Genomic DNA, 53,200 nt, shown 5'->3' on the forward strand with positions numbered 1-53,200 from the left:
CTCATCTTAGGAGTTCCTTCAATTGCGAGGGGGTGGAGCCGGCCGGCTCGGGGAGAGGGAGGAGAGGGGCCGGCCGGCTCCGTGGGGGGGCTTGTTACGGCTCAGGCGGCGTCGACCAGCACCACTTCGCTGTCTTCCAGCGCAGTGATGGTGACGCTTTCCAGCGCGGTGATCGCCACGCCGTCGCGGGCATTGGCTTCGACATCAGCGATCCGGATCTTGCCAGTCGCCGGGACGAGGTAGAGGTGACGATCCGCGCTGCGGGGCGTGTAGGTCACGCTTTCGCCTGCCTTGATCGTCGCGCCCAGCACGCGGGCATCGGCCCGGATTTTCAGCGCGTCGTTATCATTCGCCACGCCGCTTGCCAGTGGTACGAAGGCACCATGACGATCAGTCTTGGGGAACTGGCGCGCGCCCCAGCTCGGCTCACCGCCGCGCTCGTCGGGGATGATCCAGATCTGGAACAGCGTGGTTTCGCCATCCTCCAGATTATACTCCGAATGGCGCACGCCGGTCCCGGCGCTCATCACCTGTACGTCGCCCGCTTCGGTGCGGCCTTCGTTGCCCATGGAGTCGCGGTGCGTGATCGCGCCGGTGCGGACATAGGTGATGATCTCCATGTCGCTGTGCGGGTGGGTGGGAAAACCAGTGCCCGGTGCGATCTTGTCGTCGTTCCACACGCGCAGGGCACCCCAGTGGACGCGGGCGGGATCATGGTAATTGGCAAACGAAAAGTGATGGTGCGCATCAAGCCAGCCGTGGTTGGCGGCGCCGAGCGTTTTGAAGGGACGCAGTTCGATCATGGCGTGTCTCCTTGTTCGTGTTGAGACGGAGATAGGCCGAGGTGATTAAACAGATAAGTGCGATAAAACTTGCCAAGATGTTCGGATAATCCGAACATAGGTGCCATGAAACTTGGCGAACCCACCCTTGACCAGCTGCGCATCTTCATTGCCGTGGCAGAACACGGCAGCTTCGGCGGGGCGGCCAAGGCGATGGGGCGCGCGGTATCGGCCGTGTCCTACGGCATTGCGCAGATCGAGGCGCAGCTTGGCCTCAGCCTGTTCGACCGCGAAGGTTCGCGCCGCCCGGTGCTGACCGCTGCGGGCGAAGGCCTGCTGGCCGAGGCGCGCGGCATAGCCGACGGGGTGGACGCCCTGCTCGCCAAGGCGCGTTCGCTCCACGCGGGACAGGAACCGTCGCTGACGCTGGTGGTGGACGTGATGGTGCCGGGCGAAGTGACGGCGCGGGTGCTGGGCGATTTCCGCCGCATGTTCCCGACCTGCGCGCTGACCTTGCGGATCGAAGGCCTGGGCGCGGTCGCCGCCTGTGTGATCGAGGGCGGGGCGGATCTCGCCATCGGCGGGCCGGTGATCGGGGATCACCCCGCGCTGGAAAAGCAGGCCGTGGGCGAGCTCGATCTGGTGCCGGTCGCCGCACCAACCCACCCGCTGGCGCGTGCAGGCATCGCTCCGGGCGAAAGCCGCCGCCACCTGCAACTGGTGCTGACCGACCGTTCGCCGCTGACCGAGGGGCGCGAATTCTCGGTGCTGTCCCCGCTCACCTGGCGGCTGGGCGATCTTGGCGCCAAGCATTCGCTCCTCAAAGAGGGGCTAGGCTGGGGCAACATGCCGCGCGCAATGGTTGCCGACGATCTGGCGAGCGGCGCGCTGGTGGAACTCGACCTGCCCGAAAAACCCGGCGCGCATTACCGCCTTTCCGCCCTTTGGCGGCGCGACACACGGCTCGGCCCGGCAGCCAGCTGGCTGGTCGATGCGTTCCGGGAGGGATTGGGCGGTTAGGGCCCGAACAGGATCGGCGGATCGCCCGCCTTCCACGGTGCGAATTTCGGCATGACAGCGGTGAACAGATCCGATGTGACCAGCCGATCGAGCCACGCCTGCAAATGCGGCAGGGGCTGCTCGGCGAACCAGTCCGGATCGATGCCGGCAAACTGGCGGATGAAGGGAAACAGCGCGATGTCGGTGAAGGTGCGGTTCGGCTCGCACAGGAACGGCGCCGTCGTCAGCCGCGCCTCGAGCGGTTCGAGCAGCGCCAGCGCGGCGGCGCGATGGTCGGTCAGGCCGTCCTCCTCGTAGCGGCCCGGATATTTCGCGCGGTCCAGATGGTGCTTGAAGGGCCCGTCATTGGCCGCGATCAGCGCCGCATCCTCGCCCGCCAGCCAGCCTTCGGGGTCGTTCCCGCGCAGCGCCCAGCGCATGGTGTCGAGACTTTCATCGATCACGGTGCCGTCGGCCAGCACCAGCACCGGAACCGTCGCCTTGGGCGAGGCGGCGGCGAGTTCCGGCGGCTTGACGGCGAGTTGTACCTCGCGCAATTCGACCGTGACCCCCGCCACCCACAGCGCCATGCGCGCCCGCATCGCATAAGGGCAGCGGCGGAAGGTATAGAGGACGGGCGGCGCGCTCATCCCTCGCACACCGGGCAGGCCTCGCCCATGGGCAAAGGCCGCCCGCAAGGCTGGCAGCGGGTGTGCGTGCCGGGTTCAAGCCCGTGGCGCAGGCTCACGCGTTCATCGAACACGAAGCATTCGCCCTGCCAAAGGCTCTGTTCTTCAGGCACTTGTTCGAGATATTTCAGGATGCCGCCCTTGAGATGATAAACCTCTTCCACGCCTTCCGATCGCAGGAAGCTGGTTGATTTCTCGCAGCGGATGCCGCCGGTGCAGAACATCGCGACGCGCTTCTTGCCTTCCAGCAGCTCCTCACGGTGGGCGCGGAACCAGGCGGGGAAATCGCGGAAGCTTGGCGTCGCGGGGTCGAGCGCACCGGCGAAGCTGCCGATCGCGACTTCGTAATCATTGCGGGTGTCGATCACCAGCGTTTCGGGATCCGCGATCAGCGCGTTCCAGTCATGCGGATCGACATATTGGCCGACGGCAAGCGTCGGGTCGATGTCCGGCTCGCCCATGGTGACGATTTCGCGCTTCACCCGCACCTTCATGCGGCCGAAGGGCATGGCAGGCGCGTGGGAGAACTTCACGTCGAGATCGGCGCAGCCCGGCAGGGCGCGGATGGTGCCGAGCACTGCGGCCAAAGCATTGTCGGTGCCCGCGATGGTGCCGTTGATCCCCTCGCGCGCGAGCAGCAGCGTGCCATTTACGCCCGTCGCCTCGCACGCCGCCAGCAGCGGTTCGCGCAGCGCAGCGGGATCTTTGAAGGGCGTGAACTTGTAGAGCGCCGCGACTGTGACCCCGGGGGCGATCACATGCGCATCACCCAGCCATGGGTGTCTTCGATGCGGCCTGTCTGGATACCCACCAGCGTTTCGCGCAGTTTGGCGGTGGTCTGGCCGATGCCGCCCGCGCCGATGGTGAACTCGCCGTCCGGGCCCGCCACCTTGCCGACCGCCGTGACGACCGCCGCAGTGCCGCAGGCCATCACCTCGACCAGATGTCCGCTATCGGCGTCCGCGCGCCACTGATCTATCGAATAGGGGGCTTCGGAGACCTTGAGGCCCTGTTCGCTCAGCAGCGTCATCAGGCTGTCGCGCGTGATGCCGGGCAGAATCGTGCCGGTCAGCGGCGGGGTGATCACGGTGCCGTCGGCAAAGACGAAGAACAGGTTCATGCCGCCCAGTTCCTCGACCCACTTGCGCTCGACTGCGTCGAGGAACAGCACCTGGTCATGCCCCTTGGCGAAGGCCTGGCCGGTGGGCACGAGGCTGGCGGCGTAATTGCCCCCGCACTTGGCCGCGCCGGTGCCGCCGGGGGCGGCGCGGGTGTAGTCGGAAATCCAGATGCTCACCGCCTTGGCGCCCGACTTGAAGTAGTTGCCGGCGGGCGAGGCGATGACGATGAACTTGTACTGCTTGGCCGGACGCACACCGAGGAACGCCTCAGTCGCGATCATAAAGGGGCGCAGGTAGAGCGCGCCTCCTTCGACTGCGGGGTACCAGTTGCCGTCGGCCTCCAGCAACGCGCGGATTGCGCTAAGGAACAGCTCGGGCGGGAGCGCGGGCATGGCCAACCGTTCGGCCGAGGCGTTGAAGCGCGCCGCGTTGGCTTCCGGGCGAAACAGGCCGAGCGTGCCGTCAGGGTGGCGATAGGCTTTCAGACCCTCGAAGATTTCCTGCGCATAGTGCAGCACGCTTGCCGCCGGATCGAGCGCGATGGCCTCGCGTGGGCCGATGGTCGGGGTCTGCCACCCGCCCAGCGCCTCGTCATAATCGATCACCACCATGTGATCGGTGAACACGGTCCCGAAGCCCGGATCAGCGATCAGCGCTTCGCGGGTGGCATCGGGTGTGGGCGAGGGGTGGGGGAGGCGGGTGAGTTGCATGAAATGCGCCTAATCCTGCGCGGGGATTAGAGCAAGATTAGTGTTGGGGGGAGGCTCGTTGCCCTGCAACGCTTATGTCTTACGCTGGTACGGGCATAGGCCCGCAAGGGCGACCGCCCGTCTGCAGCGACGCGCCCGCAGGGCGTGTGAGCGAGGATTTCGCATCGCGGAGGCGATGCGGAACACAGAAATGAAAAGGGCGCTTCCAGCCCGTCGGTGGAAACGCCCTTTCATGGTCAGCGGCCAGGAAGTGCCGCTCACGAAGCCTCTAGAGGTAATGAATTACCGGTAGTGCCTCGCGCGGAAACTTGCCGACCTCTCTGCTGAACCATGAGACATCGGATCACCTCCTTTCGCGCTAGTGTGCCAAGACCCAGCCGTATCACCGGGGGCCGAGGACCGCGTTCGCCGCTGGCCTCGGGATGCAATGTGAATCATGCGTCGGCCCGCGACAAGACTTGAATAATACTTTTCCCACGTCATACTCATACGTCGCTGCGCAGTGCCGCAGGTTCAAGCGCCCGAGGGAAACCTCCGGGCGCTTTTCGTTTGTGCTGCCGGTTGTGGACAGGTTGTGAGCAAACCTGTGGATATTAATGTATAGAATCGGGAATCGGCCAAAGATCGTCTCGGTCGCGTAGCGACAGAGCGCCGAGGATGAACCCGCGCAAGGCGGGTTCGCAAAACTACCTGCAATCCTCGATCACCCGCGTGACCTCGGCCCAGCTCGGCAGGTAGAGGGTCGGCAGGCCCTCTACCTCGATCGCGAAGCGGCCTTTGCTGAGTGCTATCGCGTCGAGCAGCGGGTCGCGCGGGTCGATCCCGTAGACCAAAATGGTCCGCTGACTGCTCGTCCGCGCCCGGAAAGTGCGTGTCGCGGTTTCGGTTCTTACGGTGAACGGGACATTGTCCGCAGCGGAGTCATGGCGGGTGAGCTCGATTTGCGGGCCGGCAGTTGTGGCGCGGCAGGCGATGGTGAAGGCGACGGGGGCCGCGGGCGTGCCAAAATCGGCTTGTGATCCGTTGGCTGTCGCCGCGTAACGCCAGTCGCCGGGTGTCGCGGGCGCGTCCATCCAGTTGTCGCTGACAGGGGCCTGGATCACCGGCGCGGGCGCGGGTGTCGGAGTCGGGGTTGGCACCGGAGCAGGGCGTGCGACGGGCGCGGGTGCGGGCGGGGCCTTGGCCGCAGGCACACAGGCGCCAAGCACCAGTATCGAGGCGAGAAGAGGCAGGGTAGCTTTCATGCCCGCACTTTGCGCGCTAGGAGCCGTGCTTGTCCATGCCCGAAACGCCGTCCCGTCCCGCCAAAGCCAAGAAGCGCCGCGTCGACCAGCTGCTGGTCGAGCGTGGGCTGGCCGAAAGCCGCGCGCGGGCGCAGGCGCTGGTCATGGCGGGGCTGGTGTTCGCGGGCGAGGTGAAGATCGACAAGCCCGGCCACCAGATCGCCGAGGACGCGAGCCTCGACGTGCGCGGGCGGGATCATCCCTGGGTCAGCCGCGGGGGCATCAAGCTTGCCCACGCTATCGAACATTTCGGCCTCGATCCCGCAGGCGCGACCGCGATGGATATCGGATCGTCCACCGGCGGTTTCACCGACGTGCTGCTGCAAAAGAGCGCGGCGCATGTCTTTGCCGTCGATAGCGGCACCAACCAGCTGGCGTGGAAATTGCGCGAGGATCCGCGCGTGACCGTGCTCGAACAGACCTCCGCGCGAATCCTTACGCCCGCGATGATCGACCGCGTGTGCGACTGGGTGGTGTGCGATGCGAGCTTCATCAGCCTGGCCAAGGTGCTCGAACGTCCGCTTGAACTGGCGGCGCCCCAATGCCGTCTGGTCGCGCTCATCAAACCGCAATTCGAAGTGGGGCGCGAGGAAGTGGGCAAGGGCGGCGTGGTGCGTGATCCCGATTTGCACATGCGGGTCTGCGACGAGGTGCGGAGCTGGATCGAAGGGCTCGGCTGGACGGTCGAGGGGATCGTCGAAAGCCCGATTACGGGCCCGCAGGGCAATGTCGAATTCCTGATCAGCGCGCGGCGAGGCTGACGCGCGCGCCGGACAAAAGAAAAGGCCGGCAGCAACCCGTGGGCGCTGCCGGCCTTTTCTTTTGTCCGTGACCCGGCATTACGCCGGGACCGGCAATCCCGAAGGATTACTCGGCAGCCGGAGCTTCTTCAGCCGGAGCTTCTTCGGTCATGGCTTCGCCTTCGGCAGCCATTTCACCTTCGGCAGCCATCGCGTCTTCAGCCGGAGCTTCTTCGGTGGTGGCTTCTTCAGCAACAGCGGTTTCGTCGGCGGTGGTGTCGGCTTCTTCAGCAGCCGGCGAGCAAGCGACGGTGGCGACAGCGAGGCCGGCGACGGCGATCAGCGCAGAAATCTTCTTCATGATATTTCCCCTGTGGGGCCGGAAAAACCGGCTGGTGATAAACGGAAGCGCGCGGGTTTGTATCTTCCTGCCGCTACCGCGCTTCCGAATCACGGCAGGAATGTGGCAGGCCTTAGCAGAGTGCTGTGCCATGGCCCAAGCCTTTCCTGTCATTTCCTGCAAAACATGGCTCGCTTTCGCTTTGCTGCGCAGGCAGTGCCTCATTGCGGGGCAGGATTCCGCGACGGGTTTGGCGCTGGTGCACGGCTCTGTTATCGAGCGGCCAGACGGGCGGGTGTCGGAGAATCACCGGCGCCCCCGCACGGGGAGACAGAATGAACGTCCTTGCTTCCAAAGCACAATTGCGTGCGAGTTTCCTGCGCTGGGCGCTGTTCCTGGTGCCGCTGGTGCTGCTTGTGGGGTTTGCCGCGGGCAATCTTGGCGGGCCGGATACGCCGTGGTTCGCCGGACTGGAAAAGCCCGCGATCTACCCGCCGCCCATCGTCTTCGGGATCGTGTGGAGCATCCTGTTTGTCCTCATCGGGCTGTCGCTGGCACTGGTGGCGAGCGCGTGGGGCGCTAACGGACGAGGGATCGCGCTGGCTGTGTTCGCGTTGCATTTCATCGGCACGCAAGGCTGGACGGCGGTGTTTTTCGGCATGCAGGACATGACCGCCGGGCTGGCTGTGCTCGGTTACGGCGTCATCAGCCTGCTGGTCGCGCTGTTCCTGGTGTGGCGGGTGCGACGCGGCGCGGGATTGCTGCTGCTGCCCTATCTGGCGTGGCTGTGCTTTGCCAGTGTGCTCAATTACCAGTTCATCGCCGCCAATCCTGACGGCGGGGCACGCGGGGACACCGGGGCAGAGACGCGCGTGAAATTGTAGGCACCGCCGCACTGGACAAGCGCGCGGGGCCTCGCCAAATAGCATGCCATGCAAAGCCAGAACCCGATCATCGCCGACCTCGTCAAACTCGCCAACAGCGCCGCCGGGACGATGGCGGGCATGACCCGCGAAGCCCGCGAAAGCGCGCGCGAACGGCTGCGCGAAGCGATGGGCGGCATCGATTTCGTGTCCCGCGAGGAATTCGACACGGTCAAGGCGATGGCCCAGAAGGCGCGCGAACAGGCTGACGCGCTGGAAGCGAAGGTCGCCGCGCTGGAAGCCAAGCTTTCGAAGAAATAATCGTGGTGCGCAGGCGATGAACCTGCGTTCGCCGGCCGTTTTGCTGTCCAGCCGTGCCAATGGCGAGACCGGAGCGGTTGCACGCCTGCTGACCCCCGATTACGGTCTTGTCGCGGCCTATGTCGCTGGCGGGCGTGGGCGGCAGATGCGCGCGGTGATGGTGCCGGGCAACCGCGTCGCGCTTGATCTTGCGGTACGATCCGCCAGCCAGCTCCCCTTTGCCAGGCTCGAACTCGAACATTCGCGCGCCGCATTGATGACGGAACCGCTGCCTGCCGCCGCGATCCAGTGGGTCTGCGCGCTCACCGCCGCTTCGTTGCCTGAACGCTATTCCTGTCTTCCGCTTTACGAGGCGCTCGACGCGCTGCTTGCTGCGATTGCCGTGGCCCCTTCGGCGCGCGGCTGGGTAAGCGGGCTGGTCGCTTACGAGGCGATGCTGCTGGCCGAGATGGGCTATGGCGCAGCGCGGCCCGATCCGGGCGCCGATCTGCCCGCGCTGCTACAGGCGCTCGGCCAGCTTGAGGCACCGCTCGCAAACTCGCTGCTTGCAGGCAGGAAGCGCGATGTTATGGCCGCGCGAAAGCTGCTGACCGATCGGCTGGCGCGAATGGCTTGAAGGGGAAAAGGCGTGAAGATTGCAGTCCTGCCCGGTGACGGGATTGGCCCCGAGGTGACTGCCGAGGCGGTGGCGGTGCTAGAGGCTATGGCCCTGCCGGGACTCCAACTGGTGGAGGGCGACGTAGGGGGCGCGGCCTACAAGCGCCATGGCCATCCGCTGCCCGAAGCGACGCTCGAAATGGCGCGCGGGGCTGATGCGATCCTGTTCGGCGCGGTGGGCGATCCCGATTGCGACACGCTGGAGCGCCACCTGCGCCCCGAACAGGCGATCCTCGGCCTGCGTAAGCATCTGGGCCTGTTTGCCAATCTGCGCCCCGCACGGGTGTTCGCGGGGCTGGAGCACCTCTCGCCGCTGCGCGCCGATATCGCCGGCGGGCTGGACATGCTGATCGTGCGCGAATTGACCGGCGACGTGTATTTCGGTGCCAAGGGCCGCCGCGTCAGCGAGGCGGGCGAGCACGAGGGCTGGGACGCCATGAGCTATTCGGACAGCGAGGTGCGCCGCATCGCCCATGTGGGCTTCCGCGCCGCCGCAACGGGCGGGCACAAACTCACCAGCGTCGACAAGGCCAACGTGCTTGAAACCAGCCAGTTGTGGCGCGACGTGGTGATCGAGGTCGCGGCCGAATATCCCGACGTCGATCTGGAACACATGTATGTTGATAATGCCGCGATGCAGGTGGTAAGCCACCCCGACCGGTTCGGCGTGGTGCTGACCGGCAACCTGTTCGGCGACATCCTGTCCGACCTTGCCAGCGCCGCAGTCGGTTCGATCGGCTTGCTGCCGAGCGCCTCGCTGGGCGAACGCGAGACCGCCTATGGCACCTTCGGCCTCTACGAGCCGATCCACGGCAGCGCGCCCGATATTGCCGGACAGGGCAAGGCCAATCCGCTGGCGACGATCCTGTCGGCGGCGATGATGCTGCGCCATTCCTTCGGGCTGGAGAGCGAGGCGACGCGGATCGAGAACGCGGTGGCCGCAGCGCTGGCCGACGGGTTCATGGGCGGCGATCTGGGCGGCAGCCACGGCACGGCGGCCATCGGCGAGGCGGTGCGCGCGCGCCTTTAGAGCGATGCTCGACCTCGCGATCATACTGCCGACGCTGAACGAGCGCGGCAATCTTGCCCCTCTGCTTGAGCGGATTGCCACCGCGATGGGGACACAGGGCTGGGAAGTGATCATCGTCGATGACGACAGCCACGACGGGACGGCTGACGAGGCCCGCGCGCTGGCATTGGCAGACCCGCGCGTGCGGGTGATCCAGCGCATCGGGCGGCGTGGGCTTGCGAGTGCGGCGATCGAGGGGTTTTGCGCCACCGCCGCGCCCTATGTGGCGGTGATGGATGCCGACCACCAGCACGATCCCGCGCTGCTTCCCGCCATGCTTGCGGCGCTGCATTCGGGCGAGGCGGAGATCTGTGTTGCCAGCCGCTTCATGCCCGGCGCCAGCACCGCCGAATGGGCCGCGCCCGGGCGCGAGCGCCTGTCCGCCTTTGCCAACGGCCTTGCGCGGCGGCTGACGGGGGTGGAGCTGTCCGACCCGATGAGCGGCTATTTCATGCTACCCGCCGCCACCGCCCGCGCGCTGGTACCGCGCCTTTCGGGAATCGGGTTCAAGATCCTGCTCGATCTGCTGGCGACGGCGGATGCGCCCTTGCGGGTCAGGGAATTTCCGCTGTGCTTTGCCGCCCGCCGGGAGGGAGAAAGCAAGCTGGACCGTGCCGTGTTGTTCGATTTCCTCGCCGGGCTTTACGACAAGACGCTGGGCCGGGTGATCCCCACCCGTTTCGCCCTGTTCGGTACCGTCGGCGCCTTGGGGGTGATCGTCCATTTCGCGGTGCTGGCGAGCCTGCTGTTCCTGTTCGGCGAAGGCTTCGCGCTGGCGCAGAGCGCGGCGGTGCTGGTGGCGATGAGCTTCAATTTCTGGCTCAACAACTGGCTGACCTATCGCGACAAGCGGCTGAAAGGCTGGGGCGCGGTGCTGCGCGGCTGGGCAGGGTTCTGTGCGACCTGCGCGGTCGGGGCCTTCGCCAATGTGGCGGTGGCGACCTTCCTAGAAGGCAAGGGCGTGTTCTGGGCGCTCGCGGCGTTGACGGGGATCCTGCTCGGCTCGGTCTGGAACTACGCCCTGTCGAGCCGCTTCGTGTGGGGGAGGTTTTAGGCGTCTATCTCCATCCCGTCAGCCATGTCCACTTGGCAAAGCTGTCCGCGCTTTCGAGCGGCGCAGCGGCGAGGATCGGGTAGAACAGCACGAACAGCCCCACCGACGCGGCGAGCGTGCCCCAGGCGAGCCACCCGCCCCAGTGGCTGCGCCTGAGATCCGACAAGGCCAGTGCCAGCGCCGCCAGCAGGAACAGGCTTGGCACGAAATAGTGATAATAGAACTGCACCGGCTTGGGCGCGATCAGCCACAGGCCGAGCGCCGCGCCATAGCCGATTGCCGCGCCGAGCTTTGCCCAATCGCCGCGCCACGCGCCCGTTACCAGGCACCACGCCAGCGCGGGCAGGCCCAGCAGCATCGTCAGCGGATTGCCGATCAGCAGCACCCCGCGCTGCGCCCCGTCTACCGCCTCGTACAGATACCAGATCCCGCGCGTGTTCAGCACCCATTGCTGCCACGTGCTCTGATAGGTGTGGGGCGTGAGAACCTGCTGCTGCAGGCTCAGGATTTCGGTGTGGAAGCCGATCAGCCCCGCTTCCGCGAGCGGCGAGGGGCGCAGGTACCCGCCCAGCCAGTACCCCGGCACGAAAGTGAGCGCATAGATCGCCAGCGGCACGATCCCGAGCCATAGGAAGGCCTCCACCAGCGTGATCCCCGGCACAGGCGCGCCCCGGCGCGACAGGAACAGCCGCCGCCGTCCGGCTGAAAGGCGCGCGCCGAAAAAGGCAAGGCCGGGCAGCATGGCGAGCGGAATCGCATTCCACTTCGCCCCCATTGCCAGCCCCAGCGCAATGCCCGTCAGCGCAAGGCGGCGGCGCCCCGTTTCGGGCTGTGCGCAAGCCCCCGCAAATTGCCACGCGGCAACCGCGAGCGATGCGGCCATGAAGATGTCGAGCATCGCGATGCGCGACTGGATGAACAGGTGAAAGCCGGTGGCCAGCAGCACCCCGAAAGCGATGCTGGCAAAGCGGTCCGCGCTCGCGTGCCACAGCGCGCGCATGGCAGCGAACAGGGTCAGCGTGCCTGCCAGCGACGGCATGATCCGCCAGCCGAGCGGATTGTCGCCCAGCAGCGCCATGCCCAACGCGATCATCTCCTTGCCCAGCAGCGGGTGTTCGCGGTTGAGATAGGCGCCTTGTCCGGTTTCCCACAGCGACAGCAACTCGCGCGCTGCGGGCAGATAATGGACTTCGTCGAAATAGGGGGTCGAAGGGATCGCCAGCCGCCAGCCCGCGAGCAGCGCATAGAGGCCCGTCAACAGCAGGCACCAGCCGAGCGGATCGCGCGGGTGGAGCGGCGGGGTGCCCTCGATCGGAAAGGAAGCGCGTGCCTCGGCCATGGCGGTTCAAGCGCTTAGGCAGGCGCGCGCCCTCGGGCAAGTGCGGATCAGGCTTTTGCGCCCGCCCGTTCGAGCCAGAACAGCCGCGCGCACATCGCCAGCAAACCGATGCTCGCTGTGGCGAGGATCAGCACGGTCCACAGCGGCAAATTCATGCCCGCGGCCCGCGCGCGCGGCGCAATCAGGAAGAAGGCAATGCCGAGCGAAAACAGCAAATCCCACCACACCTGCACGCCCCACAGGTTGCTGGTATGATTGAGCACCACCGGAAACACGCCCTCGACCGCGATGGTGATCGCGCTGAAAGCGGCAAACCCCGCCGATAGCGCCGCCGCGAGCACGGCATTGCCCGGTGCTTCGGGCCGCAGCAAGGTGGTGATGATTGCCACCACACCGATGGCGAGCCCGCCGCCAGCGAGCGCGATGAAGGGCGTGATTTCTGTAGGCATGGTGCTGGTCTCCGCGTATATGTAGCGACTGCTACACGCGCTTGTAGCCTCTCGTAGCGATTGCTACAACCCCGCCATGCCCGCGCCCGCACGAAAGCCGCCGATGTCCAAGGAAAGCCTGTTGCCGCTGCTGGCGCGGCACGTGCTGGCGCACGGGTTCGGGCAGGCAAGCCTGCGCCCGCTGGCAAAGGCGGCGGGCACATCCGACCGGATGCTGCTCTACCATTTCGGCAGCAAGGAGGCGCTGATTGCCGATCTGCTGGCCTATCTTGCCGCGCTCTATGCCGCGGGACTTGAGACGGCGCTGGGCGATGACAGGCCTTCCACCCGCGCCGACGTGTTGGCGCGGATCATCGATCAGAACCGCGATCCGGCGATGCAGCCCTTCATGGCGCTGTGGTGGGAAATCGTTGCCGGGGCGGCGCGCGGGACTCCCGGCTTTGCTGCGGCGGCGCAGGCGATGATGGGCGAGCTGCTCGGCTGGCTTGAGGGGCAGATGCCCGAAGGCGATGCCGACCCGGCGGGCGGTGCGCGCTATCTGCTCACCGTGATCGAGGGCGCGATGATGCTGTCGGCGATCGGGCATGCCGACACGGCCCGCGAAGGCCTGCTTGCGGGCGGCCTCGCGCCGTCCTAAGCAGCGCGCCATGAAGAAGACCACCGGAATGGACCGCGCCGCCACCGCCAACTGGCGTCCCGCCACCCGCGCGCTGCGCGGCGGCACTTGGCGATCCGAACACGGCGAGACCAGCGAGGCGCTGTTCCTCACCTCGGGCTACACCTACGACGACGCGCAAACCGTCGCCGACCGCTTTGCGGGCGAGGCCGAGGGCATGACCTATTCGCGCCTCCAGAACCCCACCGTCGCCATGCTGGAAGAACGCATCGCGCTGATGGAGGGGGCGGAGGCCTGCCGCACCCAGGCGAGCGGGATGGCGGCGATGACCGCGGCGCTGTTGTGCCAGCTTTCGGCGGGGGACCACGTGGTTGCCGCGCGCGCCGCCTTCGGTTCTTGCCGCTGGCTGGTCGACAACCTGCTGCCCAAGTTCGGCATCGAAACCACGGTGATCGACAGCGCCGAAAATGCCGCATGGGACGCCGCGATCCGGCCCAATACCAAGGTTTTCTTCTTCGAAACGCCGGCCAACCCGACGCTCGACATCGTCGATCTGGCTTACGTCTGCGGCCTTGCCAGGGCGCATGGTATTACAACTGTGGTCGACAACGCCTTTGCCTCGCCGGTGTTGCAGCGCCCGATGGACTTTGGCGCTGATGTGGTGGCCTATTCCGCGACCAAGCTGATGGACGGGCAGGGCAGGGTGCTTGCGGGCGCGATCTGCGCGTCGAAGCAGTGGATCGACGAGGTGCTGATGCCGTTCCAGCGCAATACCGGCCCGACGCTTTCCGCCTTCAACGCCTGGGTGGTGCTGAAGGGGCTGGAAACCCTGCCCTTCCGCGCGCGCCTGCAGAGCGAGAACGCCGTGGCGCTCGGTCATTTCCTCGAACCGCGCATTGTCGCGGCGGGCGGGCATCTGCGGCACCCCGGCCTGCCGAGCCATCCGCGCCACGATCTCGCGATCAAGCAGATGGATGCTACGGGTCCGATCTTCGCGCTCGACGTCGGCAGCCGCGCGCGCGCCTTCGCCATTCTGGACGCGCTCGAACTGATCGATATTTCCAACAATATCGGCGACGCGCGCAGCCTGATGTGCCACCCGGCCTCGACCACCCATGCCGGCCTGACCGACGAGGCGCGCGCTGCAATGGGCGTGACCGAGGGATTGCTGCGCATCAATGTGGGCCTTGAGGATATCGCCGACCTGACCGAGGACATGGACCGCGCGCTTGCCGCTGCGGGGATCTGAGGGACGATACATGACCAAGCGCGTTGAACTCGTCTTCGATTTCGTCTCGCCCAATGCCTACATGGTGTGGGGCCCGCTCAAGGAAATCGCCGCGCGTCGCGGGGCAGAACTGGCGGTGATCCCCGTCTTCCTTGCCGGCATGCACCGCATCACCGGCAATGCCCCGCCGATGATCCGCGATGCCGAGGTCAAGGGCAAGAACGCCTATGCCCAGCTGGAGATGGATCGCTACATCGCAAAGCACGGGCTGACGAAGTACCGGCTGCACCCGCAATTTCCGTTCAATTCCATCACCTTGCAGCGAATGTTGCAGGCCGCCTGCAACGACGGGCGCGGGGTCGAATTCGTCGAGGCGCTGCTTGCGCCGATCTGGGAAGAGGGGCTGGATATTGCCTCTCCGCAAGCCATCGGTTCGGTGCTGGCGGCAGCCGGTTTCGATGCTGCCGAACTGTTTGCCCGCGCACAGAGCGATGACGTGAAACAGGCGCTCGCCGCCAACACCGATGCCGTGGTCGAACGCGGCGCCTTCGGCATTCCGACGATGTGGGTCGGGAACGAAATGTTTTTCGGCAAAGAGCGGCTGGGGCAAGTCGAGGAAGAGTTGGCGAAGGATTGAGGGGGCCGGTCAGACGGCAGCTTTCAGGAGACCCACGCAGCCTCGTGAATGACCGGAAGTGGGTGGGAAGCGGACCCAACGAAAAAGGCGAGGGCATACTTGGCCTCGCCCTTCCCACGGCTTCTCAGCTATTTAACCAAATATCCGTCAGTGACACTTCGGATGTGTGTGAATATCGCTCGCGTCAAGTGCCGTCCCGCCAGCCATCGTCAGCTGTGCGCAAATGCCGGAACCGCGATTGAAGAAGATACCATACTGGGTCGAACCCGACTCAAACGAGTCAACGTTGGTGAAGCCGCGTTCCGACATAGCATCTATGGCAGCGATTGAATTCATGCCCTTGATGCCAGCAAGGCCGCTTGCGTGGCCTGGTGCATGCGCCGCAGGCGCACTGTGTCCGCACTGGACGCTCGGCACACTGTTAATCGCTGCCACACGCCCTTGCGAAACGGAAATTGCGACGCAAACATGTTTATCACCGTTCCACCAATATTGTGCGCCCTTAGCGTGGGAGAAGGTGTAACCGTGTTTGCCCATCTCAGCGTCGATATAAGCGCCCTTCATCCCGATCAGACTGACCAGATCGCTAGGCGTATGCGCTATCGCTGCACTCCAAAAAAACCAATTGATGCAGCCGCTACAAGCGCGAGAGTTTTTGACTTCTTCATCGATGCGTTCCTTTGCTGGCCCCGAGTCGCATGAGCGCTCTGATTGTTGATAGTGCGTAGGGCTCACAGATTTTACAAGTTAGCCTGCGGCTAAGTCACTCTATCAAGGCCGCGCTTGCTCCCAAATGCTCGCCTTTCTTCTGAAGACCACTTAGGGGGCGCTTGCTGAATGTCCGCTTTTGGCGCGGGTGGAGCGAGAGCTGCCCGTGCGCTTTCAGGACTGCGCAACAACTCGGCTTACAACCGGAACTTGGTGGTTAGCGGGCGGTCTGATTTTGCGCTTCAATGCCTTGAAAGCTCGCGGAGTTTTGTCACGGTTTTTGATCGCTGCTGTGGACCCAGTTACGGAGACTGTGAAACGGCCATGTGCAGCACCTTTCATGTAATGAGAGCCGAAATCGATATCGGTTTGTCCCGGGTGCCGCATTGACAATCAAAAATAGGCAGTGCCTATTCTCCCCGGGGCACGCCGAAAATCCAAGGGGGGAATTCGATGAACGGCACAAGTAGTGCGCAGGTTCGGCCTGAAAGAATTGAATATGTCGACGCCCTCCGGGGCTTCGCTTTGTTCGGCCTTCTCATGGTGCATTCGGCTGAAGCATTTGGCGTTGGACTATCGCGATCGACCGACGATACGTGGGGGCAGGCGATTTTCTTCCTCTTCGGCAGCAAGGCATTCGCGATATTCGCGCTGCTTTTCGGGTTCAGTTTCGCAACAATCATGGCCAACCAGCGCGGACGCGGTGTCGATTTCACGGCCCGTTTCGCCTGGCGACTATTGCTCCTTATGGGGATCGGATTTGTCCACTCGCTGCTGTATTCCCCCGAGATTTTGCGCTTGCTCGCGTTTCTGGGGCTTCTGCTCATCCCGCTGGACAGAGTTCGCAGCAATTATGCGCTGATGGCAATTGCGGGCCTGTTTTTCCTTCAGATACCGCTGCTCATCCAGTGGCTTTTGGCGCAATCGGGCAATGCCTTTGCCGCGTCAGAGCCCTATTTTGCTCGCTCCGGTCTTTGGGATGTCTTCAGGAACGGCAGCCTGGGAGAACTCATCGAGGCCAATCTCATCGAGGGTAACCTCGTCAAGTGGTCGATAAACTGGTCGTTTGGCAGGGTAAGCGAGATTGCCGGACTTTTTGCCGTTGGCGTTGTCATTCAGCGGACAGGTTTCTTCGCCCGCATTGCGAAAGATCGCGGGATTGCCTTGGCACTGTTGCTCATTGGCGGCACCATCTTCGCGATCCTCGAATTCCTCGTAAAGCCGATGGTGCCCGGATCAGGATCAGGCTCAGAGTTTGCGATCGGACCCTTTACCGAGCGGGCAATTCTGTTCCAGTGGATAGGAATAAGCGCAATCGCAGCGCAAATCGGGCTTCTGGCGCTCTTGTGGAATTCGCCAGCGCAACGGCTCGTTGGCCTGTTCCGGGGTCCCGGCCGCATGACTCTGACGCTTTATGTCGCGCATTCATTTGTCGCCGTTCCCATCTTGTATCAATTCGGTCTGGGAATGGCCGAGGTGTGGGATACGCAAACGAGAATCCTGCTCGCAATCGCCTTTTTCGGAATGCAGATCCTGTTCGCACATTGGTGGTATGCTCGATACCGCTATGGGCCGCTGGAATGGACCTGGCGCGCGGCAACCCTGAACGACTGGAAAGTGCCGCTGCGCAAGAATGTTCAGCCAGCTTGAAAAGGCAATCTGCGGAGACCGGAAGTTTCCGCCGTCACGTCCTCCAGCGGCACATCCATGATAGGGTAGCGCCGCCATTCGGCCCAGTCGTAATGCCACCACTCGTTCGCGAGCGGCACGAAGCCCTCGGCCACCATCCAGCCCTCGAGCAGCCGGCTCAGCCTCAAAGCCTCGGCGGGTGTGGCGGTATTGCTGCGATAGGCGGCCGGGGTGAAGTCGTCATAGGGGCTGGGCATGGTGACCTCGACGCCGTTCCGGTGGAGCGAAAGGTCGATCGAACAGCCGCGGTTATGGCGCGATCCGGCGCGCGGATCGGCGACGAATTCGCGTTTTTCGGGCGGGGTTTCGTCCCACATCATCCGCGTGATGCGCCAGGGACGATAGGCGTCGAAGATCAGCAGGCCGTAGCCCGCCGTCTCCGCGCGGGTCTGCACGCGGGACAGCGCCTCTGCCACCGGCCGCTGTGCCACCGCGCGCGGGAGCGGATAGAGCACCCGGCCCATGAAATTGGCAGGGCTCGCATAACGGATGTCGAACCGCAGGCGCGGATCGAACCGGGCGAGATCGACCAGATCGGGCGTGGCGGTGGCCGCCGGATCGACCGGCATGGCAAGGCCCGTTCCCCCGCGCGCCGCGCAGCCACCCAGCGCCCCGGCCAGCACGCCAGCACCGATTCTCCCCAAAGCCGTGCGGCGGGTGATGGGCAGGGGCAGGGGCAGGGGCGGTTGCAGCCGATCGTCGATCATCCGCGTATCTCTCCTTGTGGCCAGCGCACCTTATGTCGCGCCCGGCCCTTGCAGGCGAGCAAATCTCGCCTCGTGCGGGATACAGGATGGATTAAGCGCGTTGCCCCTCTTGTGACCCTGCGCAGAATCGCTAACTTGAGGCCCGACATGAAAGAGCTCTTCCAGCACGCCGCCACCACCGACGGGGTCACTGTCCGGGTCGCCGTCAACTACCTGCCGGAGCAATCGCATCCGGAGGCGGGCAAGTGGTTCTGGGTCTATCACATCCGCATCGAGAACGGCTCGCACGAGCCGCTGCGCCTGCGCACGCGCCACTGGCGCATCACCGACGGGCGCGGGATGGTGAACCACGTGGATGGCGAGGGCGTGGTGGGCGAACAGCCGCTGCTCCAGCCGGGGCAGAGCCACGACTATGTCTCGGGCTGCCCGTTGACGACCCCGTTCGGATCGATGGAGGGGTTCTACACCTTCCAGCGCGCCGACGGATCGCCGTTCGAGGTGCGCATCCCCTTCTTCCCGCTCTCCGCGCCCGAGACCGCCGAGGGCCGCGAGCAGCGCTGAGCCTTGCTCTAAGCCCTTGCCGCGCCTAATTCACGCGGCGTGAAGCGTACCCATCTCCCCCTGAATGCCCTGCGCGTGTTCGACGCGGCGGCCCGTCACCTGTCGTTCACCCGCGCGGCGGACGAGCTGGCCGTCACCCCCGCCGCCGTCGGCCAGCAGATCCGCGCGCTGGAGGACGTGCTCGGCGTCGTCCTGTTCCGCCGCACCTCCAAGGGGCTGGAACTCACCCCCGAAGGCGAGGCGGGGCTTGATCCCTTGCGCGAAGGATTCCTCAGGTTCGAGGAAAGCGTCGATGCGATGCAGGCGGGGCAGGCGTCGGACCGCTACACCATCGCCACCCCCCGCGAATTCTATGCCGAATGGCTCGCCCCGCGTCTGGCGAAGTTCCAGGCTGGAACCCCCGGCATCCAGTATATCCTCGCCCCCGACGAACATGCCGACTTTACCGAGGCGAACCTCGACCTCGCGATCCGGCTGGTCGACGGGCCGGGCGAGCTTCAGGGCGTGCAACTCGCCCCCGCCATGCGCGTCACCGTCGCCGCGCCGGAGCACCGCGACGCCTGGATCGAATGGCCGGGCATGCCCCTGCCGCAAGGCGTGAACCCCTGCATCAGGGCCGGCAGCCCCGGACAGGCGCTCGCCTCGGCGCTGGCGGGGATGGGCCGCACCACTCTGCCGCTGGCCCTGGCCGAGGGCGCGGTGGCGCGCGGCCAGCTCACCATGCTCGAAGGCCCGGAGCCCGCCCAGCGCGCCTACTGGCTGCTCGCCCCCGCACCGCAATGGCGCAGCAAGAAGGTGCGCAGTCTTGTTGGTTTCCTCAGTTCCTGAGGAGCGCACCCGCCTCCGCGGGCGCGCTTTCCTCGCTCACACGGCTTTTTTGTTGGCCTATCGCTTCGCTACTTGAGGCCTGAAGGCCGCGTCGCTGCGCGACCGGGTCAGCGCGTTTCGGTGAGGGTGTTTTCCTCTTCGTCGTCGTCGGGGTAGCCCAATTCCCGCAGCACCTGATCGCGGACATATTCGTAGAGCCAGTGGCCGGGCTTCACGTAGCGCGCATCGACATATTGCGCGTGGCGGTGGCGGATCACGAAGGCGAGCATCGAGTTGGCGCGCGGGTTGGATAGCCCCTCGGCCAGCGCCCGCTCGATCGCGCAATCCTCCAGCCGCATCACCCCCCAGCCGAGCGCCTCGTCCCACGCGGCGGCAAAGCCCTCCGCCCCCGGTTTCGCCCGCAGCTTGTAGAGCGCCTCGAGGCTGCGCCCGATATGCACGGCGGCCGCCTTGACGATCCCCGTCTCGGCCAGCCGCGCCACGAAAGCGCGCTGGAGATCGGGCGTGATCGAATTGCGGCGCGGCTGCTTGTGGAGATAGGGCCGGAAGGCGAGCAGCATATCCTCCTCCGCCACCACCGCCGGTTCGAACTCCCACGCGACCTCGGACGTCGCCTGCCGCGCAATCTTGCGCTTGTTGCGCTTGGGCGGGGCGGGGGAGTCGTCGGCGGAGGGCGCGGGCATGGGAGAGGGGTGGCAGAGGGCGGGGGAGTAGGAAAATGGAAAGGCCCCACCCCCGACCCCTCCCGCAGGCGGGAGGGGAGTTCCAGCGCTACCAGTCCCCCTCCCGCTTGCGGGAGGGGCTAGGGGTGGGCGGGGAGCCACCAATGCCCGCGTGTAGCACCGCCCTGCCGGTGGCGAGCGACCAGCCACGCCGAGCGGCCCCCGGTTGCGTGGGACAAAGGACAGAGCAGGGCGCGCCGGTCCTTGGCATGTCCACAGAAGGTGACTCGGAGAGCTAGAGGACATCAGAACAAGGAGTCCTAGCACAGCTATTTCAAAGTAGCACAAATGCTGCGCCACTCGGAGCGAATGCTCTCCAAGATTACCGTAAGCTGATCCGAATTGACAATCTATTAAATTCTATGGATATTTTGGTGTGAGGATTTGATGCGGGGCCAACCCTGATGAGATTGCATGATCCACGGATTGGTGACGAAGTCGTGGTGCGGACGCGACCCGTCGCTTTCTCATTTTTCCCCACCATTCAAGGCAGCAGACGTGAAGCGATGCAGTCTATCGTCTTCTCAAGCGATCCTTGGAACATAATTTCTCATGAAATAAATAAAATATCGCATGATAAGCAACGCGATCAGGCGCTGGCATTCTTGGCGCAGGCCAGAGATTTTTTTAATGCTTCTAGTGAATCTGATATTAGTGCCGCAAAGCCATTATTGCTATATTATTCATTTTTAAATCTTGCAAAATGTTACATTTCTAAAAAAACGGGAAGGGTTCTTGGTCGAGTTCATCACGGCTTGTCGGAAAATTTGCCTACAACTCAAGGGGCGATCCATGGAGAGGTTAGAGTTTACGTTGATCCACAGCCGCGAGACAAGGTATTCCAGCTATTTGCAGAAGCGCTCAATTCACCCATAAATAATAATAATGGATCGAATAATTTTTTGATCAGATCGGAAGATTTTTTATCGCAAATTTTGATAGGACACCGAGTCTTTTGCAATGGGGAGGGTTTAAAAGAGAAATTTGTAAGCATTGAGGATATAAAGTATGTGCATGATCCTATAACAAAAGAGATTTGGTTGAGGGTCCGATATTTTGCTGATGATTTTAAAAGGTTAAGTTATCCATTGACTTCATTGTCAAAATCTCTTTCCGGCGGCGTTGATTGGAGGAATGTGAATTGCGACAGACAGCAATCTGGTAGGAGGTTGATCGAGGCGGAAACCATGAACGTTTGGGGGTATACCCAGCGACCATCTCAAGCGATTGGCGAGATTAGCAAGGCTGTTCGGGGGCTTGTCTGGAGGAGCGTAATTTCAATTCCGCCTTATAGAAAGTACTATGTATATAGACCTACTCAGGCTCAATTTCTTATGAATCAGCTTTTGTCGATATATTTGGCAACTTTTTATTTAGGTTCCATAACGCGATACAAGCCTGAAGAGTTTGATAAGATTTTGAAGAGCGATATTGGGCCCTTTGTCATGGAGTTTTTTGCGAACCAACCTGCGCAATTTTTGTATCTCATGGCTTCTGAATTTGCTGAGCAGGAAGTGGCCCGGGCTGCGATAATTTAGCTTGCGTAGCGTACGTTGACACTCCAACTCATGCCTTGACCCCCACCCCAAACCCGCCTAGGGGCGCGCATCTTCCGGGGCCTCCCCGGTATGAGCTGAACATTGCCGGTGCGTTCTCTCCGCGAGGGCAGCCGTCAAAGTAACCCGGTGGCCGAAGGGCCTGACGATAAGGGTGGAGCGTTTCGGCTTGTGTGACGGCAGATGGTCCGCGATCGCGGGCAGGTCTGCCGGCTGGGTTCCGGATCAGGTCCGGGACACTGGCCTCGCGCAAGGCAATCCTCTCTCCCTACCAAATCGTCCGGCACCCGTGCTCACCATCAACCTGGTGAAGTGAGAACTTAATGCCGACGATCAACCAGCTGGTCCGCAAGGGCCGCGTTCCGCAGAAGGCCAAGTCCAAGGTCCCTGCGATGGAGCAGAACCCGCAGAAGCGCGGCGTCTGCACCCGCGTCTACACGACGACCCCGAAGAAGCCGAACTCGGCGCTGCGCAAGGTGGCCAAGGTCCGCCTGACCAACCAGCGCGAAGTCATCAGCTACATCCCCGGCGAAGGCCACAACCTGCAGGAGCACAGCGTCGTGCTGATCCGCGGCGGGCGTGTGCGCGACCTTCCGGGCGTTCGCTACCACGTGCTGCGCGGCGTGCTCGACACCCAGGGTGTCAAGGACCGCAAGCAGTCGCGTTCGAAGTACGGCGCCAAGCGTCCGAAGTAAGGTTTCACGCGGCGGCGGTCCTCATCCCCACCCGGGCACCTTCACGAAGGTATCCTTTGGGTGGCCGGGTGGGGGTGAGGGCCGGTGCCGCAGGGCGCTCACGGATGTGAGCGGCCACTCCGAAGGAGTTTAAAAACATGTCACGTCGTCGTCGTCCCGAGAAGCGGGAAATCCTGCCTGATCCGCAGTACGGAGATCAGGTTCTGTCGAAGTTCATGAACAACCTCATGCTCGACGGGAAGAAGGCCGTTGCCGAAAAGATCGTCTACGGTGCGCTCGAAACGGTCGAGGCCAAGGCCAAGGCCGACCCGATCCAGCTGTTCCACGATGCGCTGAACAACGTGAAGCCGCAGGTCGAGGTCCGCAGCCGCCGCGTCGGTGGTGCGACCTACCAGGTGCCCGTCGAAGTGCGCCCCGAGCGTGCCCAGGCGCTGGCGATCCGCTGGCTGATCTCGGCCGCGCGCGGTCGTCCGGAAACCACCATGGCCGCACGTCTGTCGGGCGAGCTGATGGATGCTGCCAACAACCGCGGCAATGCCGTGAAGAAGCGCGAGGACACGCACCGCATGGCGGACGCGAACCGCGCCTTCTCGCACTACCGCTGGTAAGTCCGTTGATTGTGGGCAGCCGGGGGCTTTGGTCTTTCGGCTGTCACAATCATCCCTATATGGGGCGCTGACCGCACGCTGGCGGCCCCCACACTCGTAAGGAACCTGATATGGCCCGCGAATATCCGCTGGAGCGCTATCGCAATATCGGCATCATGGCGCACATCGATGCCGGCAAGACCACCACGACCGAGCGTATTCTCTACTACACCGGCAAGTCCTACAAGATCGGCGAAGTGCACGATGGTGCCGCGACGATGGACTGGATGGAGCAGGAGCAGGAGCGCGGGATCACGATCACCTCGGCTGCGACCACGACCTTCTGGACCGCCGAAGATTCGACCATGGATCCGATGAGCGATCCCGAAGCGCTGCGTGCCAACCAGCCCAAGCACCGCATCAACATCATCGACACCCCCGGCCACGTCGACTTCACCATCGAAGTCGAACGCTCGCTGCGCGTGTTGGATGGTGCCGTGGCCGTGTTCGACGGCGTGGCCGGCGTGGAACCTCAGTCGGAAACCGTGTGGCGCCAGGCCGACAAGTACGGCGTGCCCAGAATGTGCTTCATTAATAAATTGGACCGCACCGGCGCCGACTTCTATTACTGTGTCCAGTCGATCATCGACCGTCTCGGTGCGACCCCGCTGGTGCTGTATCTCCCGATCGGTGCTGAAAGCCAGCTGCAGGGCGTGGTCGACCTCGTGAACAACCGCGGCATCGTCTGGAAGGACGAAAGCCTCGGCGCGAAGTACGAATTCGTCGAGATCCCCGCCGATCTCGCCGACAAGGCTGCCGAATACCGCGAGCGCCTGATCGAAACCGCCGTCGAGCAGGACGATGAAGTGATGGAAGCCTATCTCGAAGGCAACATCCCTGACGCCGTCACGCTCAAGCGCCTGATCCGCAAGGGCACCATGGAACGCGCTTTCGTGCCCGTGCTGTGCGGCTCCGCGTTCAAGAACAAGGGCGTCCAGCCCCTGCTCGACGCAGTGGTCGACTACATGCCGTCGCCGCTCGATGTTCCGGCGATCAAGGGCGTGCTGCCCGACAGCGACGAGGAGCAGGAGCGTCCGTCGAGCGACGACGCGCCGTTCTCGGCTCTGGCGTTCAAGATCATGAACGATCCCTTCGTCGGCTCGCTGACCTTCACCCGTATCTATTCGGGCAAGCTCACCAAGGGGCAGGTCCTCAACTCGGTGAAGGACAAGAAGGAAAAGATCGGCCGCATGCTGCTGATGCACTCCAACAACCGCGAGGACATCGATGAGGCATTTGCGGGCGATATCGTCGCGCTGGCCGGCATGAAGGACACCACCACCGGTGACACCCTGTGCGACGCCAACAAGCCGATCATCCTCGAGCGGATGGAATTCCCCGAGCCGGTGATCGAGCTGTCGGTCGAACCCAAGACCAAGGCCGACCAGGAAAAGATGGGCATCGCGCTCAATCGTCTCGCGCAGGAGGACCCGTCCTTCCGCGTGTCGACCGATCACGAGAGCGGCCAGACCATCATCAAGGGCATGGGCGAACTGCACCTCGACATCATCGTCGACCGCATGCGTCGCGAATTCAAGGTCGAGGCCAACGTCGGTGCGCCGCAGGTGGCCTACCGCGAATACCTCGCCCGTGAAGTCGAAGTCGATTACACCCACAAGAAGCAGTCGGGCGGCTCGGGCCAGTTCGGCCGCGTGAAGGTTGTCGTCACCCCGGGTGAACGCGGCCAGGGCGTGACTTTCGAAGACGCGATCAAGGGCGGGAACATCCCGCGCGAATACATCCCGGCGATCGAGAAGGGCTTCCGCGAGCAGGCCGAAAGCGGCCACCTCGTGGGCTTCCCGATCATCGACTTCAGCATCCGTCTTGTCGACGGTGCGTACCACGACGTCGACTCGAGCGCGATCGCGTTCGAAATCGCCGCTCGCGGTGCGATGCGCGAAGTCGCCCAGAAGTCGGGCATCAAGCTGCTCGAGCCGATCATGAAGGTCGAAGTCGTCACTCCCGAGGATTACCTCGGCGACGTGATCGGCGACCTCAACAGCCGGCGCGGTCAGATCCAGGGCACCGACACGCGCGGCAATGCCCAGGCGGTGGAGGCCTTCGTGCCGCTCGCCAACATGTTCGGCTACGTCAACGAACTGCGCTCGTTCACCCAGGGGCGCGCGCAGTACACCATGCAGTTCTCGCATTACGACGAGGTTCCGGCCAACGTCGCAGCCGAGGTCAAGGAGAAACTTGCCTAAGCCGGCATCACGGTCTAGGGGCGGCGCCTGATTCTGCGGGCGCCGCCTTTCTCCCGCGAACACATCGTTTCATTCAAGAAGGTACACCAGAGAAATGGCCAAGGAAAAATTCCAGCGGAACAAGCCGCACTGCAACATCGGCACCATCGGTCACGTTGACCATGGCAAGACCACGCTGACCGCCGCGATCACCAAGGTGATGGCTGAAACCTACGGCGGTGCCGCCGTGGACTTCGCCAACATCGACAAGGCTCCGGAAGAGCGTGAGCGCGGGATCACCATCTCGACCGCACACGTCGAGTATGAATCGGCTGCCCGTCACTACGCGCACGTCGACTGCCCGGGTCACGCCGACTACGTGAAGAACATGATCACCGGTGCCGCCCAGATGGACGGCGCGATCCTGGTGGTGAACGCTGCCGACGGCCCGATGCCGCAGACCCGCGAGCACATCCTGCTCGCCCGTCAGGTCGGCGTGCCGGCGCTGGTCGTGTACATGAACAAGGTCGACCAGGTCGATGACGAGGAAATCCTCGAGCTCGTCGAACTCGAAGTGCGCGAACTGCTTTCGTCGTATGACTTCGACGGCGACAACATTCCGATCATCAAGGGTTCGGCTCTGGCCGCTCTTGAAGGCCGCGACGACAACATCGGCAAGGAATCGATCATCGCGCTCATCAACGCGGTCGACGAGTACATTCCGCAGCCCGATCGTCCGGTCGACAAGGACTTCCTGATGCCGATCGAAGACGTGTTCTCGATCTCGGGTCGCGGCACCGTGGTGACCGGCCGTATCGAAACCGGCGTTGTCAACGTTGGTGACGAAGTCGAAATCGTCGGCATCAAGGACACCCGCAAGACCACCGTCACCGGCGTGGAAATGTTCCGCAAGCTGCTCGATCGCGGTGAAGCCGGCGACAACGTCGGTGCCCTGATCCGCGGCGTCGGCCGTGAAGAAGTCGAGCGTGGCCAGGTTCTTTGCAAGCCCGGTTCGGTCAAGCCGCACACCGAGTTCGAAGCCGAAGTCTACGTGCTGTCGAAGGACGAAGGTGGCCGTCACACGCCGTTCTTCGCCAACTACCGCCCGCAGTTCTACTTCCGCACCACCGACGTGACCGGCGAAGTGATCCTTCCCGAAGGCACCGAAATGGTGATGCCGGGCGACAACGTCTCGATCGGTGTCAAGCTGATCGCGCCGATCGCCATGGACGAAGGCCTGCGCTTCGCGATCCGCGAAGGCGGCCGCACCGTCGGCTCGGGCGTGGTGGCGAAGATCACCAAGTAAGCTTCGCGCTCCGCACCGGAGCGTGACGACATCAAGGGGCCCGGTACCATCATGGTGCCGGGCCCTTTTGGTTGAGGGAACCGATGGTTTTCCCGGCCGGTGGGGCAGGGCGCAAACGCCTGCGCAAATCATCGCAGTTCGGGGGTTGCCAGAATCCCTCCCGCTCCGTATAGGCGCGGCTCCGCAACGGGGATTCGTTTCCGTTGCAACGAAATTCATGAGGGCCGCCCGCCTACGGGAAACCGGAAAATGGCGGGGCCGGCCTTTGTTTTTTGGGAAATGCCGGTCAACCGGCGGATCCTTGGCTCTTTCGCATCGGTAGTAGGACATGGAAGCTCAGAATATCCGCATTCGCCTCAAGGCGTTCGATCACCGCGTTCTGGATCAGGCCACCGGCGAAATCGCCGATACGGCCCGTCGGACCGGCGCTCTTATTCGTGGCCCCATTCCCCTGCCGACGCGTATCGAGAAGTTCACCGTGAACCGCGGCCCGCACATCGACAAGAAGTCGCGCGAGCAGTTCGAGGTGCGCACCTACAAGCGGCTGCTCGACATCGTGCAGCCGAACGCCCAGACGGTCGATGCTCTGATGAAGCTCGATCTGGCTGCCGGCGTGAACGTTGAGATCAAGCTGGCGTAAGCTAGCCGAAATGCCCCCGTCTACGGATGGGGGCCTCTATCGTTGGGGCGCAAAGCGCCCCGCCTGACGATAGGGTGGATACCGCCGGAGAAATCTCCGGGCTGCGTCCCCCGTCTCGCTCCAGCGGCCATCAGGCCAGCGGAGCACTCAGCCCGGACGGGGCGATGCATGACAATTCGGGCTGAAACCGGGCTGCGGCGCTTTGTCGCAGTTCGCCACGCACCTTGCGGATGGTCCGTAGGGTGCCTCTGTTGAGGAGTAACAAGACGATGCGCACCGGCGTGATCGCAAAGAAAGTCGGGATGACCCGCCTCTTCCACGAGGACGGACGGCACGTGCCCGTGACCGTTCTCGCACTGGAAGATTGCCAGGTGGTGTCGCACCGCACCGCTGACCGCGATGGCTATTTCGCAGTCCAGCTCGGCGCGGGCGAAGCCAAGCAGAAGAATGTCGCCAAGCCGCAGCGCGAGCACTTCGCCAAGGCTGACGTCGGCCTGAAGAAGCAGGTCGCCGAATTCCGCGTGGAAAGCGAAGACGCGCTCGTGCCCGTCGGCGCGACCATCAGTGCGGATCACTTCGTTGCCGGCCAGAAGGTCGACATCACCGGCCACACGCAGGGCAAGGGCTTTGCGGGCGCCATGAAGCGCTGGGGCTTCGGCGGTATGCGCGCCACCCACGGCGTGTCGATCTCGCACCGTGCGCATGGTTCGACCGGTAACCGCCAGGATCCGGGCCGCGTGTTCAAGGGCAAGAAGATGGCCGGCCACATGGGCGACCGTCAGCGCACCCAGCAGAACCTCGAAATTGTCCGCACCGACGCCGAGCGCGGTCTGCTGTTCGTGAAGGGCTCGGTTCCGGGTTCGAAGAATGGCTGGCTGCTCGTGCGCGACGCGGTCAAGCTGCCGCTTCCCGAAGGCCTGCCGTTCCCCGGCGCCGTGATCGAGAAGAAGGCTCCGCAGGCTGACGAGACCCCCTCGGTTGCCGAAACCGCTGCCGAAGACGTGGTCGTGACCGAAGCTCCTGAAGCGGAAGCTCCGGCCAGCGAAGAAAACAAGGAAGGCTGAGCCATGAAGGTGAAGGTTCAGAAAATCGACGGGAAGGCGTCGGGCGATATCGAACTGTCGGATGACGTGTTCGCGATCGAACCGCGCGCCGATATCCTGCACCGGGTCGTGACCTGGCAGCTCGAGAACCGCCGCGGCACCGCCCGCCCGACGCGTGAGCGTTCGGACGTGGCGCGCACCGGCAAGAAGTTCGGCAAGCAGAAGGGCGGTGGTACCGCCCGTCACGGTGACCGTGCAGCTCCGATCTTCATCGGCGGCGGCAAGGCTCACGGTGCGCGCAAGCGTGACTTCGAGCAGTCGCTCAACAAGAAGATCCGTGCGCTCGGCCTGAAGATGGCGCTTTCGAGCAAGGCCAAGGACGGTCTGGTGGTGGTCGACAGCCTCGCGCTGGCCGATGCCAAGACCAAGATCCTCAAGGGTCACCTCGCCAAGGCCGGTCTTTCGGGCAAGGTGCTGGTGATCGACGGCGAACAGGTCGACGCGGGCTTCAAGAAGGCTGCGGGCAACCTGCCGGGCATCAATGTGCTCCCGGCTATGGGCGCAAACGTCTACGACATCCTCAACCACGACACGCTGGTGCTGACCAAGGCCGCTGTCGAAAAGCTGGAGGCGCGCTTCAATGGCTAAGAAGCAGACCGTCGATGCGCGTCATTACGACGTGATCCTCGCCCCCCACATCACCGAGAAGTCCACCCTCGCGTCAGAACAGAACGCGGTGGTCTTCAAGGTGGCGCGGGACGCCACCAAGCCCCAGATCAAGGAAGCCATCGAAGCGATCTACGACAAGAAGGTCGTCGCGGTGAACACCCTGGTCATGAAGGGCAAGACCAAGCGCTGGAAGGGCAAGGCCTATCAGCGCACCGACGTGAAGAAGGCGATCGTCACCCTCGCCGAGGGTGAAATGATCGACATCACCAGCGGTATCTGAGGCCAAGGGACAGGACACGAACAATGGCACTCAAAAACTACAAGCCGACCAGTCCCGCTCGCCGCGGTCTGATTCTGGTCGACAAGTCGGCCCTGTGGAAGGGCAAGCCGGTCAAGGCGCTTACCGAAGGCAAGCGCAAGACCGGTGGCCGTAACAACAAGGGCCATGTCACCTCGCGTGGCATCGCCGGTGGTCACAAGCAAAAGTACCGCTACATCGACTTCAAGCGTCGCAAGTGGGACATGCCGGCTACCGTCGAGCGTCTGGAATACGACCCGAACCGCACCGCGTTCATCGCTCTCGTCAAGTACGAGGACGGCGAGCAGGCCTACATCATCGCGCCGCAGCGTCTCGCTGTGGGTGACCAGGTTGTTGCCGGCGAAAAGGTCGATACCAAGCCGGGCAACGCGATGTTGCTGGGCCAGATGCCGGTCGGCACCATCTGCCACAACGTGGAGATGAAGCCGGGCAAGGGTGGCCAGATCGCCCGTTCGGCCGGTACCTATGTGCAGGTCGTCGGTCGTGACCGCGCGATGGTCATCGTCCGCCTCAATTCGGGCGAGCAGCGTTACCTGCGCGCCGATTGCATGGGCACGGTGGGTGCGGTTTCGAACCCCGACAACGCCAACCAGAACTTTGCCAAGGCCGGCCGTAGCCGCTGGATGGGCAAGCGTCCGCTGACCCGCGGCGTTGCGAAGAACCCGGTCGACCACCCGCACGGTGGTGGTGAAGGCCGCACCTCGGGTGGCCGTCATCCGGTTACCCCGTGGGGCAAGCCGACCAAGGGTGCCCGCACGCGCCACAACAAGCAGACGGACAAGATGATCATCCGTTCGCGTCACGCGAAGAAGAAGAGGTAAGAGACGATGGCACGTTCCGTCTGGAAAGGTCCGTTTGTCGAGCTGAGCCTGCTGAAAAAGGCAGAGGAAGCGCAGGAAACCACGAATGCCAAGCCGATCAAGACTTGGTCGCGGCGTTCGACGATCCTGCCGCAGTTCGTCGGGCTCACCTTCAACGTCTATAACGGGCACAAGTTTATCCCCGTTTCGGTTTCGGAAGAAATGGTCGGCCACAAGCTCGGCGAATTCGCGCCCACGCGCACGTTCCCCGGTCACGCTGCCGACAAGAAGGGCAAGCGCTAATGGGCAAGGCAAAGGCACCCCGCCGCGTGGGCGATAACGAGGCGCTGGCCGTCGGCACCACCATCCGTGGTTCGGCGCAGAAGCTCAACCTCGTTGCGGCCCTGATCCGCGGCAAGAAGGCCGAAGAGGCGATGAACATCCTCGCCTTTTCGAAGCGGGCGATGGCACGCGATGCAAGCAAGGTGCTCGCATCGGCAATCGCCAATGCCGAGAACAACCATAACCTCGACGTCGATGCGCTGATCGTGGCCGAAGCTTCGGTTGGCAAGTCGGTGACGATGAAGCGGTTCCACACCCGCGGCCGCGGCAAGTCGACCCGTATCCTCAAGCCGTTCAGCCGGCTGCGGATCGTCGTGCGCGAAGCAGAAGAGGCGTAAACCATGGGCCAGAAGAGCAATCCGATCGGTCTGCGCCTGCAGATCAACCGCACCTGGGACAGCCGCTGGTACGCCGAAGGGCGTGACTATGCGGGCCTGCTCAAGGAAGACCTCGCAATCCGCAAGTACATCATGGAAAACCTGCCGCAGGCAGCGATTTCCAAGGTGGTGATCGAGCGTCCGGCCAAGCTGTGCCGCGTTTCGATCTATGCTGCGCGTCCGGGCGTCATCATCGGCAAGAAGGGCGCGGACATCGAAAAGCTGCGCTCCAAGCTCGCCACCATGACCGCGAGCGAAGTGAAGCTGAACATCGTCGAGATCCGCAAGCCGGAAATCGATGCCAAGCTCGTTGCGCAGGGCATCGCCGATCAGCTGGTGCGCCGCGTGGCGTTCCGCCGGGCGATGAAGCGTGCCGTGCAGTCCGCGCTGCGTCTGGGTGCCGAAGGTATCAAGATCGTGTGCGGCGGCCGTCTTGGCGGGGCGGAAATCGCTCGCGTCGAATGGTATCGCGAAGGCCGCGTTCCGCTCCACACGCTGCGTGCGAACATCGACTATGCCGAAGCCGAGGCGCTGACCGCCTACGGGATCATCGGCATCAAGTGCTGGATCTTCAAGGGCGAGATTCTCGCTCATGATCCGACCGCACAGGATCGCCTGATGATGGAAGCCCAGACTTCCGGCGTCCGTCCGGCTCGTTGAGGTAACAGACAATGTTGCAACCGAAAAAAACCAAGTTCCGCAAGCAGTTCAAGGGCCGCATCAAGGGCGAAGCCAAGGGTGGCACCACCCTCAACTTCGGTTCCTACGGCCTCAAGGCGCTGGAGCCCGAGCGGGTTACCGCTCGCCAGATCGAAGCTGCGCGTCGTGCGATCACCCGTCACATCAAGCGCCAGGGCCGTCTGTGGATCCGCGTGTTCCCCGATGTGCCCGTGTCGAAGAAGCCTGCCGAAGTCCGTCAGGGTAAGGGCAAGGGTTCGGTCGAGTACTGGGCAGCCAAGGTGAAGCCGGGCCGCATCCTGTTCGAACTCGACGGCGTGGCCGGCCCGCTGGCTGCCGAGGCGTTCGAGCGCGCGGCGATGAAGCTGCCGATCAAGACCAAGGTTGTCGCCCGTCTTGGCGACACCAGCCACCTGGGAGGCGAATAATGGCCGATATCGCGGACCTTCGCACCAAGACCGATGATCAGCTGGCGGCCGAGCTCACCGAGCTCAAGCGCGAGCAGTTCAACCTGCGGTTCCAGGCTGCGACCAACCAGCTCGAGGCTCCCTCGCGCATCCGTCAGGTGCGCCGGAACATCGCGCAGATCAAGACGCTGCAATCCGAGCGCGCGGCCAAGGCCGCCGCTCAGAAGGCTTGAGGAGTAGACAATGCCGAAGCGCATCCTGGTCGGGACTGTCACCTCCGACAAGACCGACAAGACCGTGACCGTGAAGGTCGAACGCAAGGTGAAGCACCCGCTTTACGGGAAGATCATCCGTCGTTCGAAGAAGTATCACGCGCACGACGAGAACAATGAATACGCGGTGGGCGATGTCGTGCGGATCGAAGAGACCCGTCCGATTTCGAAGACCAAGACTTGGGCCGTGAAGGACCGGGTCGTCGCGGGCGGCACCCAGGCGGTCGAGGCTGATCTCGACGTCGCGGAAGCCGGCAACTGAATTAGGCGTAAACGGAACTACCGGGCCCCGGTCGGATCGGGCGTCCCGGAAAGCCAGTGAGAAGGAACCGGATCAATGATCCAGATGCAATCCAATCTCGACGTCGCGGACAACAGCGGCGCGAAGCGCGTCCAGTGCATCAAGGTGCTGGGCGGGTCGAAGCGCCGGACCGCGGGCGTTGGCGACGTGATCGTCGTCTCCGTCAAGGAGGCGCAGCCGCGCGCGAAGGTCAAGAAGGGCGACGTTCACCGTGCCGTGATCGTACGCACCAAGAAGGACGTGCGTCGTCCCGATGGTAGCGTGATCCGCTTCGACAGCAACGCTGCCGTGCTCGTCAACAAGAACGAGGAGCCGATCGGTACTCGTATCTTCGGCCCGGTGGTGCGCGAACTGCGCGGCCGTGGCTTCATGAAGATCATCTCGCTCGCTCCGGAGGTGCTGTAATGGCTGCCGCGAAGATCAAGAAGGGTGACAGCGTCGTCGTGCTGTCGGGCAAGGACAAGGGCCGCACCGGTACGGTCGCCCAAGTCATGCCGAAGGACGGCAAGATCGTTGTCGAAGGCGTGAACATCGTCGCCCGTCACCGCAAGCCCAGCCAGACCAACCCGCAGGGTGGCATCGACCGTTTCGCGGCTCCGATGCACATCTCGAAGGTTGCGCTGGCCGATCCCAAGGATGGCAAGCCCACCCGCGTCCGTTTCGAAGTGAAGGACGGCAAGAAGGTGCGCGTCGCCGTGAAGAGTGGGGAGACCATCGATGGCTGATTATACCCCTCGGATGAAGGCCAAGTACGAGGCCGAGATCGTCAAGGCGATGACCGAGAAGTTCGGTTACAAGAACCGTCTTGAAGTGCCGAAGCTCGAAAAGATCACGCTAAACATGGGCGTGGGAGAAGCGAGCCAGGACAAGAAGAAGGTCCAGACCGCTGCTGAGGAAATGGCGCTGATCGCTGGCCAGAAGCCGGTTATCACCATCGCCAAGAAATCGATCGCCCAGTTCAAGCTGCGCGAAGGCATGCCGATCGGTTGCAAGGTGACCCTGCGCCGCGAACGCATGTACGAATTCGTCGATCGTCTCGTGACCGTGGCCATGCCGCGCATCCGCGACTTCCGTGGTCTGAACGCCAAGTCGTTCGACGGCCGTGGCAATTACGCGATGGGTCTCAAGGAACAGATCGTGTTCCCCGAGATCAGCTACGACAAGATCGAAAAGGTGCGTGGGATGGACATCATCGTGACCACCACCGCGAAAACCGACGAAGAGGCGCGCGAACTGCTGCGTCTGTTCGGCTTCCCCTTCCAGGGCGAAGCCAAGCCTGCCGAACAGAAGGAAGCGGCGTGAGCCGCCTGCCTCTAGAGACACGAAAGAAGAGAGCTTAAGTCCATGGCGAAACTGAGTTCGATCAACAAGAACGAACGCCGCAAGAAGCTCGTCAAGCAGTACGCTGCGAAGTACGAGAAGCTGAAGGCGATCGCGAATGACACCTCGCTTGACGAGACCGAGCGCCTGGTCGCCCGGCTGAAGATGGCGGAGCTTCCGCGCAACGCGAACCCGACCCGGGTGCGCAACCGCTGCGCCACCACCGGCCGCCCCCGCGGCTATTACCGCAAGTTCGGCATCAACCGTATCGAACTGCGCGATCTCGGCAACAAGGGCCTGATTCCGGGCCTGACCAAGTCGAGCTGGTGAGGACAACATAGATGGCTATGACCGATCCCCTGGGTGATATGCTCACCCGCATCCGCAACGGCCAGCAGGCGAAGAAGGACTCCGTCCTGACGCCCGCCAGCAAGCTGCGCGCCAACGTGCTCGAAGTGCTCCAGCGCGAGGGCTACATCCGTGGCTACTCCGAGGACAACTCGGGCAAGCACCCGGCGCTGCGGATTGAACTGAAGTACTTCGAAGGCGAGCCCGCGATCAAGCACGTGGCCCGCGTTTCCAAGCCCGGCCGCCGGATCTATTCGGGCTCCAAGGAGCTGCCGACCGTCCGCAACGGCCTTGGCATCACCATCGTCTCGACGCCGCGCGGCGTGCTCTCGGATGCCGAGGCCCGCGCGAACAACGTCGGCGGCGAAGTGCTGGCGGAGGTGTTCTGATGAGCCGCATCGGCAAAAAGCCGGTGGCGATCCCTGGCGGGGTGACGGCCACCATCGACAACGGCACGCTGAGCGTGAAGGGCCCCAAGGGTACCCTCACTCTGGGCCTGTCCGACCTCATCGACTACAAGGTTGAAGAGGGCGAGATCCTGGTCAAGCCGGCCAACGACAGCAAGCAGGCGCGGGCCTTCTGGGGCATGCAGCGCACGCTGGTGTCGAACCTGGTCGAAGGCGTGACCGAGGGCTTCACCAAGACCCTCGTGATCAAGGGCGTCGGCTATCGTGCCAACGCGCAGGGCCGCACGCTTAAGCTGCAGCTCGGCTACAGCCACGATGTCGATCTTCCGGTGCCCGAGGGCCTGGAAGTGAAGACCCCGGACCAGACCACGGTCGAAGTCTCGGGCATCGACAAGCAGGCCGTGGGCCAATTCGCCGCCGAAATCCGCCGCTGGCGCAAGCCCGAACCCTACAAGGGCAAGGGTATCGCCTATCGCGGCGAGTACATCTTCCGCAAGGAAGGGAAGAAGAAGTAAGATGGCAAAGCTTTCCCTTTTCGAACGCCGCCGTCGCCGGGTCCGCACTGCGCTGCGTGCGCGTGCCGGTGGCAAGCCGCGTCTTTCCGTGCACCGCACCGGTCGCCACATCTACGCCCAGATCATCGACGACGCCGCCGGCAAGACCGTTGCCGCCGCTTCGACGCTGGGTGTGAAGGTGAGCGGCGCCAACGTCGCGGCTGCTGCCGAAGTTGGCAAGCAGATCGCCGAGGCTGCCAAGAAGGCGGGCGTGACCACTGTCGTGTTCGATCGCGGCGGGTTCCTGTTCCATGGCCGCGTCAAGGCGCTGGCCGATGCCGCCCGTGAAGGCGGGCTGGAGTTCTGATCATGGCTGACGAAAACACCATCGAAACCCCCGAAGTGGCGGTTGAAGCGGGCGCCGAGGGCGGCGAGGCCCAGGGCCGTCGCGGTCGTGGTCGCGGCAATCGCGAAGGCGGCGAAGGCCGTGGTCGCGGGCGGGGCGGTCGTGACGACCGTCGCGGCAAGCGCGAAGAGGAAGATGACGGCATCATCGAAAAGCTGGTGCACATCAACCGCGTCTCGAAGACCGTGAAGGGCGGCAAGCGCTTCGGTTTCGCCGCGCTGGTCGTGGTCGGCGACGGTCAGGGCCGCGTCGGCTTCGGCCACGGCAAGGCCCGTGAAGTGCCTGAAGCGATCACCAAGGCGACCGCTTCGGCCCGCAAGAAGATGATCCGCGTTCCGCTCAAGGAAGGCCGCACCCTGCACCATGACGGCAATGGCCGTTTCGGCGCGGGCAAGGTGACCGTCCGTTCGGCACCTGCGGGTACCGGCATCATCGCCGGTGGTCCGATGCGCGCCGTGTTCGAGAGCCTCGGCGTTGCCGACGTGGTGACCAAGTCGGTCGGCACCTCGAACCCCTACAACATGATCCGCGCCACCTTCGACGCGCTGTCCGAGCAGACTTCGCCGAAGTCGGTCGCCCAGCGCCGCGGCAAGAAGGTTGCCGACCTGCTGGGTCGGGGCGGGGCCAGCGCAGCCGAGGCGGAAGCCGAAGCTGCGGCGATTGTGGAGTAATCCAAGATGGCTACCATCAAGATCAAGCAGGTGGGTTCGCCCATCCGTCGTCCCGCCAGCCAGCGCCAGATCCTCATCGGTCTGGGGCTGAACAAGATGCACAAGATCGTCGAGCGTCAGGACACCCCTGAGGTGCGCGGCGCAATCGCCAAGATCCCGCATCTGGTCCAGGTGATCGACTAATATCCATGTGAGGCCCCGCTCGTCGGGGCCTTGCTTTCTATCAGCGCGACAAAAGCGAAAGCGAGTGCATATAATGAAACTGAATGAAATCCGTGACAACGCTGGTGCCCGCAATGGCCGCGTCCGTGTCGGCCGTGGTATCGGTTCGGGCAAGGGCAAGACCTCGGCCCGCGGCCAGAAGGGCCAGAAGAGCCGGTCGGGCGTTGCCGTAAAGGGCTTCGAAGGCGGCCAGATGCCGCTGCACATGCGTCTGCCGAAGCGCGGCTTCAACAACCCGTTCGGCAAGGATTATGCCGAAGTGAACATTGGCATGGTCCAGAAGTTCATCGACGCGGGCAAGCTCGACGCCAAGGCCACCATCACCGAGGAAGCCCTGCGTGAAGCAGGCCTCGTGCGCGGCGGCAAGGACGGCGTGCGTCTTCTCGGCAAGGGTGACTTCAGCGCCAAGGCGACCTTTGCCGTGACCGGCGCAACCAAGGGCGCGATCGCCGCGGTCGAAAAGGTCGGCGGCAAGGTGGAAGTGGCTCCGGCCCCGACCCCCGAGCACGAAAAGAAGCTCGCCCGCCGCGAAGCCAACAAGGCGGCACGCGCGCAGTAATCGACAAAAGGTGATGCGCGGGGGTTCGACAAGAGCCCCCGCGCTCCCTATTTAGGCTCTCGCGCGCCGCGACATCGCTTTTCCGGCAGCGCAGGAGACGGCCCACGATGAGTGGCCGGAGCAGGCCCACCACCGGGCCAAGAGCTAGGATCGACGGGACGACATGGCATCACGCGCCGACAATATCGCGAGCAACCTCAACCTCGGCAATTTTGCCAAGGCCACCGAGCTTCGCCAGCGCATCTGGTTCACGATCGGTGCGCTGATCGTTTTCCGCTTTCTCAGCTTCGTTCCGCTGCCGGGCGTCAACCCGCTGATCCTCAGCGAGCTGTATGACCAGACCCGCGGCGGCATTCTCGATCTGTTCAACACCTTCTCGGGCGGCAGCCTTGAGCGCATGAGCCTCATCGCGCTCGGCGTGATGCCCTACATCACCTCCTCGATCGTGGTGCAGATGGCCAGCGCCCTGCATCCGACGCTCGCCGCGCTCAAGAAGGAAGGCGCGACCGGGCGGCAGAAGCTGAACCAGTACACCCGCTATGGCGCGGTGTTCCTGTGCGCCATCCAGGGCTATTTCCTCGCTGTCGGGCTCGAAAGCTTCGGCGCGCAGAGCGGCCTGCAGGCGGTGGTCGATCCGGGCTATATGTTCCGCATCGTCTCGGTCATCAATCTTGTCGGCGGCACCATGTTCCTGCTGTGGCTGGGTGAGCAGATCACCAGTCGCGGGATCGGCAACGGCATCTCGCTGATCATTATGGCGGGCATCGTCGCCCAGTTCCCGACCTTTGCCACCAACCTGTTCGAAGGCGGGCGCACCGGCGCCATCGCTCCGGCGATCATCATCGGCTTTATCGTCATGGTCGTGGTCCTGATCCTCGGCATCTCCTTCATGGAGCGCGCCCAGCGCCGCCTGCTGATCCAGTATCCCAAGCGCGCGACGCAGAACGGGATGATGCAGGCCGACCGTTCGCACCTGCCGCTCAAGATCAATACCGCGGGCGTCATTCCGCCGATCTTCGCCAGCTCGCTGCTGCTGCTGCCGCTGACGATTTCGCAGTTTGCCGGCCAGTCCGCCGACACTGACAGCACGTTCAGCACTGTGGTCGTCACGCTCAACCAGTATCTCGCGCACGGGCAGCCGCTCTACATGGGCCTCTACGCGATCGGGATCATCTTCTTCTGTTTCTTCTACACCGCGGTGGTGTTCAACCCCGAGGAAACGGCGGACAATCTGAAGAAGAACGGCGGCTTCATTCCCGGTATCCGTCCGGGCAAGCGGACTGCGGACTATCTCGAATATGTCCTGACCCGCATCACCGTGATCGGTGCGATCTACCTTACGCTGGTCTGCGTCATTCCCGAATACATGATCGCCCAGACCGGCATTCCGCTGTTCCTCGGCGGCACCAGTCTGCTGATCGTGGTCAACGTCACAGTCGATACGATCAGTCAGGTCCAGTCGCACCTGCTGGCGCACCAGTACGGCGATCTTATCAAGAAGGCGAAGCTCAAGGGACGGATGCGCTGATATCAGACGCAAGTCTACTTGACGCGAGGCCAACCATGGTTGAACCCGCACATCTGAAAGCAGGCCGCCGGCACCGACCCGGGGCGATAATGGGGGACGGTTCGTGAACATCATTCTTCTAGGCCCTCCCGGCGCCGGCAAGGGTACGCAAAGTGCAGGCCTGGTAGAGCGCCACGGCATGCGCCAGCTTTCCACCGGCGACATGCTGCGCGCTGCGGTCAAGGCCGGTACGCCGGTCGGGCTCAAGGCCAAGGAAGTGATGGAACGCGGCGAGCTGGTGTCGGACGATATCGTGTCCGACCTGATCGATGCCGAACTCGCCGCGATGGGGCCGGAAACCGGCGCGATCTTCGACGGCTATCCGCGCACGGCCGCGCAGGCTGACTCGCTTGATGCGATCCTTGCGAAGAATGGCCGCACACTTGACCATGTGATCGAGCTGGAAGTTGACGAGGATGCGCTGGTCGAACGGATCACCGGCCGCTTTTCCTGCGCCAAGTGCGGTGCGCTTTACCACGACACCGCCAATCCGCCTGCCACGCCCGGCGTGTGCGACAGCTGCGGCAGCACCGAATTCAAGCGCCGTCCGGACGATAACGAGGAAACCGTGCGGATGCGCATGCAGGAATATCGTGCCAAGACCGCGCCAATCCTGCCCGGTTACGAAGCGCGCGGGATCGTCACTCGCGTCGACGGGATGGCCGCGATCGACAGTGTGGCCGACGCGATCGACGCGATTTTGCGCAGCTGAGGCATCGCGGGCGCTTTCGCCACGCGCATCTTTGGCCTAGACCGCCCCGACAAAAGGGAGGTTGCCGCCATGCCGAAATTCCATGTTGCCTCTGCGCTGGCCGCGCTGTCCCTGCTTTCGGCGGTGCCGGCCATGGCCGAAGTTACCTCGATCGGGCCGAACAGCTTTGTCTCGCGTCATACGGCAGTGGTCGAGGCATCCCCAAAGGAGGTTTGGCTGGCGCTGATCTCCCCAGCGGAATGGTGGACCTCGGAACATACTTGGTCGGGCGACGCCGCCAATCTGACGCTGACCCCGCAGGCGGGCGGCTGTTTCTGCGAGAAGATCCCCGAAGTCGACGAGCCGGGGCGCTTTACGCTCGAAGGCAGCGTCGAACACATGCGGGTAATCCAGGCCTATCCCGAAGTCGCGCTGCGGATGCAGGGTGCGCTCGGGCCGCTGCAGAGTGAGCCGGTAATTGGCATCCTCACCATTGCCATCAGCCAGACAGAGCAGGGCACCCGCATCGTGTGGGATTATAATGTCGGCGGCACCATGCGTTACGACGTGCCGGTGATCGCGCGCGCGGTGGACGGCGTGATGGGCGCGCAGCTGGCCGCGCTGACGGGGAAGCTGGGCATCGTCGAGGGCGTTCCCGAGCCGGAGCCCGAACCCGAACCCGATGCTGCCACAGAATCTGCAACCGAACCCGATGAGCAGGAAGATCCGGCGGACGAGGGTGCCGCCCCGTCGGAAGAAGAGCCCGAGACCAAGCCCAAGATGCCTTCGGTCGATGATGTGTTCGGCGATCTGGCCGATGGAGACAGTTCATAGAGCCGCCGCGAGGCAAACCGGCGCGGCGCTTCGCAACCGCTTGCCAGAGGCGTCTGCCACGTAATTCCTCGCAGGTTCCGGCCCCTGAAACCGCTGGCTGTTGACCCCGTCACCGAATCAGCCTATGCGCGCGGCTCATTCGACATGCTCGAACCAAGTTCGGCAGGCACAGCCTCTGCGCGTGCCGACCGGACTTTTTGCCGTTTGTGGTTCCGCCGGAGTGCGGATCATCACGGCAGGCGGGCAGATCGGTGAATGAGCGTTGAGATAGGGGGAGGGCGCAAGCAGCCCGAAACCCTGTGGAGCATGGAGAAATAAGTGGCTCGTATTGCCGGGGTCAATATCCCCACCAACAAGCGCGTGATCATCGCGCTCACCTATATTCACGGTATCGGCCGCACCACGGCTGTCCAGATCGCTGACAAGCTCGGCATCCCGCACAGCGCACGCGTGCAGGACCTCACCGACGAGGAAGTGCTGCGGATCCGCGAAACCATCGATTCTGATTTCACCGTGGAAGGCGACCTGCGTCGCAACACCGCGATGAACATCAAGCGTCTGATGGACCTGCGTGCCTATCGCGGCCTGCGTCACCGCAACGGTCTGCCCGTTCGCGGCCAGCGCACCCACACCAACGCCCGCACCCGCAAGGGCAAGGCCAAGCCCATCGCGGGCAAGAAGAAGTAAGCTTCGGGCTAGTCCCTACAGGCTTTTTCCTTCTGATGAGCTAGAGGAATATCAAAGATGGCACGCGAACCAGGCCGTATCCGGCGCCGTGACAAGAAGAACATCACCAGCGGCGTTGCGCATATCAACGCCAGCTTCAACAACACCATGATCACCATCACCGATGCACAGGGCAATGCGATCAGCTGGTCCAGCGCCGGCATGATGGGCTTCAAGGGCAGCCGCAAGTCGACTCCCTACGCAGCGCAGGTCGCTGCCGACGATGCCGGCAAGAAGGCTGCCGAGCATGGCGTGCGCACGCTTGAAGTCGAAGTGAAGGGCCCGGGTTCGGGCCGTGAAAGCGCGCTGCGCGGCCTGGCCGCCGTGGGCTTCAACATCACTTCGATCCGCGACGTCACCCCGATCCCGCACAACGGGGTCCGGCCGTCCAAGCGCCGCCGCGTCTGATCCGCCGGGATGGCGGCGGCAATCCGTGCCGTCGCCGCCCGAACGGGTCCGATGCCGCGCCGCCTCGCAGAGCATCCGGCCCGCCCAAGTTTGAACCGCCTCAAATGAGGCGAATTAGGGGAAATCCATGTCCGTCAACACGAAGAACTGGCAGGAACTCAAGAAACCCAACACCCTCGAAATCAAGGATGGCGGCGATCGTCAGCGCAAGGTGACTTTCGTGGCCGAACCGCTCGAGCGCGGCTTCGGCCTGACGCTCGGCAACGCGCTGCGTCGCGTGCTGCTCTCCAGCCTTCAGGGCGCGGCGATCACCTCGATCAAGATCGAGAACGTGCTGCATGAATTCTCCTCGCTCGCCGGCGTGCGCGAGGACGTGACCGATATCGTCCTGAACGTGAAGCAGATCGCGCTCAAGATGGAAGGCGAAGGCCCCAAGCGGCTCCAGCTTTCGGCCACCGGCCCGGGCGAGGTGAAGGCGGGTGACATTGCCGTCACCGGCGACATCGAGGTGATGAACAAGGATCTCGTGATCTGCCACCTCGACGAAGGCGCCACGCTCAACATGGAGCTGACCGCCGACACCGGTAAGGGCTATTCGCCCGCGGTGGCGAACCGTCCGGTGGACGCGCCGATCGGGCTGATCCCGGTCGACTCGCTCTACTCGCCGGTGCGTCAGGTGAGCTACAAGGTCGAAAACGCCCGCGTTGGGCAGGAACTCGACTACGACAAGCTCTCGCTGACCGTCGAAACCGATGGCACTGTCACGCCGGAAGACGCCGTGGCCTATGCTGCGCGAATCCTGCAGGATCAGCTGACCCTGTTCGTCCACTTCGAAGACGGAATTCCGCAGCCGCAGAGCGCGATGATCGGCCATGCCGTGCAGCCGGAAGAAAGCGACGCCAACCAGCTCAACCGCTACCTCCTCAAGAAGGTGGACGAGCTGGAACTGTCGGTGCGTTCGGCCAACTGCCTCAAGAACGACAACATCATCTACATCGGCGATCTGGTCCAAAAGACCGAGGCCGAGATGCTGCGCACGCCGAACTTCGGCCGCAAGTCGCTCAATGAGATCAAGGAAGTGCTTTCGAGCATGGGCCTGCGTCTCGGGATGGACATCCCCGGCTGGCCGCCGGAGAACATCGAAGAAATGGCCAAGAAGCTCGAACAGGAACTTCTCGGCTAATCAGGGTCATGGCGGCGCACCCCTAAGCGCCGCCGGCACTGGGGTACCTGAAACGGCCCCTTTTCGAACCGCTGATCCCTTCAGGGAAAGTGGGAACCGCTTTCCCGCCCGGAAGGGTCAGCACAAAAGAAGGAAGTTATTATGCGTCATGGTATTTCGGGCCGTAAGCTCGGCCGCAAGACCGGCCACCGCAACGCGCTGCTGCGCAACATGGCTGCCGCGCTGATCAAGCACGAGCAGATCACCACCACGCTGCCCAAGGCCAAGGAATTGCGTCCCTACGTCGAAAAGCTGATCACGCTGGCGAAGCGTGGTGGCCTTTCGAACCGTCGCCTTGCCATGAGCCGTCTTGGCGATGAAGCGCAGCTCAAGAAGCTGTTCGACATTCTGGCCGAGCGTTATTCGGATCGCGATGGCGGATACACCCGCGTGCTGCGTGCCGGCGTGCGTGCCTCGGACGCGGTGCAGATGGCGATCATCGAACTCGTCGACCGCGACGAAGCCGCCAAGGGTCAGGATTCGGGCCCGGTGCAGTCGGAAGACGAATACGAAGACGCGTAAGATCGCGTTTCGCTAAGAACAAGGCTGGGGCCGGGGCGGGTACGCTTCCGGCCCTTTCCTTTTGATGCACGCGGGGTAGGGTACGCCGCATGATCCGCACCACGCTTGCAGCGCCCGCGCTGCTCCTCGCCGCTAGCCCCGCCTTCGCACAATCGCAGCAAGAGACGCTGAATGCGCGCTACAGCCGCGCGCTCGCCGCGGGCTACAAGGCGCTGATGCTGTGCAGCGCCATCGCCATTGCCGAGCGCAACGGCACTACCCGCACGCCCGAAAGCGTCGAGGCATTGGAACTGACCGGGATCCAGTCGCCGCAGAATGCGATCATCGGTGAACTGCCCTATGCCATCATCCGCCGCCCGACCGGCCAGATCGCGCACGTGGCGGTAACATGGGCAGACGATATGCCCGCGCGTGTGGCCGCCTATTACGGGCCGGACAGCGGCTGTTCGGTATTGCCGGTCGGTGCGCCGGAGGACGTCAGCGATCCGGCCCGGCCGGTGCCGGTCGCGGCGCAGGACGAGGGCAAGGCCATCATGATCGGTGTCATTCCGGGTACTGGAGGTGGCACGATACCGCCGCCGAATCCGCTCGCCAAGGTGCTCGATGCGGCGCGCGCAGGCCAATATGGGCAAGGAACGCGCACCACCGCCGCGCTGGTGCATGTCAACCGTCGGGACAACGGGCTGGTCGAACAGGCTGTCTATGCCCCCGGCTTCGATGAAAAGACCCCCCAGCGCACATGGTCTGTCGCCAAATCCATCGCCGCGACGCTGGTGGGCGCGGCGGTGCAGGCGGGGGATGCGGCGGTCGAGGATACCGTGGGTCTCAATTACTGGCGCATGGGTGGAGAGGCCGATCCGCGTAACGCCATCACCATCGATCACGCGCTGCGCATGGCGACGGGGCGCTATTCCGACACGCCGGGCAACCGCACCGATCCGCTTTATTTCGGCGGTTCGACCGTGGACGAGACGGCGGTAAACTGGCCGGTGGTGCACAAGCCCGGCACCGTGTTCCGCTATGCCAACAACGACACGCTGCTGGCGGTGAAGGCGATTGCGCAGTGGCTCGATTACTACCCGCCGCACGAATTCTTCGCCAAGCTGGGGATGGGGCACACGGTCGCCGAGACCGATATTCGCGGCGATTACATTCTATCCTCGCAAGTGTGGTCGACCGCAGGCGATCTGGCTAGGCTGGGGCAGCTTTACCTCAATGACGGCGTGCTCCCTTCGGGCGAGCGCATTCTGCCCGAAGGTTGGCGCGATTACGTCTCCACGCCCAGCGGCCCGCAGCCCGACGGCCCGTTCGGCTATGGCGCGGGGTTCTGGCTTATGAACAAAAGCGACGGCGTGCCTGCCGATACCTTCGCGGCTTTCGGCAATCGCGGCCAATATGTCGTCATCGTGCCTTCGCGGCAGGTTGTGATCGTGCGGCGCGGGGAGGATCCGGTGGGCGCGCGGTTCGATATTGCCGCGTTCACCCGCGACGTGCTGGCGGCACTCGAATCCTGACCGCCGTTCATGATGAGGCCGATTTAGATTAACAATCGCTGTCGGCGCAATTCAGGTTCGTCTCAGTCCGAATCGTCCAGTTTGGCTTTGACACCGGCGCAATCCCGCATCGGTGCCAAGCGAGGACAAGACCAATGACGACCACCCCCACGAGACTGGCCCGGACCACGCTCGGCACGCTCGCTGCCGGTGCGCTGGCCTTCGCTTCCGCCACCCCGGCGCTGGCCGACGATCACCGTGACCGTGATCGCGGCATCGGCGCGGGCGAGATTATTGCAGGGGCCGTGGTGATCGGCGGGATCGCGGCTCTGGCCGGTGCATTCGACGGCGATCGCGACCGTTGGGATCGCCGCGACCGTCGCGACCGCTGGGATCGCGGCGATCGCTGGGACCGGCGCGGCTTTCGCGGTGGCACGCGCGGTGCGGTGGAGCGCTGCGTGCGCGCAGCCGAAAACCAGGCGCGGCGCTTCGGCGGCTACCGCTTTGCCGATGTTACCGAAATCCGCGACGTTGACCGCAGGCGCTTCGGTTTCGAGGTCGAGGGCCGGATCGTGGTCGAGGGGGGGCGCGGCTGGGGTCGGCGCGGGCGTGATTTCGATCGCGGGCGGTTCACCTGCCGGCTCGACGGGCGCGGCGCCCCGCTGATCGACTTTGACGGTATCCGCGGCCTGCGGTAATCCGTTCCCACCAACGGCTTCGGGCGGTTCAGGCAGAAGAAAGCCTGGGCCGCCTAGGCTATAGGGCATCAGGGCGATTGGTGGGCGCTCGTTATATCGAGGAGGGAGCAATATGGCTCTTCGTATTCCCGCGCTGGCACTGGCCGGCGCGCTTGGCGTAACCACTTTTGCCGTTGCCCCGGTGCATGCTGCCGGGCTTCCCGCCACGCCGGCGGCCGCGAGTTTTTCCGGCAGCTTCGATCACAGCCGCTTCGATCCCGCGTCCGATATCGCCGACTGGCGCTGCCGGGGCTGGGGCTGTCGCCGCTGGGGCCGTCGCGGCTGGGGCCATCGCGGCTGGCGGCGCAACCGGATCGATGCCGGCGACGTGCTGATCGGCGCGGCGATCATCGGCGGGATTGCCGCGATCGCGAGTTCCAACAATCGCCGCGAACGCCAGCGCGATGTCGTCGTGGTGCGTGACGACAACTGGCGCAATGACAACCCCCGCTACGATGATCGCCGCACGCCGCGCCGCAGCACTGGGGCCACCGGGCTCGATAGCGCGGTTGACCAGTGCCTTGCGCGGATCGAACGCGATGTGCGGGTCGATAGCGTTGACAATGTCGAGCGCACGGGCCGCGGCTGGATGGTCAGCGGGGCGCTGTTCAACGGCTCACCGTTCCAGTGCCGGATCGGCAATGACGGCCGGATTGAAGATGTCGATTTCGGCGGTGGTTCTCTGGGCGGCGACTGGGGCAATGCTCCGGCGGCGACCTATTCCGATCGCGCCGACGGGCAGTGGAGCGACAACCGCTATGCCGATGCGCGGCTCGCCATGGGCGGGATGAACGCCCCGCAAGCCGCCGCGCCCGAAAGCTTCGCAGCGGCTCCCCCGGCAGGCACCGCAGATCGCATGCCGGCCTATCCCGGCGGGCCGATCCCCGGAGAGGTTATTCCCGAAACCATCGACGGCGATATCGGCGGCTAACCGGACGCTTCGGGCCTGCCGCCATAGCTCGGCAGGCCCCATTCCCACCGGATCGCGGCGGCGCGCAGGGTAAAGCCGCAGGCAAACCCTGCGGTCCAGGCCCATTCCTTGTCGATCCCCAGTAGCGGTGCGGCAAGCATTCCCGCCACCGTCAGCGCCGCGGTGAGCGCGGCCGGGGTGACGTAGAGTTCGGGGCTCATGATGATCGACGGGCGACCGGCGACCACGTCGCGGATGATCCCGCCGACACACCCCGTTATCACTCCCATCAGCGCGGCCGGCACCGGCGGCACGCCATAAGCCAGCGCCTTGGCACTGCCGAGCACCGCATAGGCCGCGAGCCCCGTGCCGTCGGCATAGGCGAACCCTTTGCCCTCCCACCACCTGACGGGAGTGAACCAGGCGATCAGTGCGGTGGCGAGGCACACGGCGGCGACGCGCGGATCGTCGATCCAGAACACCGGCGCGCGGATCAGCAGGTCGCGCACCGTCCCGCCGCCCACGCCGGTGACCAGCGCGAAGAAAGCCATGGTGACGAAAGTCTGCCGCAGCCGCGCCGCCAGCACCGCGCCCGACAGCGCGAACAGTGCGATACCGGCAAGATCGAGCAGGTCGAGGATCGGGGTCAGGACGGTGGTGTTCAAGGCGTCGTCACCCTTGCCTTGCGGCGGCGGAACATCAGCACGCAGCCTATCAACGCACCCATAAGCGAAAGCGCAGCGAAGATGATCAGGATCGGGTGGCTGGTGTCTTCCCGTTCCGACAGGTCCATAATGTGCAGCCCCCAGGCAAAGTCGAAGGCCCGCCACCAGCGGGTGCGCACCGCCTCGATCTCGCCCGTATCGCGCCCGACATAGACATTGGTGCCGTCTTCCAGCGCGACCTGCCACACGGCCAGCGGACGGCGGAAATCGAAGGGGGCTTTGTCAGCGGGAAACAGCGTGACCTTTGCGACCTTGTCGCCATCCGTAATCCGCGCCGCTACCAGCGCCTGCGCGGCGGCAGCGTCGAGCGGGGGCAGAGGGGTGCCGCTAGCGAAATCGACGCGGCTCACTGCACCGTCCAGCGTCGTGAGCACCGCCACTGCGCGTCCTTGCTGCATGACGACGCGCATCTCTTTCAGGTTTGCTTCGGCCCCGGCGAGCGTGCTGCCCTCGACGACGAGCGGCTGCGCGGGTGCCTCGCGGCGCAGGTGATCGCCGCGCACCTCCTCGATCGGGCGGGCCACCATCAGCAGGCCGGTAGCCAGCCACATGGCGATCGGCACGCCGACCACCCATCCGAGCCAGATGTGCCATTTGGCAAGCGTGAGCATGAGCGGTTTGCGGGCCATGCGCTGCGCCATGGCGAAGCCGCGTCAGGCGTGCAAGATGTTCCCGATCGCCTCTGCCGCGGCGATGCAATCGAGATCGCTCCAGCGCGGCCCGATCACCTGCATTCCGCAGGGCAGATCGGCCCCGAGATAGCTGCCGGCGCCAATCGGCAACACCGTGGCAGGCAGGTTCGGGAAAGTGGCCAGCCCGGCCCATGCGAGCGCATTGCCGCCCGGCTCTTCCTTGCCGTTGATTGAGATCGTCCCCTTGAACACCGCCTCGTCACGATGCGGCACCGCAAGGACAGGGGCGGGCGGGGCGAGGACGAAGTCATAGACTGCGAACAGCGCCTCCCACTGCGCCATGCTGGCGGCCTGCGCATCGAGCAGGTCGAACCAGTCGGTCGCGCTGGCGCGTTTGCCGTCGGGCGCAGGGGCTCCGCGCGCCATTGCGATGTTCATCATGCGCAGATAGCTGCGATATTGCTGCGTCTGGTCGGGCAGCAGATCGCTCGCGCGGTCGATTCGCACGCCCGCCCGCGCGAGCATTTCCAGCGCGGCTTCGGTCGGGCCCAAGACGCTGGCATCGACCGGCGCGTTCGGCAGGTCGGTGATCGCCAGCAGGCGGCATTCTTTCAACGGCTTCGCACGGCGGCGCAGTGGCACTTCGGCGCCGATTTCCGTCAGCATGGCAAGATCGGCAGCATTGCGCGCCAGCGGTCCGGCGATGGAGAGCACGCCGTCATGCGCGGCGATGAAGCCTTCGCGGCGCGATTGCGTGGGATGATCATGGCCGCGCTTCGACACCAGCCCCCATGTCGTCTTTTGGCCCCATACCCCGCAGAAATGCGCCGGGACACGCACCGATCCGCCGATGTCGGTGCCATAGTCGCACGGCACCATGCCGCTTGCCACCGATGCCGCGCTTCCGCCCGATGAACCGCCGGGCGAGCGTTCGGGATTATGGGGGTTGCTGCTGCGGCCATAGACCGGGTTGAAGCTCTGCCAGTCGGTAAGGTCCACGGGCACGTTGGTCTTGCCGATGATAATCGCGCCCGCTGCCTTCAGCCGCCGCACCAGCTCGGCATCCTGCGGGGCGACGGTGTCCTTGAAGCGCGAATAGCCGAAAGTGGTGGGAAGCCCTTCGACGTCGAAGCTTTCCTTGATCGTCATCGGCACGCCGAACAGCGGCTGATCCGGTCCGGGGCCCGCCTTGTCCATCGCCTTTGCGGTTTCGTAGGCCCGTTCGAAATCGGGAACGGCGAGCGCGTCGATATTCGAATCGAGCTTTTCGATCCGCACGATCGCAGCGTCGACTGTTTCGGCCACGCTGCGCCGCCCTTCACGGATTGCAGCAGCCGTGGCGAGCGCGCCGGGTTTGTCGGTCAGTTGCGGATAGGCCATGCGTGATTAACTCCCCTCGGCCTTCGCATTTAGGCAAAGCCGGGGGGAGGCGCAAATCACATATGGATGGGCTTGCCCTGAACCGCCATTGCCGCTTCCTTCATGGCTTCGGCGTGGGTCGGGTGCGCGTGGCAGGTATAGGCGATGTCTTCGCTGGTCGCGCCGAATTCCATCGCCAGCGCAGCTTCCGCGATCATCGTGCCTGCAACCGAGGCGATCGCCCAGACGCCCAGCACCTTGTCGGTCTTGGCATCGGCGATCACCTTCACGAAGCCGTCGGGTTCGTGATTGGTCTTGGCGCGGCTGTTGGCCAGCATCGCGAACTTGCCGACCTTGATTTCGCTGCCCGAAGCCGCCGCCTGTTCACGGGCTTGTTCCTCGGTCAGGCCGACGCCTGCAAATTCGGGCATGGTGTAGACCACGCCGGGGATCACATCGTGGTTCACGATGCCGGTCCCGGTGGCGATGTATTCGGCCACGGCAATGCCTTCATCCTCGGCCTTGTGCGCCAGCATCGGACCCGGAATCACATCGCCGATCGCGCGCACACCATCGACGCTGGTGCGGAAATCGGGGCCGGTTTCGATCTGACCGCGCGCGTTCAGTTCAAGGCCGATATTCTCCAGCCCGAGCCCCTGGGTATTGGGGCGCCGGCCAACGGCAACCAGGACGCAATCGGCCTCAATCGTCTCCGATGCGCCGCCCTTGGCGGGTTCGATGGTCAGGGTGGCCTTCTTGCCTTTGACCGCCGCGCCGGTGACCTTGGTTCCCAGCTTCAGCTCCAGACCCTGCTTCTTGAAGATCTTGGCGGCTTCCTTGCGCACATCGCCGTCCATGCCGGGCAGCAGCTGGTCGAGGAATTCGACCACGGTGACCTTGGCGCCCAAACGCCGCCAGACCGAACCCATTTCCAGCCCGATCACGCCGCCACCGATCACCACGAGGTGTTCGGGCACGCGGTCAAGCGCCAGCGCGCCGGTGCTGTCGACGATGATGCCCTTGTCATTGTCGATCTCGACGCCGGGCAGCGGGGTGACGCTCGAACCGGTCGCGATCACGATTTCCTTCGCGGAGTAGTCCTTGCCCGCGACAGTGACGGTATGCGCGTCCTTGAAAGTGGCGTGGCCCTTCAGCCATTCGACCTTGTTCTTCTTGAACAGGAACTCGATCCCGCCGGTCAGGCCCTTGACCGCATCGGCCTTGTCAGCTTGCAGCGCGGCCAGATCCAGCTCGACCTTGCCCAGCTTCACGCCGTAGCGCGCCAGCGTGCCGTCCACGGCTTCGGCAAACTTCTCCGAACCGTGCAGCAATGCCTTGGAAGGGATGCAGCCGACGTTAAGGCAGGTTCCACCCAGCGTTTCGCGGCTTTCGACGCAGGCGGTCTTCAGGCCCAGCTGCGCCGCGCGGATCGCGCCGACATAGCCGCCGGGACCGGCGCCGATGAAGATAACGTCGTAATCGTAGTTAGCCATTCTGGCCTCCGTTCCGCGTGGCCTTCGACATGCTCGGGCTGAGCGGATGTTGTGTCAGTTCTGCCATCCTGCAACCCGCCCGTTGTGAGCCTTTTGCAGGATGCCATGCAATTTGTGCCTCAAAGATCGATCAGCATCCGGGTGGGATCCTCGATCGCTTCCTTGATGATCTTGAGCGCCGTCACCGCCTCGCGCCCGTCGATCAGGCGGTGATCGTAGGACAGGGCGAGATACATCATCGGACGGATCACGATCTCGCCATTGCGCACCACCGGGCGATCCTCGATCCGGTGAAGGCCCAGAACCGCCGACTGCGGCGGGTTGATGATCGGGGTGCTCATGAGCGATCCGAACACGCCGCCGTTGGAGATGGTGAAGGTGCCGCCGGTCATGTCTTCCATGGTCAGCGTGCCGGCCTTGGCGCGCGCGCCGAAATCGGCAATGTCCTGCTCGATCCGGGCAAAGCCTTTCTTGTCGGCATCGCGGATCACGGGGACGACAAGGCCGTTGGGGGCCGAGACTGCCACCGAGATATCGACATAGTCGTGGTACACGATCTCGTCGCCGTCGATATAGGCGTTCACGGCGGGCACATCCTTCAGCGCAAGGCAGGCAGCCTTGGCGAAGAAGCCCATGAAGCCCAGACGGATGTCGTGCTTCTTGGCGAACAGGTCCTTGTACTTGTCGCGCGCTTCCATGACGGCGCTCATGTCGCAATCATTGAAGGTGGTGAGCAGTGCAGCCTGTTCCTGCGCGCCCTTGAGGCGGCGGGCGATGGTCTGGCGCATCCGGGTCATCTTCACGCGCTCGGAATTGCGGCCAGCACCGGCCGGGGCAGGCGCGGCGGCGGCGGGTGACGGGGCTGCGGGGGCGGGGGCCGCGCCGCCGCTCTTCTTCGCTTCGGCAGCGGCCAGCACGTCTTCCTTGGTCAGGCGGCCGTCCTTGCCGGTACCCTTGATCGTGCTGGGATCGACGCCGTGTTCCAGCACCGCGCGGCGCACGGCGGGCGACATGGTCTGTGCCGGGTTGAGCAAGGCCTCGCTCTGCGCGGGGGCGGGGGTATCGGCCTTGGCGGCGGCAGGAGCCGGGGCGGGAGCGGGAGCGGGCGTCGCAGCCGGGGCGGCAGCCGATGCGGTTGCGCCTTCCTCGATCACTGCGATCACTGCGCCGACTTCGACGTTGTCGCCGACGCTTGCGCGGTGTTCGCTCATCACGCCCGCGACCGGCGAGGGCACATCGACTGCGACCTTGTCGGTTTCGAGGCTGCAGATCGGCTCGTCAGCGGCGACGGCATCGCCCGGCTGCTTCAGCCATTCGGCGATGGTGCCTTCGGTAACGGATTCGCCGAGAACGGGGACTTTGATTTCGGTGGCCATCTGAGTGGGTTCCTGAAACTTGCTTCTATCTGATGTGAACTATGGCGGATCGTTACAGACCGAGCGCCTCGGCGATCAGTGCTTCCTGCTGGGCCTTGTGGCGGCTGGCCAGACCGGTGGCGGGCGAGGCCGCGGCCTCGCGTCCGGCATAGGTCGGGCGCATGCCCTTGTGCCCTGCGGCGATCAGCGATTCCTCGATCCGTTCGTTCACGAAGAACCACGATCCGTTGTTGCGCGGTTCCTCCTGACACCAGACCACATCCTTGAGGCCCGTCATGCGCTTGAGGCGCACCGCCAGCGGATCGCCGGGGAAGGGATAGAGCTGTTCGATGCGGATGATCGAGACATCGTCGATCCCTGCCGCATCGCGCGCTTCGATCAGATCATAGGCGACCTTGCCCGAACACAGCACCACGCGTCGCACCTTGTCGTCGGCGATTTCGGTGGTGTCGGACAGGATCCGCTTGAACTGCGATTCCCCGAGGAAATCGGCCTTGGCGCTCTTGGCCAACGGATGGCGCAGCAGCGACTTGGGGCTCATGATGACAAGCGGCTTGCGGAACGGACGCAGCATCTGCCGGCGCAGCACGTGGAAGTAGTTGGCCGGGGTGGTGATGTTGCAGACCTGGATATTGTCGTTCGCGCACAGCTGCAGGAAGCGTTCGAGGCGTGCGGAGGAGTGTTCCGGCCCCTGGCCTTCGTAACCATGCGGCAGCAGCATCACGAGGCCGTTGGCGCGCAGCCACTTGGCCTCGCCGCTGGCGATGAACTGGTCGATCATGATCTGCGCGCCGTTGGCGAAGTCGCCGAACTGGCCTTCCCACAGCACCAGACTGCGCGGATCGGCCATCGCGAAACCATATTCGAAGCCGAGCACGCCATATTCCGACAGGGTCGAATCGTGCACCTCGAACTTGCCATGGGGCAGGGTGCTGAGCGGCACGTATTTGCGCTCGGTCTTCTGGTCGACCCACACCGCGTGACGCTGGCTGAAGGTGCCGCGCCCGGAGTCCTGACCCGACAGGCGCACGCCATAGCCTTCCATCACGAGACTGCCGAAAGCGAGCGCCTCGGCCGTCGCCCAGTCGAAACCGTCGCCGGTGGCGAACATCTCGCGCTTGGCGGCGAGCACCCGGTCGAGGGTCTTGTGGATGTCGAGATCACCGGGCACCTCCGTCAGCACGCGGCCGAGCGAATCCAGCGTCTTGGGTTCGATCGCGGTTTCCACGTTGCGGCGCGCGGTTTCGGGATCGGCAGGCTTGTTGAGCCCGGCCCAGCGCCCGCCGAACCAGTCGGCCTCGTTCGGCTTGTAGGTCTTGCCCGCTTCGAACTCCTCGTCGAGCAGCGTGACGAATTCCGCGGCCAGCGCCTCGCGGGTGCCGGGTTCGACCACGCCTTGCTCGATCAGGCGGCCTTCGTAGATCTTCGAGACCTTGGGATGGCTGCGGATCGCGTCGTACATCAGCGGCTGGGTGAACTTGGGCTCGTCGCCTTCGTTGTGGCCGAACCGGCGATAGCACCACATGTCGATCACCACGTCGCGGTGGAAGGTCTGGCGGTATTCGACCGCCAGCTTGCACGCAAAGGTCACCGCTTCGGGATCGTCGCCGTTGACGTGGAGGATCGGGGCCATCACGCCCTTCGCCACATCGCTCGGATAGGGCGAGGAGCGCGCGAATTTCGGCGAGGTGGTGAAGCCGATCTGGTTATTGATGATGAAGTGGATGCAGC

The 53,200-nt window shown here is 64.1% G+C and carries 67 protein-coding genes (2 of these 67 only partly in view); 49 read left to right on the plus strand and 18 right to left on the minus strand.

What is annotated here, in order from left to right; all coding sequences use genetic code 11:
* Both OIK40_RS08390 and OIK40_RS08395 read right to left on the minus strand, forming a co-directional pair.
* On the minus strand, positions 1-5 hold the start of the coding sequence (locus OIK40_RS08390) for an FMN-dependent NADH-azoreductase (RefSeq protein WP_273677742.1). It extends 592 nt beyond the left edge of the window; the window shows 5 of its 597 coding nt (coding positions 1-5); the start codon lies at positions 3-5; the stop codon falls past the left edge of the window.
* 96 nt (positions 6-101) lie between these two features.
* Positions 102-803: a pirin family protein gene (locus tag OIK40_RS08395; protein WP_273677744.1), complete on the minus strand. Its 702-nt coding sequence runs from the start codon at positions 801-803 to the stop codon at positions 102-104.
* 105 nt (positions 804-908) lie between these two features.
* On the opposite strand from OIK40_RS08395, the gene OIK40_RS08400 reads away from it, so the two are divergent.
* Positions 909-1,802: a LysR family transcriptional regulator gene (locus tag OIK40_RS08400; protein WP_273677745.1), complete on the plus strand. Its 894-nt coding sequence runs from the start codon at positions 909-911 to the stop codon at positions 1,800-1,802.
* On the opposite strand, the gene OIK40_RS08405 is transcribed toward OIK40_RS08400, so the two are convergent.
* From OIK40_RS08405 to OIK40_RS08420, 4 genes are all read right to left on the minus strand, one after another.
* Positions 1,799-2,431, minus strand: a complete 633-nt coding sequence (locus OIK40_RS08405) for a glutathione S-transferase (RefSeq protein ID WP_273677747.1) — start codon at positions 2,429-2,431, stop codon at positions 1,799-1,801. The genes OIK40_RS08400 and OIK40_RS08405 overlap by 4 nt on opposite strands.
* Positions 2,428-3,225, minus strand: coding sequence for an oxygen-dependent tRNA uridine(34) hydroxylase TrhO (gene trhO, locus OIK40_RS08410; RefSeq protein ID WP_273677887.1), 798 nt, complete (start codon positions 3,223-3,225; stop codon positions 2,428-2,430). Before trhO ends, OIK40_RS08405 begins: the two co-directional genes overlap by 4 nt.
* The gene (locus OIK40_RS08415; protein WP_273677748.1) at positions 3,225-4,301 is read right to left on the minus strand and encodes a branched-chain amino acid aminotransferase; all 1,077 of its coding nucleotides are present in this window, start codon (positions 4,299-4,301) and stop codon (positions 3,225-3,227) included. The genes trhO and OIK40_RS08415 overlap by 1 nt, the downstream gene beginning before the upstream one ends.
* Before the next feature lie 686 nt (positions 4,302-4,987).
* Positions 4,988-5,545 (minus strand): hypothetical protein, encoded by a 558-nt coding sequence (locus OIK40_RS08420; RefSeq protein ID WP_273677749.1) that lies wholly within the window; start codon positions 5,543-5,545, stop codon positions 4,988-4,990.
* Positions 5,546-5,580: 35 nt separating this feature from the next.
* Between OIK40_RS08420 and OIK40_RS08425 the strand changes: the two genes are divergently transcribed.
* Entirely contained in the window at positions 5,581-6,345 is a 765-nt protein-coding gene (locus tag OIK40_RS08425; RefSeq protein ID WP_273677889.1) for a TlyA family RNA methyltransferase, read from the plus strand.
* 106 nt (positions 6,346-6,451) lie between these two features.
* Here OIK40_RS08425 and OIK40_RS08430 read toward each other — a convergent pair whose 3' ends face one another.
* A complete protein-coding gene (locus OIK40_RS08430) occupies positions 6,452-6,685 on the minus strand; it encodes a hypothetical protein (RefSeq protein WP_273677750.1) in 234 nt (77 codons plus the stop codon).
* A 314-nt stretch (positions 6,686-6,999) separates the two neighbouring features.
* Between OIK40_RS08430 and OIK40_RS08435 the strand changes: the two genes are divergently transcribed.
* The 5 genes from OIK40_RS08435 to OIK40_RS08455 are packed head-to-tail and all read left to right on the plus strand — an operon-like array spanning position 7,000 to position 10,628.
* Positions 7,000-7,548 (plus strand): TspO/MBR family protein, encoded by a 549-nt coding sequence (locus OIK40_RS08435; RefSeq protein WP_273677752.1) that lies wholly within the window; start codon positions 7,000-7,002, stop codon positions 7,546-7,548.
* A gap of 48 nt (positions 7,549-7,596) precedes the next feature.
* Positions 7,597-7,848 (plus strand): accessory factor UbiK family protein, encoded by a 252-nt coding sequence (locus OIK40_RS08440; protein ID WP_273677753.1) that lies wholly within the window; start codon positions 7,597-7,599, stop codon positions 7,846-7,848.
* A gap of 16 nt (positions 7,849-7,864) precedes the next feature.
* Positions 7,865-8,464: a DNA repair protein RecO gene (recO, locus tag OIK40_RS08445; RefSeq protein WP_273677755.1), complete on the plus strand. Its 600-nt coding sequence runs from the start codon at positions 7,865-7,867 to the stop codon at positions 8,462-8,464.
* Between the two features lie 12 nt (positions 8,465-8,476).
* Positions 8,477-9,535 (plus strand): 3-isopropylmalate dehydrogenase, encoded by a 1,059-nt coding sequence (leuB, locus tag OIK40_RS08450; RefSeq protein ID WP_273677757.1) that lies wholly within the window; start codon positions 8,477-8,479, stop codon positions 9,533-9,535.
* Positions 9,536-9,539: 4 nt separating this feature from the next.
* Positions 9,540-10,628 carry a glycosyltransferase family 2 protein gene (locus tag OIK40_RS08455; protein ID WP_273677759.1) on the plus strand — a complete coding sequence of 363 codons (1,089 nt, stop codon included), beginning with the start codon at positions 9,540-9,542 and terminating at the stop codon, positions 10,626-10,628.
* A gap of 4 nt (positions 10,629-10,632) precedes the next feature.
* Here OIK40_RS08455 and OIK40_RS08460 read toward each other — a convergent pair whose 3' ends face one another.
* Together OIK40_RS08460 and OIK40_RS08465 are read right to left on the minus strand one after the other, a co-directional pair.
* Positions 10,633-11,967, minus strand: a complete 1,335-nt coding sequence (locus OIK40_RS08460) for a phospholipid carrier-dependent glycosyltransferase (RefSeq protein ID WP_273677760.1) — start codon at positions 11,965-11,967, stop codon at positions 10,633-10,635.
* A gap of 47 nt (positions 11,968-12,014) precedes the next feature.
* On the minus strand, positions 12,015-12,416 hold the full coding sequence (locus OIK40_RS08465) for a hypothetical protein (RefSeq protein ID WP_273677762.1): 402 nt from the start codon (positions 12,414-12,416) through the stop codon (positions 12,015-12,017).
* Between the two features lie 103 nt (positions 12,417-12,519).
* Here OIK40_RS08465 and OIK40_RS08470 point away from each other — a divergent pair, with 103 nt between their 5' ends.
* From OIK40_RS08470 to OIK40_RS08480, 3 genes are read left to right on the plus strand one after another with little or no spacing between them, the layout of a single operon-like run.
* Positions 12,520-13,053, plus strand: a complete 534-nt coding sequence (locus OIK40_RS08470) for a TetR/AcrR family transcriptional regulator (RefSeq protein WP_273677764.1) — start codon at positions 12,520-12,522, stop codon at positions 13,051-13,053.
* A gap of 10 nt (positions 13,054-13,063) precedes the next feature.
* The gene (locus OIK40_RS08475; RefSeq protein WP_273677766.1) at positions 13,064-14,281 is read left to right on the plus strand and encodes a trans-sulfuration enzyme family protein; all 1,218 of its coding nucleotides are present in this window, start codon (positions 13,064-13,066) and stop codon (positions 14,279-14,281) included.
* A 10-nt stretch (positions 14,282-14,291) separates the two neighbouring features.
* Entirely contained in the window at positions 14,292-14,897 is a 606-nt protein-coding gene (locus OIK40_RS08480) for a 2-hydroxychromene-2-carboxylate isomerase (protein WP_273677768.1), read from the plus strand.
* Positions 14,898-15,044: 147 nt separating this feature from the next.
* Here OIK40_RS08480 and OIK40_RS08485 read toward each other — a convergent pair whose 3' ends face one another.
* Positions 15,045-15,632, minus strand: a complete 588-nt coding sequence (locus tag OIK40_RS08485; RefSeq protein ID WP_273677770.1) for a hypothetical protein — start codon at positions 15,630-15,632, stop codon at positions 15,045-15,047.
* A gap of 426 nt (positions 15,633-16,058) precedes the next feature.
* Between OIK40_RS08485 and OIK40_RS08490 the strand changes: the two genes are divergently transcribed.
* The gene (locus OIK40_RS08490) at positions 16,059-17,255 is read left to right on the plus strand and encodes a DUF418 domain-containing protein (RefSeq protein WP_273677772.1); all 1,197 of its coding nucleotides are present in this window, start codon (positions 16,059-16,061) and stop codon (positions 17,253-17,255) included.
* Here the strand turns inward: OIK40_RS08490 and OIK40_RS08495 are convergent.
* The gene (locus OIK40_RS08495; RefSeq protein WP_273677774.1) at positions 17,243-18,001 is read right to left on the minus strand and encodes a M15 family metallopeptidase; all 759 of its coding nucleotides are present in this window, start codon (positions 17,999-18,001) and stop codon (positions 17,243-17,245) included. The genes OIK40_RS08490 and OIK40_RS08495 overlap by 13 nt on opposite strands.
* Before the next feature lie 147 nt (positions 18,002-18,148).
* Here OIK40_RS08495 and apaG point away from each other — a divergent pair, with 147 nt between their 5' ends.
* Complete coding sequence (gene apaG / locus OIK40_RS08500; RefSeq protein ID WP_273677775.1) at positions 18,149-18,562, plus strand: Co2+/Mg2+ efflux facilitator ApaG/CorD; 414 nt, start codon at positions 18,149-18,151, stop codon at positions 18,560-18,562.
* 39 nt (positions 18,563-18,601) lie between these two features.
* Positions 18,602-19,390 carry a LysR family transcriptional regulator gene (locus OIK40_RS08505; RefSeq protein WP_273677777.1) on the plus strand — a complete coding sequence of 263 codons (789 nt, stop codon included), beginning with the start codon at positions 18,602-18,604 and terminating at the stop codon, positions 19,388-19,390.
* Positions 19,391-19,497: 107 nt separating this feature from the next.
* On the opposite strand, the gene OIK40_RS08510 is transcribed toward OIK40_RS08505, so the two are convergent.
* Positions 19,498-20,073 (minus strand): hypothetical protein, encoded by a 576-nt coding sequence (locus tag OIK40_RS08510; RefSeq protein ID WP_273677779.1) that lies wholly within the window; start codon positions 20,071-20,073, stop codon positions 19,498-19,500.
* Between the two features lie 443 nt (positions 20,074-20,516).
* Here OIK40_RS08510 and OIK40_RS08515 point away from each other — a divergent pair, with 443 nt between their 5' ends.
* The 36 genes from OIK40_RS08515 to OIK40_RS08690 all read left to right on the plus strand — a co-directional run bounded on the left by OIK40_RS08515 (position 20,517) and on the right by OIK40_RS08690 (position 45,905).
* On the plus strand, positions 20,517-21,650 hold the full coding sequence (locus OIK40_RS08515; protein WP_273677781.1) for a YaaC family protein: 1,134 nt from the start codon (positions 20,517-20,519) through the stop codon (positions 21,648-21,650).
* Positions 21,651-21,991: 341 nt separating this feature from the next.
* On the plus strand, positions 21,992-22,363 hold the full coding sequence (gene rpsL / locus OIK40_RS08520; protein WP_006831873.1) for a 30S ribosomal protein S12: 372 nt from the start codon (positions 21,992-21,994) through the stop codon (positions 22,361-22,363).
* Between the two features lie 137 nt (positions 22,364-22,500).
* Positions 22,501-22,971, plus strand: a complete 471-nt coding sequence (gene rpsG / locus OIK40_RS08525; protein WP_273677794.1) for a 30S ribosomal protein S7 — start codon at positions 22,501-22,503, stop codon at positions 22,969-22,971.
* A 110-nt stretch (positions 22,972-23,081) separates the two neighbouring features.
* Positions 23,082-25,214: an elongation factor G gene (gene fusA / locus OIK40_RS08530; protein ID WP_273677796.1), complete on the plus strand. Its 2,133-nt coding sequence runs from the start codon at positions 23,082-23,084 to the stop codon at positions 25,212-25,214.
* 94 nt (positions 25,215-25,308) lie between these two features.
* Positions 25,309-26,499, plus strand: a complete 1,191-nt coding sequence (gene tuf, locus OIK40_RS08535) for an elongation factor Tu (protein WP_273677798.1) — start codon at positions 25,309-25,311, stop codon at positions 26,497-26,499.
* Positions 26,500-26,827: 328 nt separating this feature from the next.
* Positions 26,828-27,139 (plus strand): 30S ribosomal protein S10, encoded by a 312-nt coding sequence (rpsJ, locus tag OIK40_RS08540; RefSeq protein WP_034905023.1) that lies wholly within the window; start codon positions 26,828-26,830, stop codon positions 27,137-27,139.
* A 269-nt stretch (positions 27,140-27,408) separates the two neighbouring features.
* The gene (gene rplC, locus OIK40_RS08545; protein WP_273677891.1) at positions 27,409-28,203 is read left to right on the plus strand and encodes a 50S ribosomal protein L3; all 795 of its coding nucleotides are present in this window, start codon (positions 27,409-27,411) and stop codon (positions 28,201-28,203) included.
* Positions 28,204-28,206: 3 nt separating this feature from the next.
* Entirely contained in the window at positions 28,207-28,830 is a 624-nt protein-coding gene (gene rplD, locus OIK40_RS08550) for a 50S ribosomal protein L4 (RefSeq protein WP_273677803.1), read from the plus strand.
* Positions 28,823-29,131: a 50S ribosomal protein L23 gene (locus OIK40_RS08555; RefSeq protein WP_273677805.1), complete on the plus strand. Its 309-nt coding sequence runs from the start codon at positions 28,823-28,825 to the stop codon at positions 29,129-29,131. Before rplD ends, OIK40_RS08555 begins: the two co-directional genes overlap by 8 nt.
* Before the next feature lie 23 nt (positions 29,132-29,154).
* On the plus strand, positions 29,155-29,991 hold the full coding sequence (gene rplB, locus OIK40_RS08560) for a 50S ribosomal protein L2 (RefSeq protein ID WP_273677807.1): 837 nt from the start codon (positions 29,155-29,157) through the stop codon (positions 29,989-29,991).
* Between the two features lie 6 nt (positions 29,992-29,997).
* Positions 29,998-30,273, plus strand: a complete 276-nt coding sequence (gene rpsS / locus OIK40_RS08565; RefSeq protein ID WP_068862137.1) for a 30S ribosomal protein S19 — start codon at positions 29,998-30,000, stop codon at positions 30,271-30,273.
* The gene (gene rplV / locus OIK40_RS08570; RefSeq protein WP_069310550.1) at positions 30,273-30,650 is read left to right on the plus strand and encodes a 50S ribosomal protein L22; all 378 of its coding nucleotides are present in this window, start codon (positions 30,273-30,275) and stop codon (positions 30,648-30,650) included. The genes rpsS and rplV overlap by 1 nt, the downstream gene beginning before the upstream one ends.
* 3 nt (positions 30,651-30,653) lie before the next feature.
* A complete protein-coding gene (gene rpsC / locus OIK40_RS08575) occupies positions 30,654-31,349 on the plus strand; it encodes a 30S ribosomal protein S3 (protein ID WP_273677811.1) in 696 nt (231 codons plus the stop codon).
* A gap of 11 nt (positions 31,350-31,360) precedes the next feature.
* Positions 31,361-31,795: a 50S ribosomal protein L16 gene (gene rplP / locus OIK40_RS08580; protein ID WP_086609101.1), complete on the plus strand. Its 435-nt coding sequence runs from the start codon at positions 31,361-31,363 to the stop codon at positions 31,793-31,795.
* Positions 31,795-32,007: a 50S ribosomal protein L29 gene (rpmC, locus tag OIK40_RS08585; RefSeq protein WP_273677814.1), complete on the plus strand. Its 213-nt coding sequence runs from the start codon at positions 31,795-31,797 to the stop codon at positions 32,005-32,007. The genes rplP and rpmC overlap by 1 nt, the downstream gene beginning before the upstream one ends.
* Positions 32,008-32,017: 10 nt before the next feature.
* Positions 32,018-32,308, plus strand: a complete 291-nt coding sequence (rpsQ, locus tag OIK40_RS08590) for a 30S ribosomal protein S17 (protein WP_273677815.1) — start codon at positions 32,018-32,020, stop codon at positions 32,306-32,308.
* Positions 32,309-32,383: 75 nt separating this feature from the next.
* Positions 32,384-32,752 (plus strand): 50S ribosomal protein L14, encoded by a 369-nt coding sequence (rplN, locus tag OIK40_RS08595; protein WP_068862142.1) that lies wholly within the window; start codon positions 32,384-32,386, stop codon positions 32,750-32,752.
* Entirely contained in the window at positions 32,752-33,072 is a 321-nt protein-coding gene (gene rplX, locus OIK40_RS08600) for a 50S ribosomal protein L24 (RefSeq protein ID WP_273677816.1), read from the plus strand. Before rplN ends, rplX begins: the two co-directional genes overlap by 1 nt.
* The gene (gene rplE, locus OIK40_RS08605) at positions 33,065-33,649 is read left to right on the plus strand and encodes a 50S ribosomal protein L5 (RefSeq protein ID WP_273677818.1); all 585 of its coding nucleotides are present in this window, start codon (positions 33,065-33,067) and stop codon (positions 33,647-33,649) included. Before rplX ends, rplE begins: the two co-directional genes overlap by 8 nt.
* A gap of 42 nt (positions 33,650-33,691) precedes the next feature.
* Positions 33,692-33,997 carry a 30S ribosomal protein S14 gene (gene rpsN, locus OIK40_RS08610; RefSeq protein ID WP_273677819.1) on the plus strand — a complete coding sequence of 102 codons (306 nt, stop codon included), beginning with the start codon at positions 33,692-33,694 and terminating at the stop codon, positions 33,995-33,997.
* A gap of 11 nt (positions 33,998-34,008) precedes the next feature.
* On the plus strand, positions 34,009-34,404 hold the full coding sequence (gene rpsH, locus OIK40_RS08615) for a 30S ribosomal protein S8 (protein ID WP_068862146.1): 396 nt from the start codon (positions 34,009-34,011) through the stop codon (positions 34,402-34,404).
* Positions 34,404-34,937: a 50S ribosomal protein L6 gene (rplF, locus tag OIK40_RS08620; RefSeq protein WP_273677820.1), complete on the plus strand. Its 534-nt coding sequence runs from the start codon at positions 34,404-34,406 to the stop codon at positions 34,935-34,937. Before rpsH ends, rplF begins: the two co-directional genes overlap by 1 nt.
* Position 34,938: 1 nt before the next feature.
* On the plus strand, positions 34,939-35,283 hold the full coding sequence (gene rplR, locus OIK40_RS08625; protein WP_273677821.1) for a 50S ribosomal protein L18: 345 nt from the start codon (positions 34,939-34,941) through the stop codon (positions 35,281-35,283).
* Positions 35,284-35,285: 2 nt separating this feature from the next.
* Positions 35,286-35,993 carry a 30S ribosomal protein S5 gene (gene rpsE / locus OIK40_RS08630; RefSeq protein ID WP_273677822.1) on the plus strand — a complete coding sequence of 236 codons (708 nt, stop codon included), beginning with the start codon at positions 35,286-35,288 and terminating at the stop codon, positions 35,991-35,993.
* Positions 35,994-35,999: 6 nt separating this feature from the next.
* Positions 36,000-36,176, plus strand: a complete 177-nt coding sequence (rpmD, locus tag OIK40_RS08635) for a 50S ribosomal protein L30 (protein ID WP_072675046.1) — start codon at positions 36,000-36,002, stop codon at positions 36,174-36,176.
* 73 nt (positions 36,177-36,249) lie between these two features.
* Positions 36,250-36,774 (plus strand): 50S ribosomal protein L15, encoded by a 525-nt coding sequence (gene rplO, locus OIK40_RS08640; protein ID WP_273677823.1) that lies wholly within the window; start codon positions 36,250-36,252, stop codon positions 36,772-36,774.
* Between the two features lie 163 nt (positions 36,775-36,937).
* Positions 36,938-38,302 carry a preprotein translocase subunit SecY gene (gene secY, locus OIK40_RS08645; RefSeq protein WP_273677826.1) on the plus strand — a complete coding sequence of 455 codons (1,365 nt, stop codon included), beginning with the start codon at positions 36,938-36,940 and terminating at the stop codon, positions 38,300-38,302.
* Positions 38,303-38,405: 103 nt separating this feature from the next.
* The gene (locus tag OIK40_RS08650; RefSeq protein WP_273677828.1) at positions 38,406-39,053 is read left to right on the plus strand and encodes an adenylate kinase; all 648 of its coding nucleotides are present in this window, start codon (positions 38,406-38,408) and stop codon (positions 39,051-39,053) included.
* A gap of 69 nt (positions 39,054-39,122) precedes the next feature.
* On the plus strand, positions 39,123-39,866 hold the full coding sequence (locus OIK40_RS08655) for an SRPBCC family protein (RefSeq protein ID WP_273677830.1): 744 nt from the start codon (positions 39,123-39,125) through the stop codon (positions 39,864-39,866).
* Between the two features lie 318 nt (positions 39,867-40,184).
* Entirely contained in the window at positions 40,185-40,553 is a 369-nt protein-coding gene (rpsM, locus tag OIK40_RS08660; protein WP_273677832.1) for a 30S ribosomal protein S13, read from the plus strand.
* A gap of 57 nt (positions 40,554-40,610) precedes the next feature.
* Positions 40,611-41,000, plus strand: a complete 390-nt coding sequence (gene rpsK, locus OIK40_RS08665) for a 30S ribosomal protein S11 (protein WP_017666383.1) — start codon at positions 40,611-40,613, stop codon at positions 40,998-41,000.
* A 127-nt stretch (positions 41,001-41,127) separates the two neighbouring features.
* Positions 41,128-42,183, plus strand: coding sequence for a DNA-directed RNA polymerase subunit alpha (locus OIK40_RS08670; RefSeq protein WP_273677836.1), 1,056 nt, complete (start codon positions 41,128-41,130; stop codon positions 42,181-42,183).
* Between the two features lie 141 nt (positions 42,184-42,324).
* Entirely contained in the window at positions 42,325-42,744 is a 420-nt protein-coding gene (gene rplQ, locus OIK40_RS08675) for a 50S ribosomal protein L17 (RefSeq protein WP_273677838.1), read from the plus strand.
* Between the two features lie 89 nt (positions 42,745-42,833).
* Positions 42,834-44,258, plus strand: coding sequence for a serine hydrolase domain-containing protein (locus tag OIK40_RS08680; protein ID WP_273677839.1), 1,425 nt, complete (start codon positions 42,834-42,836; stop codon positions 44,256-44,258).
* A 134-nt stretch (positions 44,259-44,392) separates the two neighbouring features.
* Complete coding sequence (locus tag OIK40_RS08685) at positions 44,393-44,935, plus strand: hypothetical protein (protein WP_273677840.1); 543 nt, start codon at positions 44,393-44,395, stop codon at positions 44,933-44,935.
* 112 nt (positions 44,936-45,047) lie between these two features.
* Positions 45,048-45,905, plus strand: a complete 858-nt coding sequence (locus OIK40_RS08690) for a hypothetical protein (protein WP_273677841.1) — start codon at positions 45,048-45,050, stop codon at positions 45,903-45,905.
* On the opposite strand, the gene OIK40_RS08695 is transcribed toward OIK40_RS08690, so the two are convergent.
* The 6 genes from OIK40_RS08695 to OIK40_RS08720 form a co-directional block, all read right to left on the minus strand.
* Complete coding sequence (locus OIK40_RS08695; protein WP_273677842.1) at positions 45,902-46,549, minus strand: trimeric intracellular cation channel family protein; 648 nt, start codon at positions 46,547-46,549, stop codon at positions 45,902-45,904. The genes OIK40_RS08690 and OIK40_RS08695 overlap by 4 nt on opposite strands.
* Complete coding sequence (locus tag OIK40_RS08700; RefSeq protein WP_273677844.1) at positions 46,546-47,238, minus strand: PepSY domain-containing protein; 693 nt, start codon at positions 47,236-47,238, stop codon at positions 46,546-46,548. The genes OIK40_RS08695 and OIK40_RS08700 overlap by 4 nt, the downstream gene beginning before the upstream one ends.
* A 24-nt stretch (positions 47,239-47,262) precedes the next feature.
* Complete coding sequence (locus OIK40_RS08705; protein WP_273677846.1) at positions 47,263-48,621, minus strand: amidase family protein; 1,359 nt, start codon at positions 48,619-48,621, stop codon at positions 47,263-47,265.
* A gap of 56 nt (positions 48,622-48,677) precedes the next feature.
* Positions 48,678-50,093, minus strand: a complete 1,416-nt coding sequence (lpdA, locus tag OIK40_RS08710) for a dihydrolipoyl dehydrogenase (RefSeq protein WP_273677848.1) — start codon at positions 50,091-50,093, stop codon at positions 48,678-48,680.
* A gap of 119 nt (positions 50,094-50,212) precedes the next feature.
* Positions 50,213-51,469, minus strand: a complete 1,257-nt coding sequence (gene odhB, locus OIK40_RS08715; protein ID WP_273677849.1) for a 2-oxoglutarate dehydrogenase complex dihydrolipoyllysine-residue succinyltransferase — start codon at positions 51,467-51,469, stop codon at positions 50,213-50,215.
* A 52-nt stretch (positions 51,470-51,521) separates the two neighbouring features.
* Positions 51,522-53,200 carry the 3' portion of a 2-oxoglutarate dehydrogenase E1 component gene (locus OIK40_RS08720; protein ID WP_273677850.1) on the minus strand. The gene runs 1,117 nt beyond the window's last position, so only the last 1,679 of its 2,796 coding nucleotides appear in the window; its start codon lies off the right edge, out of view — the gene reads right to left on this strand; its stop codon occupies positions 51,522-51,524.

Origin of the sequence: Erythrobacter fulvus (assembly GCF_028595285.1) — a bacterium.
In the GTDB taxonomy this organism is placed as follows: domain Bacteria; phylum Pseudomonadota; class Alphaproteobacteria; order Sphingomonadales; family Sphingomonadaceae; genus Erythrobacter; species Erythrobacter fulvus.

Excerpts from the sequence above, each read along its gene's own strand:
- OIK40_RS08395 (WP_273677744.1), bottom strand. The coding sequence starts at position 803 with ATGATCGAACTGCGTCCCTTCAAAACGCTCGGCGCCGCCAACCACGGC.
- OIK40_RS08400 (WP_273677745.1), top strand. The coding sequence starts at position 909 with ATGAAACTTGGCGAACCCACCCTTGACCAGCTGCGCATCTTCATTGCC.
- OIK40_RS08405 (WP_273677747.1), bottom strand. The coding sequence starts at position 2,431 with ATGAGCGCGCCGCCCGTCCTCTATACCTTCCGCCGCTGCCCTTATGCG.
- OIK40_RS08415 (WP_273677748.1), bottom strand. The coding sequence starts at position 4,301 with ATGCAACTCACCCGCCTCCCCCACCCCTCGCCCACACCCGATGCCACC.
- OIK40_RS08420 (WP_273677749.1), bottom strand. The coding sequence starts at position 5,545 with ATGAAAGCTACCCTGCCTCTTCTCGCCTCGATACTGGTGCTTGGCGCC.
- OIK40_RS08425 (WP_273677889.1), top strand. The coding sequence starts at position 5,581 with ATGCCCGAAACGCCGTCCCGTCCCGCCAAAGCCAAGAAGCGCCGCGTC.
- OIK40_RS08430 (WP_273677750.1), bottom strand. The coding sequence starts at position 6,685 with ATGAAGAAGATTTCTGCGCTGATCGCCGTCGCCGGCCTCGCTGTCGCC.
- OIK40_RS08435 (WP_273677752.1), top strand. The coding sequence starts at position 7,000 with ATGAACGTCCTTGCTTCCAAAGCACAATTGCGTGCGAGTTTCCTGCGC.
- OIK40_RS08440 (WP_273677753.1), top strand. The coding sequence starts at position 7,597 with ATGCAAAGCCAGAACCCGATCATCGCCGACCTCGTCAAACTCGCCAAC.
- recO (WP_273677755.1), top strand. The coding sequence starts at position 7,865 with ATGAACCTGCGTTCGCCGGCCGTTTTGCTGTCCAGCCGTGCCAATGGC.
- OIK40_RS08455 (WP_273677759.1), top strand. The coding sequence starts at position 9,540 with ATGCTCGACCTCGCGATCATACTGCCGACGCTGAACGAGCGCGGCAAT.
- OIK40_RS08460 (WP_273677760.1), bottom strand. The coding sequence starts at position 11,967 with ATGGCCGAGGCACGCGCTTCCTTTCCGATCGAGGGCACCCCGCCGCTC.
- OIK40_RS08465 (WP_273677762.1), bottom strand. The coding sequence starts at position 12,416 with ATGCCTACAGAAATCACGCCCTTCATCGCGCTCGCTGGCGGCGGGCTC.
- OIK40_RS08470 (WP_273677764.1), top strand. The coding sequence starts at position 12,520 with ATGTCCAAGGAAAGCCTGTTGCCGCTGCTGGCGCGGCACGTGCTGGCG.
- OIK40_RS08475 (WP_273677766.1), top strand. The coding sequence starts at position 13,064 with ATGAAGAAGACCACCGGAATGGACCGCGCCGCCACCGCCAACTGGCGT.
- OIK40_RS08480 (WP_273677768.1), top strand. The coding sequence starts at position 14,292 with ATGACCAAGCGCGTTGAACTCGTCTTCGATTTCGTCTCGCCCAATGCC.
- OIK40_RS08490 (WP_273677772.1), top strand. The coding sequence starts at position 16,059 with ATGAACGGCACAAGTAGTGCGCAGGTTCGGCCTGAAAGAATTGAATAT.
- OIK40_RS08495 (WP_273677774.1), bottom strand. The coding sequence starts at position 18,001 with ATGATCGACGATCGGCTGCAACCGCCCCTGCCCCTGCCCCTGCCCATC.
- apaG (WP_273677775.1), top strand. The coding sequence starts at position 18,149 with ATGAAAGAGCTCTTCCAGCACGCCGCCACCACCGACGGGGTCACTGTC.
- OIK40_RS08510 (WP_273677779.1), bottom strand. The coding sequence starts at position 20,073 with ATGCCCGCGCCCTCCGCCGACGACTCCCCCGCCCCGCCCAAGCGCAAC.
- OIK40_RS08515 (WP_273677781.1), top strand. The coding sequence starts at position 20,517 with ATGAGATTGCATGATCCACGGATTGGTGACGAAGTCGTGGTGCGGACG.
- rpsL (WP_006831873.1), top strand. The coding sequence starts at position 21,992 with ATGCCGACGATCAACCAGCTGGTCCGCAAGGGCCGCGTTCCGCAGAAG.
- rpsG (WP_273677794.1), top strand. The coding sequence starts at position 22,501 with ATGTCACGTCGTCGTCGTCCCGAGAAGCGGGAAATCCTGCCTGATCCG.
- fusA (WP_273677796.1), top strand. The coding sequence starts at position 23,082 with ATGGCCCGCGAATATCCGCTGGAGCGCTATCGCAATATCGGCATCATG.
- tuf (WP_273677798.1), top strand. The coding sequence starts at position 25,309 with ATGGCCAAGGAAAAATTCCAGCGGAACAAGCCGCACTGCAACATCGGC.
- rpsJ (WP_034905023.1), top strand. The coding sequence starts at position 26,828 with ATGGAAGCTCAGAATATCCGCATTCGCCTCAAGGCGTTCGATCACCGC.
- rplC (WP_273677891.1), top strand. The coding sequence starts at position 27,409 with ATGCGCACCGGCGTGATCGCAAAGAAAGTCGGGATGACCCGCCTCTTC.
- rplD (WP_273677803.1), top strand. The coding sequence starts at position 28,207 with ATGAAGGTGAAGGTTCAGAAAATCGACGGGAAGGCGTCGGGCGATATC.
- OIK40_RS08555 (WP_273677805.1), top strand. The coding sequence starts at position 28,823 with ATGGCTAAGAAGCAGACCGTCGATGCGCGTCATTACGACGTGATCCTC.
- rplB (WP_273677807.1), top strand. The coding sequence starts at position 29,155 with ATGGCACTCAAAAACTACAAGCCGACCAGTCCCGCTCGCCGCGGTCTG.
- rpsS (WP_068862137.1), top strand. The coding sequence starts at position 29,998 with ATGGCACGTTCCGTCTGGAAAGGTCCGTTTGTCGAGCTGAGCCTGCTG.
- rplV (WP_069310550.1), top strand. The coding sequence starts at position 30,273 with ATGGGCAAGGCAAAGGCACCCCGCCGCGTGGGCGATAACGAGGCGCTG.
- rpsC (WP_273677811.1), top strand. The coding sequence starts at position 30,654 with ATGGGCCAGAAGAGCAATCCGATCGGTCTGCGCCTGCAGATCAACCGC.
- rplP (WP_086609101.1), top strand. The coding sequence starts at position 31,361 with ATGTTGCAACCGAAAAAAACCAAGTTCCGCAAGCAGTTCAAGGGCCGC.
- rpmC (WP_273677814.1), top strand. The coding sequence starts at position 31,795 with ATGGCCGATATCGCGGACCTTCGCACCAAGACCGATGATCAGCTGGCG.
- rpsQ (WP_273677815.1), top strand. The coding sequence starts at position 32,018 with ATGCCGAAGCGCATCCTGGTCGGGACTGTCACCTCCGACAAGACCGAC.
- rplN (WP_068862142.1), top strand. The coding sequence starts at position 32,384 with ATGATCCAGATGCAATCCAATCTCGACGTCGCGGACAACAGCGGCGCG.
- rplX (WP_273677816.1), top strand. The coding sequence starts at position 32,752 with ATGGCTGCCGCGAAGATCAAGAAGGGTGACAGCGTCGTCGTGCTGTCG.
- rplE (WP_273677818.1), top strand. The coding sequence starts at position 33,065 with ATGGCTGATTATACCCCTCGGATGAAGGCCAAGTACGAGGCCGAGATC.
- rpsN (WP_273677819.1), top strand. The coding sequence starts at position 33,692 with ATGGCGAAACTGAGTTCGATCAACAAGAACGAACGCCGCAAGAAGCTC.
- rpsH (WP_068862146.1), top strand. The coding sequence starts at position 34,009 with ATGGCTATGACCGATCCCCTGGGTGATATGCTCACCCGCATCCGCAAC.
- rplF (WP_273677820.1), top strand. The coding sequence starts at position 34,404 with ATGAGCCGCATCGGCAAAAAGCCGGTGGCGATCCCTGGCGGGGTGACG.
- rplR (WP_273677821.1), top strand. The coding sequence starts at position 34,939 with ATGGCAAAGCTTTCCCTTTTCGAACGCCGCCGTCGCCGGGTCCGCACT.
- rpsE (WP_273677822.1), top strand. The coding sequence starts at position 35,286 with ATGGCTGACGAAAACACCATCGAAACCCCCGAAGTGGCGGTTGAAGCG.
- rpmD (WP_072675046.1), top strand. The coding sequence starts at position 36,000 with ATGGCTACCATCAAGATCAAGCAGGTGGGTTCGCCCATCCGTCGTCCC.
- rplO (WP_273677823.1), top strand. The coding sequence starts at position 36,250 with ATGAAACTGAATGAAATCCGTGACAACGCTGGTGCCCGCAATGGCCGC.
- secY (WP_273677826.1), top strand. The coding sequence starts at position 36,938 with ATGGCATCACGCGCCGACAATATCGCGAGCAACCTCAACCTCGGCAAT.
- OIK40_RS08655 (WP_273677830.1), top strand. The coding sequence starts at position 39,123 with ATGCCGAAATTCCATGTTGCCTCTGCGCTGGCCGCGCTGTCCCTGCTT.
- rpsK (WP_017666383.1), top strand. The coding sequence starts at position 40,611 with ATGGCACGCGAACCAGGCCGTATCCGGCGCCGTGACAAGAAGAACATC.
- OIK40_RS08670 (WP_273677836.1), top strand. The coding sequence starts at position 41,128 with ATGTCCGTCAACACGAAGAACTGGCAGGAACTCAAGAAACCCAACACC.
- rplQ (WP_273677838.1), top strand. The coding sequence starts at position 42,325 with ATGCGTCATGGTATTTCGGGCCGTAAGCTCGGCCGCAAGACCGGCCAC.
- OIK40_RS08680 (WP_273677839.1), top strand. The coding sequence starts at position 42,834 with ATGATCCGCACCACGCTTGCAGCGCCCGCGCTGCTCCTCGCCGCTAGC.
- OIK40_RS08685 (WP_273677840.1), top strand. The coding sequence starts at position 44,393 with ATGACGACCACCCCCACGAGACTGGCCCGGACCACGCTCGGCACGCTC.
- OIK40_RS08690 (WP_273677841.1), top strand. The coding sequence starts at position 45,048 with ATGGCTCTTCGTATTCCCGCGCTGGCACTGGCCGGCGCGCTTGGCGTA.
- OIK40_RS08700 (WP_273677844.1), bottom strand. The coding sequence starts at position 47,238 with ATGGCCCGCAAACCGCTCATGCTCACGCTTGCCAAATGGCACATCTGG.
- OIK40_RS08705 (WP_273677846.1), bottom strand. The coding sequence starts at position 48,621 with ATGGCCTATCCGCAACTGACCGACAAACCCGGCGCGCTCGCCACGGCT.
- lpdA (WP_273677848.1), bottom strand. The coding sequence starts at position 50,093 with ATGGCTAACTACGATTACGACGTTATCTTCATCGGCGCCGGTCCCGGC.
- odhB (WP_273677849.1), bottom strand. The coding sequence starts at position 51,469 with ATGGCCACCGAAATCAAAGTCCCCGTTCTCGGCGAATCCGTTACCGAA.